Consider the following 57,671-nt stretch of genomic DNA (forward strand, 5'->3'; position numbering starts at 1 on the left):
AAATAGTCGGAGCCTCGGACGCATCGGAGCAGATGCCACCCGGCTCCCAGTCCGCGTCCACTTTACTTAAACTCACATTTGCGCGTGTGCCATAAACTAAACTTATGACATAGGATTATTTTCAAATTATACAGGCTGATTTTTAAATGCTAGAATGAAAGTAACAATTTAATGTTATTAAAATAACAAATGATTAGAAAAGGAGGAAGCATGAATGGCAAAATATGTTCCAGGCACATATGAAGGGATTGGCCGTGGTTACCGGGGGAAGCTTATCGTTAATGTGGCTGTCACGGAAGAGGAGATTACGGACATCAATATCATCAAGCATAAGGAGGTGCGGGGACTTGCATGGGATCTTCCCACATCTCCCATCGAGGTCATACCACCGCAGATTATCAAATACCAGTCACTGAATATCCCGCTTGTCAACGGGGCTGATCTGACAAGCAGCGCCATCCTGGATGCGGTTGCAGCAGCGCTGAAAGCTGCCGGGGCTACGGACGAGGATGTGGAAAAGTTAAAAGAGGCGCCCGGACCCGAAGCTCCCGAACCAAAAGATGAGATTCGTACGGTCGAAATCGCCGTATTCGGCGCCGGAGCAGGCGGCCTTGCGGCTGCAATCGAAGCAAAGGAAGGCGGAGCTGACGTAGTCCTTATAGAAAAGCAGGGCATCACAGGCGGTTCTACGGCCCGTTCAGGGGGAAAGCTCCTGGGAGCAGGGACGAAATGGCAGAAACAGCAGGGCATCTATGATACGAAAGAGATGTGTTACGAATATCTGATGGAAGTCGGCAACCGCAGAGGCGATTTCATGGATGCGGCAAAGAACCGTTATCTCATAGAAAATCTGAATGAAACGTTAGACTGGCTCACAACCATGGGTTATGAGGTACAGGACGTGGAAGCAATCCATGTATCCATGCAGCCGTGGCGTGTACATAACAGTATGGGAGGCGGCGGACAGACCAACGGTCAGGGCGGGGAGATAACCACTCCCATGACGCACCACTATGTAGATGCCCTGGGTGGAGAAATCGTCTATAACACTGCGCTGAAGGAGCTTCTGACAGATGAAGACGGCAAGGTAAACGGAGCCGTATGTGAGCGGACTGACGGATCCAAGCTGACGGTATATGCAACGAAAGGGGTCATCCTTTCCACTGGCGGATATGCCCGCAATAAGGAGATGTGTGCCCGGTATCCGGTGGCTCATTATTTCTCTACGGCACCAAAGAGCAATGTAGGTGAAGGCCTGATGGCAGCCGAGAAGATCGGTGCGCGCAACTTTGTGCATCCTGGCATTCAGGTAGTGTATACGAGCCTGACCTGCGGAATCGGAATCAATGACGAATCGGGACTGATTGTCAACCAACGGGGCGAGCGGGTCGTCAATGAATGGAGCTACCAGTACCATGTATCCGATGCACTGGCAGCCTCGGGAAGCAATTGCGGATGGTACATCACGAGCGGGGAGGAGCCTTATGGAGGTGTCCAGTATGGGTTCAAGCAGGCGGTGGAAGGAACAAGCCGTGACAAAGCCGCAGACAGCATCGAGGAGCTTGCCGCTATGATCAAGTGCGATCCTGCTGTGCTGCAGGCAACATATGACCGTTATACACAACTGGTTGCCAAAGGCGAAGACGAAGACTTTGGAAAGCCTGCCAGATTCCTGCATCCGATTGACGGGCCCAAATATGCGGCACTCAGGCTTCATCCATGTGTCACCGTTACATTCGGAGGACTGGAGACCGACATATCAGCACGTGTGCTTGATAATGAAGGCAAGCCGATACCCGGGCTGTATGCAGCAGGTGAAGTGGCGGACACCGGAATGTTCGGAACGGAGTATCCGACCTGTGGGACATCTATCGGAGGCGCTTTATTCTATGGAAGGATTGCAGGCCGTATGGCATCCGGGCAGTCCATGCTGTAGAAGACAGCAATATCGTTCATGAACACAGAACTATAGAAAGGAGAATGGAGAGATGGAAGGAACAGGCCTTAACAACTTTCCTCAGTTTGGCGTACTTGCAGGGGTAAAGGTAGTTGTATGCGGGGGCGCGATAGCGGGACCGTTCGGTGCGACACTGCTCGGAGAGACCGGGGCGGAAGTCGTACACTTTGAATCGCCGAAGAACCCGGACAGCACGCGCGGACATTATGGCTATTCGCAGAACCACCGCAACCAGATATCCATGGTTGCAGACATGAAGACGGAGGAAGGGCTTGGTATATTTAAAAAGCTCATCCAATGGACGGATATTTTTATCGAATCATCCAAAGGAGGCACTTATGAGAAGATGGGACTTACAGACGATGTGCTCTGGGAGCTCAACCCGAGGCTTGTCATCGTCCATGTCTCCGGATTTGGGCAGACCGGCGTGCCGGACTATATATCCCGTGCATCCTATGACGCTGTAGGGCAGGCATTTTCGGGTTATATGAGCTTTAACGGCACACCGGAAGAAGCCCTGAAAGTGTCGCCTTACCTGAGCGACTACGTTACGGCCCTCAACACGTGCTGGACCGCACTTGCCGCCTATATACATGCACTGCGCACCGGCAAAGGCGAATCCGTAGACGTGGCGCAGTATGAGTCGCTGGCACGCATACTGGATACGCGCCCGATAGAATACTTTACAGATGGAAAAGAATTTCCACGGACAGGCAACAAAGACTCCCAGGCCGCCTTGTTCAGCTTCTATACGTGCAAAGACGGAGGGACCATCTTTATCGGCATGAACGGATATGGACCGGTCCACCGTGGATATCCGCTTATCGGCCTGCCAAAGCCAGGTGACGGTGATCCGGAGATAGACCAGATCATCTCGGGATGGATGGCGGATACAGACCTTGGACGGAGGCTGGAGGCAGCAATGGAACAATTCGTGTCAGAGCATACCGTCGATGAAGTCGAAAAGATCATGCTGGAAAACCAGATTCCATGCCAGAAAGTATACTCTCTTAAAGACTGTTCAGAAGATCCGCAGTGGAAGGCAAGAGAAGTATTTGCCGAATGGGATGATCCTATGATGGGCAAGGTCAAAGGACTTGGCATCGTGAACAAGTGGAAGAACAATCCCGGTGAGATTAAATGGGGGGCTCCTCTGTTTGGAGAAAATAACGCGGAGGTACTGCGCGATCTCGGGTACACAGACGAAGAGGTCGAAGACTTTGCAAAACGCGGCATAACGGCATCCTTTGACTGGAAGCAGACTTACGACATCTATAAGCTGGAGCAATTGTTCCCGCATTACCGGGAAGGATTTACAGAGCACTGGAAGAAGCAAGACGAATAATGCTCAAGGAAAAAAGGAGGATAATCATATGAGATTTGAAGGAAAAGCGATTATTGTGACAGGAGCCAGTTCCGGTATCGGACGTGCCGCGGCACGGCAGTTTGCCATGGAAGGAGGGAGCGTCGTCGCTGCGGCACGGAGGATGGAACGCCTGGAAGAGCTGAAGGCAGAAGTGGAAGCAGACAAAGGGGCAGGACGTATCCTTCCTCTGCAGACGGATGTCCGGGTTCCGGAACAGATTGACCGTATGTTCGACACTTGTCTGCAAGCGTTCAAGCATGTGGATATAGTAGTCAACAATGCAGGGGTTCTGGACGGACAGCTCCCTATCCATGAGACGTCTCAGGAGATATACGATTATGAATATGAGACGAACCAGCGCGCAGTCTACCTAGGCTGCCAGCAGGCAGTCAAGATATTCCTTCAGCAGGGCACGCCTGCTAATATCGTAAATGTCGCTTCTGCCGCATCGATAAGAGGACTGAAAGGCGGCACGACCTATGTCATGACCAAGCATGCCGTGCTAGGCATCACGCGCAATATCTCTGCCAGCTTCTTTGAACGGGGAATCCGCTGTAATTGCATACTGCCCTGCAACATCAAGACGGAAATCAACCGGGCGGCCCGTGAAAAGCATATCGGAATTCTGGACTGGCAGATGCGTGCGGGCAACGCGGCTCCGATGCACACGATTACGCCGCACGTTGAAAACGCGAAGCCGATTCTGGGCCAGCCGGACGACTGTGCCAACCTCATTACATTTTTGGCTGACGATACTGCCGCCCGCTATATATCCGGTGCAGAGGTCAAAGTTGACGCAGGCTTCCTGAATATGTAACCACGAAGATTTTTTACGTGACAGCACATTTACGTCTTAAGATTATGATGTTGGAATTGACAGTGAAACTGCTGCTTTTGTCCGCGCGGATGTTATGTATTGGAGCGAATCGTAAACCATTCAGGTTGTAATATACAGTGCGTTTATCCAATGTCATAATGTGCTTAATGTTAAAGTTATATCAATCAAAGCTTTAGCACACAAAAGGCTAATCAGAAGAAAGGAAGGAACATTCATGAATCTTGTACAAGACAAAATCACAGTTATTACAGGTGGAACCAGAGGCATTGGATTCTCGGCAGCAAAGATATTCATCGATAACGGGGCAAAGGTATCCATATTCGGCGAGACACAGGAGGAGGTCGACACGGCGCTGGCGGAGTTGAAAGAACTCTATCCGGAAGAAGAAGTGCTTGGTTTCGCTCCGGACCTTACGTCACGGGATGAGGTTATGGCGGCGGTCGGTGCAGTGGCTGAAAAGTACGGCAGGCTTGATGTTATGATCAACAATGCCGGAATTACGATGAATACTGTATTTTCAAGAGTGACAGAGGAAGCATTCAAACATATGATGGATATCAACGTTGTCGGCGTGTTCAATGGAGCATGGGCCGCCTACCAGTGTATGAAAGATGCAAAGCAGGGAGTTATCATCAACACAGCTTCTGTTACCGGTATCTATGGATCCTTGTCAGGGGTTGGCTATCCGACGAGCAAGGCAGGGGTTATCGGCCTGACGCATGGTCTCGGACGGGAGATTATACGCAAGAATATCCGTGTCGTCGGTGTTGCACCCGGTGTCGTGGACACGGACATGACGAAAGGGCTTCCACCGGAAATACTGGATGACTACCTGAAATCATTCCCGATGAAGCGCATGCTGAAGCCGGAAGAGATTGCCAATGTGTATCTTTTCCTTGCATCCGACCTGGCCAACGGAATCACTGCCACTACAATCAGCGTGGACGGCGCCTACAGGCCATAATTGATAATATAAGCTACATACGGTTCGTTCATAGTTATAAGAAGAGCAGGTCTGGAAGATTCGACGTCATATCACGCGTACTCCAGCCTGCTCTATTTATATGCCTGAACAATCATGCCTGAATCATCTAATTGGTCTCCCCATCCGGCTCTTTCAGCGTCATCAGAAATTCTTCGCGTATAGGATTGGAACTGCTCTCCATATAGATGACCGAACAGCTTGTCTTCAGCTTACGTCCGGCTATCGGTACATAGGACAGCCCTGCCATAGGTACCTCTTTCATGCATTCAGGTACGATGCCAAAGCCGATGTCTGACCTGGCAAGCAGTGCCATGCTGTAATAATCATTGGCATAGATGACTTCATTGCCGCCAAGTCCGAGAAAGTTCATTACGTTCCATATCTGCCATTCATAAGAAGTAAAATCATTTTCCACAGTACGAAGCAGCGGTTTGCCGGCCAGCATGGAAGATTCCAGACAGTCACACTGTGCAAATTCGCTGGCGGAACTGAGGAGGAACAGGCATATGTCATGGCGGAGCGGATATGATTTCAGCCATTGGCTGTAGTTACGGTCATAATCGGATACGACCGCCAGATCCAGGTATCCGTCCTCCAGCTGCTGCAGGACTTTCTTCTTCCGCTTGCCATAGATCAGCTCTACCTGGGAGGAAGGATGCCCCTGGTAGAAACGGGTCACCAGCGGCGTGACAGCAAGCTGTTCATACGCGCCGGAATAACCGATCCGTACCTGTGGCTTATCTTCTTCCGACAGCTGGCGGGCATGAGAGACCGCCTGGTTGTAATCTGCCGTGATATACTGGCAGCGTTTATACAGGTAACCTCCGGCCTTCGTGAGGGTAACTCCTGTATTGCTTCTGTTAAAGAGTTTAAAGCCCAGTTCCTCTTCATACTTTTTAATCTGCAGGCTCATGGCAGTCTGGGATATGAACTGTTCATTGGCCGCTTCTGTAAAGTTCAGATATTTAGCGGCGGAAAGAAAGAATGGAAGCCGTTTGATACTCATAGCACAGTACCTCCTGTCATGGTTCTATTGTATCATAAATCAAGCCTGTGGCAATGGAGAATTGTCTTGATAAACGATAACCCGCATGGTACAATATGCTAAGATAACTATAGATACAGCTAATTTAGAACGAATCGGACCGGACAGGAGGAATTGGCACTATTTCCCCCTGTCCGACTTCTTGTCCGGGTACTTGGGGAGATATCCATGAATGTGAAAAAGAAAATCTTAGTAGTGGAAGATAATGAAATCAATCGAATGCTGCTGTGTGAAATCCTGAAGTCGGAATATGAAGTGCTCGAGGCGGAAAACGGTCAGGAAGCCCTCGCAGTACTGGAAAAATGCAACGATGAGATATCCTTGATTCTCCTCGACATAGTCATGCCGGTCATGGACGGGCATACCTTTCTTTCTGTCATACAGAAAACGCCATCTTTCGCATCGGTTCCTGTCATTGTAACGACCCAGAGCGACAGCGAAGAAGATGAGATTGCGGCATTGTCAAGCGGGGCCACCGAATTTATCACAAAGCCATACAGGCCGCAGGCGATACTGCGCAGGGTTGCAAGCATCATCCGCCTGCGGGAGACGGCTGCCATCATCAACCAGTTCCAGTTCGACAGCCTGACAGGTCTGTACAGCAAGGAATTCTTTTACCGCAGGGTGAAGGAGACGCTTGAACATAATCCGGAGAAGGAATATGATATCCTCTGTTCGGACATTGAGAATTTTAAGCTTGTGAATGATATCTTCGGAGTACCTGCCGGTGACCGCCTGCTCTGCAGCATAGCATCAATCTATGCAAAGCTCGTGGGCGATAAGGGCATCTGCGGACGTCTGCATGCGGATCAGTTTGCCTGCCTGCTGGAGCGCAGATATGATTATGCAGATGAGTTTTTTGTGCAGGCTGACACAGAACTCGGGAAGATAAGCAACATGCGTAATACTGTGATGAAATGGGGCGTCTATGCCGTCGAGGACCGTACGCTCGCCGTAGGACAGATGTGTGACCGTGCACTTCTGGCGGCGCGGAAGATTAAGGGCCAGTATGGAAAGCACTATTCAAGATATGATGATGACCTGCGTAATCAAATGCTGCACGAGCAGGCAATAACAGATATCATGGAAGAGGCCCTGGCAGAAGGACAGTTTGTCATCTATCTGCAGCCCAAATACAGTATCAGCACCGACAGGCTGGCCGGTGCTGAAGCGCTTGTGCGTTGGGAACATCCGCAATGGGGTATCCAGTCTCCGGCAGCCTTTATACCATTATTCGAGAAGAATGGTTTTATAACCAAGCTGGACCAGTACGTCTGGGACAGAACTTGTGCTGTCATGCAGGAATGGGATGAGAAGGGTTATCCGCCCATACCCATATCTGTCAACGTATCCCGGGCCGATGTCTATCAGGTGGACTTGACAGAGGTCCTGATGAAGACCGTCCAGACATATGGCATACCCCCTTCACGTCTTCATCTTGAGATTACAGAGAGTGCCTATACAGAGGACCCTGAACAGATCATCACTACCGTCCGCCGCCTTCGGAAACTGGGATTTATCATTGAGATGGATGATTTTGGAAGCGGATATTCTTCCCTGAATATGCTAAACCAGCTGCCTCTCGATATATTGAAGCTGGATATGAAATTTATCCAGAGCGAGACTGCGAAGCCGATTGACAAAGGGATACTGGGCTTCATCATGGGACTTGCGCGGTGGATGAAGTTAAGTGTGGTGGCGGAAGGTGTGGAGACACGGGAACAGCTGGAGCGGCTGAGGGAGATAGGCTGTGATTTCGTGCAGGGCTACTTTTTTGCACGTCCCATGCCATGTGACGATTTCGAGGCGCTCCTGAAACGGCTGGATACGGAAGTAGCTGAAAAGGACACGCCGCCGGGTAAGAGCCTGCAAGGGGAAGTATCGCTTGGATATATACTCATAGCGGAAGAAGATGAAACATACCGCCGTGAACTGCGAAGCCTGTTTGGCGGGAGGTATCAGATTGCGGAGACAGCTACAGGACAGGAGACTCTGGGTTTTATCATACGCTTTGAACGTGAGATCTCAGCGGTCGTCCTGAGCCTGACACTGCCTGATATGGACGGCTTTTCTATACTGGAAGTTCTCCAGAGGGAGAAGAACGTCTGGAATATCCCGGTCATTGTCACCGGGCAGCCGGATATACGTATGGAAGAACAGGCCATCGAAGCAGGCGCCGATGATTTTGCATATAAGCCTTATTCTTCCAGCATGATGGAAAGGCGGCTGGCTCATGCGATGAGGCGTACGATGACTTATGAGCGGGAACAGGCATTACAGGCAGAAGCGGGGAGGGATTATCTGACTGGACTTCTGAACCGCCGGGGACTCAGCGAGGCATCCAGAGCGCTTCGCAAAGAAGATGCCCCTCTGGCAGTATATCTTTTTGATCTGGACGATTTGAAACAGATTAATGATACGTATGGACATGAGGGCGGAGACCGGCTTATTAAGAAGTTTGGATCGCTGCTCAGTGAACACACGAGAAGCAGCGATATTCTGGCCCGGTTCGGAGGCGATGAATTTATTGCCGTCATAAGGCAGATGGGAGCGGTCGATACAGCGCTGAAAAAGGGAGAGGAGATCTGCAGGGCTTTCCAGGAAGGCGAGCTGACGGAGCACTTTGCTACGAGCTGTACAGGTGGTGTCGTCATATGGGATTATGATGTGCCCATAGCCAATATAATCGTTGAGGCGGATAAGGCATTATACCGTGCCAAGCGGGGAATGAAGGGCCACTGCTGCATACAAAAAGGATGTGACATATGATAAGACAATTAACAGCGTTAGAAACAGTAAAACAATTCTGCCAAAGCTGGTTTGAACTGCGTGATCTGGAAGCGACAATATCCTTCCTGTCGGATAACATAAGCTTCGTGGGAAGCGGGTGTAATGAAGCCGCCCGGGGCAAAGAGGCGATGACAGACTATCTCAAACAGGACATCTCAGAGATTATGGAGCCTTTTGCATGTGATATGTCGGTTATCTATGAGCAGTCGCCAACGGAAGGCGTACGGAGCCTTTCTGTGGAAATCACACTTAAGAATTCGATGTACACCTGGTATCTGCGGGGATTCTATGTCCTTGTCCTGGAACAGGGCATATGGAAGATATTCAGCATTCATGTGGCAGAGCCAAGCAGAAATCAGACCGGCGGCGAGCACTATCCGCAGACATTGGTTATGGAACACATCGCCAGACAGCGTCAGAAGCTGCTGAACGATTCTGTCCCGGGCGGTATGATGGGAGGATACATAGAAGAAGGGTTCCCGTTCTACTTTATCAACCGTAATATGCTGGATTATCTTGGTTATGAAGATGAAGATGATTTTTATACGGATATCGGCGGCATGATTTCCAATTGTATGCACCCGGACGACAAGGAGATGGTAGATGCAGAAGTCGCTGTCCAATTGGAGCAGGGTGATGAATATGCAGTGGATTACCGGATGAAGAAGAAAGATGGAACTTATATATGGGTTCATGATGTCGGCCGGAGGACGGTCGCTGAAGATGGAAGGGACGCAATCTCGTCTGTCTGTGTCGATATTACAGGCCAGAAAAAGGCGCAGGAAGAAGTGCTGCATCTCTACAATAATATCCCCGGTGGCGTGTTCCAGTGCAGATTTGATGAGGATTTTACAGTAATCGGGGCCAACGACGGGCTCTTTGAATTCCTCGGCTACAGCAGAGAAGAATTTGCCGCTATGGGGAACCGGATGTCGGCCGTCATCTATCCGGAGGACCTCTCTGTCATGCCGGATAAGCTGAACGGCCAGCTTAAGCACGGCAATACGATTCAAAACCAGAACCGTCTTGTCTGTAAAGACGGAAGCCTCAAATGGGCTTCTGTCAAAGCGCAGCTCTTCACAGAGCAGAACGGGGAGCGGCATTTTTACTGTGTACTCGTAGATATTACTGAGGAAAAGCGTCTGCAGGAACGGGTCAATGAACTGTATGAGCAGGAGATGACTTATTTTGCAGAGCTTTCATCGAAGGACGGTACATTTCAGGGACGTATCAATATCACACAGAATAAGATGGAGAATTACATATCGACAGCGAATGTTGCCGTATCCCGTGTCGGGGACACTTACGACCAGACGGTTGAGAACCTGGCTGATTCAGCCGTGGAAGAGAAGTACGGGCATCTTCTGCGGGAAACGCTCGAACGTTCGAAGGTACTGGCGGATTACGCGGCCGGAAAGGTGGATTATAATTTCAGCTTTCTTCGCAGGCGTAAGGATGGAACAGCCTTCTGGAGCGGTTCCAGCTTCCGTTCCTGCCTCAATCCGGAAACCGGCGATGTGATGATGTTCTTCTATACGCAGGACATTACGGAGCAGAGGCTGCAGGAACAGCTGCTGAAGAAGATTACGAAGCTCGATTATGATATCATCACTGAGATTGACATTACAACTTCCGGATACCGGCTTGTCGGGTTTTCTGATGAGTGGGACCAGTCGATTCCTCTACAGGGAGACTTTCAGCAGCAGATCCGCGAAGTGGCCGGCCGGTGTATGGAAGAAGATGCAGAAAAGGAATTTCTGGAAAAGCTGGACTATACCTATATGAAAGAGCGTCTGGCAAATCAGAATTCGTACACTTTTATACTGGAATTAAAAGAGGCACGCGGCATACGGGTCAAGAGATTCCAGGTGTTCTTTATCAACGAGGACCTGGGGCGCGTCTGTATGACAAGGGCAGACGTTACAGATGTAGTGAGACAGGAGCAGAAGCAGAAGGAAGAACTTGCGGGCGCGCTGGTGGCAGCCGAGCAGGCCAACGCTGCGAAGTCAGATTTTCTTTCCCGCATGAGCCATGAAATCCGCACCCCTATGAATGCCATCATCGGTATGAGCACCATAGCGGCCCAGTCCATTGGTGACGACGAGCAGATTGAGGACTGCATATCCAAGATAGGCATCTCTTCACGGTTCCTCCTGTCTTTGATTAACGACATTTTGGATATGAGCCGGATTGAGAGCGGAAAGATGCTGTTGAAAAGTGAAAGGATTCCAACCGAAGAATTTCTGAACGGCATCAATTCTATCTGCTATTCACAGGCCGCTGCCAAGCAGGTGGATTATGAATGTATCATAGACCCGGTTCTTGATGATTACTATGTAGGGGACGCGATGAAGCTTCAGCAGGTGCTGATCAATATCCTGTCCAATGCCATCAAGTTCACCGGCGAAGGAGGTAAAGTGACGTTTTCTGCTGCAGAACGGAGAAAGACCAAGTCTGATGCAGTTCTGCGCTTCATCGTAAATGATACGGGTGTCGGCATGGATGAAGATTTTGTGCCCCATATTTTCGAGCCATTCTCACAGGAATCTACCGGAACGACCGCATTATACGGGGGTACGGGACTGGGGCTTGCCATCTCCAAGAATATCGTAGACCTGATGGACGGCAATATTGCGGTGCGGTCCATCAAAGGAATAGGTACCGAATTTACGGTAGACGTCAAATTAGGAATCAGCGAGGAAGAGAAGCTCCGCCACCATCAGAAAAAGCAGGTGTATAACTTCTCTCATCTGAAGACGCTTGTCGTAGACGACGATGTGGCTGTATGTGAAAGCGCTGTCGTGACCTTGCATGAGATGGGGATTACGGCAGAGTGGATAGACAGTGGGAGAAAAGCGGTGGATAAGGTAAGGAAATTATGGGGAGAGGGCCGCTATTATGACATGATTCTCATAGACTGGAAGATGCCGGAGATGGACGGGCTTGAAACCGCGCGCCGTATCCGGTCTATCGTAGGGCCAGAGGTCACCATTATCATCATGACAGCCTACGACTGGGTGGCGATTGAGCATGAAGCGAAGCTGGCAGGCGTAAATCTGCTGATGAGCAAGCCGATGTTCAAGTCAGCGTTGATATCCGCATTTACAAAGGCTCTGGGAGAGAAAGAAGAGCAGGAGAAGAAGCCGGAGCCTGAGGATTATGACTTTACAGGCAAACGGATCCTTCTGGCCGAGGATAATGCCATCAACACCGAGGTGGCCGTAATGCTGCTGGAGAGCAAAGGGTTCCAGGTGGATACATCAGAAAATGGCCTGCGGGCGCTGGAGATGTTCAGCAAATCCCCGGCGGGATACTATGATGCCATCCTCATGGATATCCGCATGCCGATTATGGACGGGCTGACAGCCGCCTCCAATATACGGCACCTCAGCAATTCTGACGCAGTGGATATTCCTATCATCGCCATGACTGCGAATGCCTTTGACGATGATATCGAGAAGAGCAAGGCGGCCGGAATGGACGCACATCTTGCCAAGCCGATTGATCCGGGCCGAATGTATCAGACGTTATATGATTTTATATATGAAACAGAACCATAAAATTATATATTAAGGAAGACAGCCCTCCTGGGAGACGGGCGGCATCTGCCGCTCCATTCCAAAAGGGCTGTCTTTGGCTATCTGTCCCGTATCCGGTATTCGGAAGGCGTACACTTGTAAATTTCCTTGAAGGATTTTGAAAAATAGCTCATCTCACTAAAGCCGCACTGCTGTCCTATGTACGATATCTTCCACTGCGTCGCGTCCAATAATTCAGCCGCATGCTGCAGCCGGTATTTTTTCAGGTATGCTATCGGTGAGATACCGAGTACATTCCGAAAACATCGTAAGCACTCGCTTTCGCTGATGGAAGCACTGTCTGAAATACTTTGAACAGTGACATTTTCTGAAAAGTTGTCCTTTATATACGTAAGCATTGTTTTTATCCGTTCGCTATGCTGGACTGTTCTTTTCTGATTAGCAGCTGATATTTCCGGATGATTTTGATTAATTAACACAAATAATCGTGTCAGTAGATAACGGACATTCACTTCAAAACCATAATCGCTGTGAAGACATTCCAGCCAGGCGGACTGTATGAGGCTCTTAGCCTCATTATGGTCTGCTTTATTGAGTGGCAGCATCGTAATCCCAGAGTCTGCCGTAATAGGCCGTACGTATTTACGCCAGAAGACGCTGTCCATGTTACCCCCGATCAGATTGGCATGGAATACCAGAGAATCTGTAGAACAGCCCTCTGCATTCTGGCTCTGCATCATATGCAGTATGCTGCTGTTTATGAAAAAGCATTCTCCTTTCGTGAGCTTACATTGCCCATCCGGCGTTGTGACGGTAATGATTCCATCACGTACGATTCCAACCTCTAATTCCTCATGCCAATGCCATGGTATTGACTTTTGTTTCAAATCATCAAAATAACATGCGACAGGAAATTCCGCCGTCCCATCCTCTAAGAATTCATGTCTTTGGCTGTCGATAGTGGTATCACCAAATGTCAGCATTTCATTCCTCCATATCTTGACTGTATTGTCATATTAACTGGCTGAATCCTATTACTATTTTGTCTTTTTAGCTGTTATAATTATATCATGAAAAAAATTGGCTGCAAGAACATCTTTTTACCCGGAGGTATATTATGCTTAAATTCAAAAAAAATCCATGGCTTATGCTCACCGTGGCAAGCCTCCTAAGTTATCTGCTCTTCGGGCTGTTCGACAGTCTGAAAGGCTCTACCTTATCTAATCTTCTGGAAGATATGAACTTTAATTATTCCATTGGCGGGACTATCGTTATGGGGCAATATGCAGGGTATTTTGCCGCAACTTTCCTGGCGGGCTTTCTGACGGATTATTGTGGACAGAAAGCAGCCTTGGTCTTCGCCGGAATCTGTATGTCACTGGGCGTCACCGGATACTCATTTTCCTCTGCAATGCCTCTGCTCATCATATTCATCTTTCTTATGGGCATGGGGCTTGGCGCATTAGAACTGGTTGGATGTAATATCATTACAGAATGCTATCCGGATAAGAAGGGCGGGTATCTCAGCATACTGACTGCCATTGCCGGACTTGGTGCCATCCTGTCACCGGCCATTGCAGGATATATGCTCAATGCAGGCCTATCATGGCGTATGGTCTATAGATATGGCCTGCTGATTCTCGTGCCCGCCACCATTTACTTTTGCTTCATAAATGAATCTGCAAAGCTTAAGGCGATGCGGAAGAAAGCAAAGTCGCAGAAGGAAAACGAAGCATTCGGCATACGCGGCAGCTTCTCCCAAAAAGGAATCCTGCTCATGTATCTGGTTAACTTTTCATATATGGCGGCAGAAATGGGAGTTGCGACATGGATGGTAGATTTCTATAGAAAAGAGAAGCTGTTCTCCATAGCAGACAGCTCCAGGTTCCTGTCCATGTTCTATATCGGCATAACACTTGGCCGGTTACTAGGAAGCGTTTTCGTAGACAGGATAGGGCGTAGAAGATGTGTACTGATTGCATCGGCAGCCGCTTTCATCTGCATGTTCTTAGGTATATTCGGCTCGTCGCTGTTCGTCATATGCGCAGCGCTCACCGGCCTTTTTTACTCTATTATCTTCCCGGCAGGGACCGCTATTATCTCCAGCCTGCCACATGGGGATTCTGCCAGGATACAAGGCATTTATTTTGCATGCGGAGGGCTTGGCGGCATGTTTGGCCCTTGGATTATGGGAATCGTCAGCGATTTTATGGGAATAAGCTGGGGAATGGCTCTTGGCTGCGTATTCTGTGCGGGAATCTTTCTTCCCATCCTGCTTCTGAAGCAGCAGGACGGGAAGCTCTAGCCTTCCCGCAGCTTTACCGCAGATGCCGCCTTCCTGCGTCTGTCTTCGTCGATGGCGGCATAATGCTTCTTCGTCGTATTGACGTCCTTGTGGCCGAGCACATCAGCCACAAGATAGATGTCGCCGGTCTCTTTATAAAGCGAAGTTCCATAGGTGCTTCTGAGCTTATGTGGTGTAATCTTTTTGTTCGGGGTCACCTGGCGGGCGTATTTCTTCACCATGTTCTCCATCGCCTGGATTCCCATACGACGGCGCTGGGTAGAGAGGAAGAGGGCATTTTCATGGCCGGAGAGGGGAGTGGCGGCCGCGCGGTCCCCGGTTATATAGCTTTTCAGCGCCTTCTCAACCTCTTCTCCAAAATAGACGACCATCTGGCTGCCGCCTTTACGCGTCACTGTAATTCCATTGTTCTTGAAATCCACATCCGTCAGGTCAAGTCCGACGCATTCCGATACGCGGATTCCGGTTCCAAGAAGCAGAGTCAGAATCGCCAGGTCCCTGTCCTTTGTCTTGTGGTAATACGTCAATGCCTGTCCGGATAGCTTGCCTGCGCACGTCTCTACATAATCAAGAAGCAGGGCGACCTCATCCGCGTCCAGACGTATGATCGCCTTGTCATGCAGCTTTGGCATGTCCACAAGCAAAGTGGGGTTTTTCGTGATTATCTGATGCTTGAAATAATATCCATAGAAGCTCCGGAGCGCGGACATCTTTCTGGACAGGCCTTTTTCACTGTTCGTGATCAATCCGTCTTCATGCCTGTATACCTTCAGGTATTCCATATATTCTTCTATATCAACCGGTTCCAGCTTTTCAAGATCGGCTGCCTCGAACTGGTCTATCGAATAATTCTTATAGCTTGGATTGGCCTCCATAAGAAAATGAAAGAAAACCCTTATATCATAAGCATAGTTGATCCTCGTCCTGGCCGATGACTTTGGTTCCATCGCCCGGAAATAATCCTTTGCAAATGGCGGCAGCGTCTTTAGGACTTCCCTGAGACGCAGCGTCTGGTCAATCTGTGTCTGTTCGTGATAGGTTCTCGGTTCTGGCATAATTATAAAATCCCCCTTATCCTGACATATTCAGAGCTGTCCGCAGCACCTGAATTAATGTGATTATATCATTATTAGATAATCCTGTCCATATCTTTTGGAAAAATCGGTATTTGTCGTATAGATATATGCACAGTATAACGGCGGCATGTCCTGTATATAAATGCTTCACTGCTCTTTCGGACATGCCGCCAATAGGTGAGTATAATATATATAAGGCTATAAAAGCTTATATATCTATCTGAACGCAGTATCATAATACGCTATGGTCAGATACTGGCTGTCCTGGATATCATCAGAATCCAGTCCGTTGATCATCTTAACTTCATTAATATATTCATTCACGGAACTATATTCATCGGTCATAAATTCTTCCGCGATTCCCCAGAGCGTATCGCCTGGCTGTATCTCAATGCTTTTGTAATATCTGTGTTCTACCGGGGCTTCCTCACGGCTGCCGCTGGCATCAGAAAAATTGCAGCCGAGCAGGACGCTCATGCACAGGACCAATACGAGTGCCGATATCGCTGCCGTGAATTTCTTCATGTATACTTGTCTTCTTCTTTTGCTTGCCGCATATAACCTGTGTGCATTCATAACTTCCCCTCCTTGTCACTCTCTGTCGAAACGAACAACTGTTCTATAAGAGGATTATACATTCCGAACGCACGTTTGTCAATAGTATTCCGATAATTAATCGAACATATTTTCTAAACATTTGTTTGCTTTTTTACTTTTGCTATGATAGAATAAGTATAAAAGCAGAAAGTACGGATGAAATTAAGGAGGTTTCTTATGGCACAAGGTAAAATCAGTCCAAAGCAGCAGGAAATATTAGAATACATAAAATCACAGATACTCGAACGGGGATTTCCACCTGCAGTGCGTGACATCTGCGAAGCCGTAAATCTTAAATCCACCTCTTCGGTCCACTCCCATCTGGAGACGCTGGAGAAGAACGGATATATCCGCAGAGATCCGACCAAACCTAGAGCAATCGAGATTCTGGATGATTCCTTTAATTTTACGAGACGGGAAATGGTTAACGTGCCGATTCTGGGCCGCGTGGCCGCAGGGGAACCCATTCTAGCCGAGCAGAATATCGAGAACTACTTCCCTATCCCGATGGAATATATGCCGAACAAACAGACATTCATGCTCAAGGTTAAAGGGGAAAGCATGATCAATGCCGGTATCCTTGACGGGGACTACGTATTGGTGGAGGAACGCAAGACCGCACGCAACGGAGAGATGGTAGTCGCGCTTGTGGAGGACGGAGCTACGGTCAAGACTTTTTATAAGGAAGAAGGCATTATCCGCCTGCAGCCGCAGAATGACACGATGGATCCCATCATCGTGCGTGACGTCCAGATATTGGGCAAAGTAATCGGCGTATTCCGTTTTTTTGATTAGAACCCTTACATAGAAGAAGCACCGGTCAAATTGTCTTATGATCGGTGCTTCTTTTCATACGTCCTATGTTACCTGATGGCCTCCGAATATTCTTCTCGAACCGGCCCAGGCGACGATGCCCATCATGGCCGTAAGAATGACATTCAGCCATGACATCGGAATATCAAGCGCACCGATACTCATATCCTTCATGCCGAGCACCAAGGCTATATTGAAGTCGCCCGATGGCATGATAGACAGAAGCTGGTTGAACAGGAGTATATCCAGCTTACCGATCAGCACGATTGGAAGAACATACAGGAACAGGGCAGACAGGACGGCCGTAAATGAATTCCTGGAAAGTGCGGACAGAAGCAGGGTCATACATGTCAGAAGTATGCAGCCGACAAGTGCAAATACAGCGACCAACACCAGTGCAGACAGGCAGCTGACCGTATAAGGTACAGACCAGAACAATCCATGCACCGCTACCTGTACCGACGCGTCCCACCCTGTGGTTCCGTATTGTATCAGCATTGTCGCTGCAGGCACACCAATGGTAAATAGACCGAGCAGGACGGAGAAGCTGACGGATGCCAGAATCTTGGCATAGATGCAGGTGCTTTTCCCTTTTTTCCCCGTCAGTATGAGGGCATCCATACCAGTTGCGTATTCTTCCGAGAACACCGGCGCCACGGTGATGACTATCAGAAATCCAGCTATGAGAAGCATGGATTCTATGCACACCATGGCCGTCTCCCATCCTCTCGTATAACCTATCTCGAATGGATTTTCTTTCGTCTGCGGATAGAACTCTTCTATGTCATCGCCGCTCACCGGCTCTGCCTCATCCCAAGAATCCAGGACGAACATGGCGGCTATCGATTTCGTCATCCAGTCTCCTTCATACGCTAGCGCTTCGGGATTACCGGATGCGATGGCTGAATGAAGGATATCATTCACTTTATCGGCATCCAGTGTTCCACTGTACCGGTCTGTGACAGCCTTATCATATGCCATGGCTTCCCTTCCGTGATATGTCTGTCCGTCTGCAGTCTTAACGACCAGACCTGCAGCACTCTGGTTGACGAGCAGTATGGCCATAACGGCCACATAGGCTCCAAGCGCTGCCAGGACGATCTTCTTATGGAACAGCTTGCCAAATTCAAAACGAAACAGCTGTATCATAGATCTCATCTCCTTCCCCGCTGAAATAATGGAGGTATATATCTTCCAGCGTCGCTTCTGTCTGTACCGCATCCTTTGATGGCCTGTCCTCTGACACGATTCGTAAGATGATCTTGTCTTCTTTCCTCTTTGCATTGACAATCGTATACCTTTCCCCCATCGCTGCCGCGGTGGTCGGAGATACCGCACATTCCCACACGATGCCCCCTGTCTCCGATGTAATCTCTTCCAGCGTTCCGGCTTTGAGCAGCCGCCCTTTCTTCATGATGAAGATTTTATCTGCGATGTATTCCACATCGGCCACGATATGGGTAGACAGGAGCACGATCTTATCTTTTGAGAAGGAACTGATGAGATTCCGGAAACGAACGCGCTCTTTGGGATCAAGGCCTGATGTCGGTTCATCCAGCACGAGAATATAAGGGTCATTCAGCATCGCCTGGGCGATGCCGAGCCTGCGCTGCATTCCCCCGGAGTATGTTTTGATCTTCTTGTTCTTTTCCTGAAGCAGTCCGGTGAGCCTTAGCAGTTCTGTGGAGCGCTCCATGGCAGCCGCCTTGTCGAGCCCCTTTAGCGCTGACATGTAAAGTAGGAATCTGAGCGCGGTAAATTCCGGATAATATCCAAACTTCTGAGGCAGATATCCCAATACGCTCCGATACTGCTCTCCCATCTGATGGATATCCTGATGGCAATAGCGAATCATACCGGAAGTCGGATCCAGTATATCGCATATCAGGCGCATCAGTGTCGTCTTGCCCGCCCCATTTGCTCCAAGAAGCCCATATACGCCTGGACCAAGGCTCATATCCAGCCGGTCGACAGCCAGCTTCGTTCCGTAATATTTTGTGACCTGCTCTAATTGTAATTCCATATCTCATCCCATCCTTTCTCTTTTTGACCGATGAACCTTACATAAGACCAGATCTGGACACCGAGGATGATTGCGGCTGCGATGGGCAGGAGGGCTGAGACGGCAGTGCCCATGCTCCCTGCAAGTACATCCTCTATCCGTTCTTTGTAGCCCTGTATATACAGAGATGCACAGCTTAACACAGCTCCTGCACATACGATTATATAGCCGGAGGCGGTTCTTCTTATCTTACGTATGAGATACAGGTAGACGGAACTGGATAAGGCGAACGGAACGACTACCCAGTAGAGATAACTGCTCAATGACGAGCCAGCCCGTACCATCGCTGCCAAAAAGACAGCTAATATGCACGTATCCGCCACCCCGAATATGAGCAGCCTCATGATGCATATCTCCTTCAGGCTGTATCTGGCAGACTGCTCCAGTTCCCACATGCCGTCCGAAAAGCTGCAAAGCAGTACCGGAAACACGGTGACGCCCAGCATCGGTGCGCCCACCGATAAGACGGTGAGCGCTCCGGACCTAGGAGCATGCATAATGACCCACAGCCCAAGTATCAGCAGGATGCCCTGTATAAGCCAGAGAGCCTTTGGAATGTAGACTATCTGTGTCATAAGGCGCATCCGGTAGTTGCTCCTGCTTAGCAGAAAAGCTCTGGCACGTTCCGTTTGAAGCGCATGTATCATGGCATTTCTTTGTTCCGGGGTTGCCTCCGGACACTTATATTCGTTCAGAAGCAGCTGTAGTTTTTTTTCTGTTTTAGAAAGGCTCAAATCAATTCCTCCTCATTCAGCAGATGCCGAAGCTTCCCGATGCTTTGGCGCAGACGGGACTTGACAGTCGGTATCTTGCTATCCGTTATAATCGCTATCTCCTTTATAGAAAGTTCATGGTAGAATCTCAGAATTACTACATCCCTCTGCATACGAGGCAGCTTCTCAAGCGCTGCCCTGATGACCTGTCCCCGCTCCAGATGTCTGAGATTCCTGTCCGTCTCCGCCTTATCTGGCATCCTGCCAAGCGTGACGTCTTCTGACGGAACCTCTTTCTGCCTGCGGAAGTAGTCATAACAGACATTCCGTGCTATACGGAACAGCCATGCCTTGAACTTCCGTTTTTCCACATAGGTGTCATAAAACCGGATCAACCGCAGGAATGTCTCCTGCGTACAGTCACAGGCGGCATCTTCGCTGCCTGTCATGTAATATGCAAAGCGAAAGATTTCATCATAATACTGCATTATCTCTTTATCGTCCAGTTTCCGGCACCTTCTTTCTGTCTGTAAAACGTCTTACATATATATAACGCGTAAGCTCCTGGAAAAGATTTAAATATTTTGGAGAAAAAATCGAAGAGCCGGAACCAGGTACGGGGATATTATCGCATTAGCGTCCCCATACCTGATTCCGGCTCTTTCCATATTATGAATATCCGGCATTAGTCCAACGCTTCGCGCTGTACTGCCTTTCCGTCATTCCAGATCCGTTCCAGGTTGTAGAACGAACGGTTCTCTTTTTCAAACACGTGCACGATGATATCACCATAGTCCATCAGCACCCATGAACCGCTGTTCTTGCCTTCCTGCTGTCTCAGGTGGTAGCCGGCCTTTTCCATCTTTTCATCTACGTGTTCGACGAGCGCTTTGATCTGGCTGTCGCTTGTTCCGTCTGTGATGATGAAGTAATCCGCAAGTACCGATATCTGGGATATATCGATAATCTGTATATTCTCACCTTTTTTATCAGATAAGGCATCGTATGCGATGCGGGCCATCTCTACTGCATGTTCCATATAATCTATTCCTCCTTTTTGCCAAGTTTTTCTTTATAATATTGATATGCTTTTTCTGTCATTGGGTCAACAGGCATGTTCTTCGATTCCAGATAGACAAGTGAATCTTTTAGTATCCGGTAAAGGCATTCATCTATATCGGAGAAAGCGAGCTTCCTCACCACAGCCATATTGGGGAGTTCCTCTCTTCCTGGTTCGATGTAATCAGAGATATATATGATCTTCTCAAGCAATGTCATATGCGGCCTTCCGGTCGTATGGCTTGCAATAGCGTCTATCACATCTTTATCGCGGACACGGAACTTCTTGGCGGCGAGGTACGCTCCAAGCTTTGCGTGAAGCAGGCTTGGATTCGCAAGCTCTATATCCGACACGCTCAGATGATACCTGTCACAGAGCTTTATCTTCGTATCTGGAGCGATGCATTTCGCACAGTCGTGGAGAAGCCCTGCTATAAGCGCCTGGTCTATATCCTCATCGTACCGCATTGCCAAAGCCGCGGCAGTGTACATGACTCCCAGAGTATGCTCATACCGTTCTCTGTCCAGATCTGCCTTTAGTCTTCTGCGTATTTTGCTTATCTTCTGCTTCATATTATACTTCCTTATATAAGTGATGATTCTTTATATATTCACGGACCTTCTCCGGCACCATTTGGCTGATATCCCCCCCCTGCTTGAGCCTTGTCCTCAATTCGCTGGACGAGACGTGCATCAGGGGTGTTGCGAGCAGTTCTATCTTTGCGTTATATTTTCCCCTGAGATATTCGATCTGCCGGGACATCTCTTCCTTCGTGTCAATATCATCCCTGTAGGCGGCAAGGATCGTACATGTGGGGAAAATCCGTTCCGGATGGATCCAGCCTTCTATGGCAAAGAGTGAATCTGCGCCGATAATAAAGTAGAACACATCATCTTCATATATCTCATTGAAATGCTCCAGCGTCTCGCAGGAATAGGATACTTCCTTTTTCCGAGCCTCATACGTTTGAAGACGGAAGCTTTTATGCCCTTGTATCGCAAGGCGCACCATCTCCACCCGGTCTGTCACATCCGACTCTATAGATGAGCGGTGCTTATGCGGCGGATTGCCGTTGGGCATGAACCATACCTCGTCAAGATGAAATAACTGGTATGCCGCCTCACCAAGCATGAGATGCCCATTGTGTATCGGATCGAATGTACCGCCCATAATGCCTATCTTCATATATCTGACCTCTGCTTCGGTTATTAGTCTTTGTGAATTATTTTGGCAGCTCGATACGTTTGTTCTTGTCTCTGCCTTCTTTGTAAAGGACGATTTTCTTCCCGATTACCTGTACAACCTGGGACTGCGTACGTTCAGCGAGCAGCTGCGCCATTTCTTTTGGATCGTCGGCGCAGTTTTTCAGTACCGCTACCTTGATCAGCTCTCTGGCGGCAAGCGCTTCCCTTACCGCTTCTGTCACCTCCGGTGTTATGCTGTTCTTTCCAACCTGGAAGACTGGATCCATAGTCATGGCCAGCCCTTTCAGATATGCTCTCTGTTTTGTCGTCATAATACTGCCGCTCCTCTTCTATTTGTAATAGTCAAACTGTAACCCATACATCCGTACTGTATCCCCTTCTTCGATGCCTGCTGCTTCCAGCTCGTCCAGAATACCGGTGCTTTTGAGAAACTTCTGGAAAAATGCAAATCCCTTTTCGGAATCCAGATTCGTATATCCAAGCATTTTCTCAATCTTAGGACCTTCTACTACATATATGTCATCCTCTTTTTCAATCGTATACGGAAGGTTCTCATAGATAAGCTCCTCCTCCGGAAAGTATTCCTGTTCAAATATGACCGGACTGCTGTCAAGCTTTCCAAGCTGTTCGGACACATAGTACAACAGCTCGCTTATGCCCTCGCCTGTGGCGCCGGAAATCGGAAATACTTTGATTCCCTTCGGTTCAAATTCTTCTTTCAGCTGTTCTACAGGATTTTCCCCGTCTCCGCCGTATATGAGATCCGTCTTGTTGGCGGCGATGACCTGGGGCCTTCTTGCAATCTCCGGGTTATACGCCTCTAGCTCCGCATTTATTTTATAGATGTCGTCTACCGGACTGCGGCCTTCGCTGCCTGCCGCATCCACCACATGGATCATCATCTTCGTCCGCTCGATATGGCGTAGGAATTCGTGTCCGAGACCTACGCCTTCTGACGCGCCTTCAATCAGGCCGGGGATATCTGCGATGACAAAGCCTTGTGCACCGTCCAGATCCACTACGCCAAGATTGGGGTTAAGCGTGGTAAAATGATAATTGGCAATTTTAGGCCTTGCATTGCTCACTCTTGACAAGAAGGTAGATTTTCCTACATTCGGAAACCCTATCAGGCCGACATCCGCAATTACTTTCAGCTCCAGGCTGACCCACAGCTCCTGGGACGGCTGACCCGGCTGGGCGTATTTTGGGATCTGCATGGTAGACGTCGCGAAGTGCTGGTTCCCGAGCCCGCCTCTGCCGCCCTTTAGTACGACCTGCCTTTTGTTATCTCCGGACATATCTGCGATTACCTTGCCGGACTCAGCTTCTTTGATAACCGTACCCTCCGGGACTTTCAGTATAATATCCTCCGCGTCCGCCCCGTGGCATCTCCTTTTTCCACCCTGTTCTCCGTCTTTGGCGGCATATTTTCTTCTGTGGCGGTAGTCCTGAAGCGTATTGAGACCTTCGTCCACCTCAAAGATGACATCTCCACCGCGACCGCCGTCTCCGCCGTCCGGACCGCCGTTTGGTACGTACAGCTCTCTGCGGAAACTCACATGCCCGTCTCCGCCTTTGCCGGAACGTATACATATCTTCGCTCTATCTGCAAACATAATATTTTCCTCTTTCTGCTTTCTGTCATAGTCTTATCTAATATGATGCTCAATATATATCATATCATGACTGCAACATGGATTCAATTGGGGACGGGGGAAATTTGATTTTCCCCCGTCCCCAATTGAACCTGGTTAAAATAACCCTGCCAAAGACTGGCAGGGTTATTCATAATCTCACTATTGTGCTGCTGGATAGATAGAAACCTGTTTCTTGTCTCTTCCTTTTCTTTCAAATCTTACAACGCCGTCAGCGAGAGCGAATAATGTATCATCTCCGCCGCGTCCAACATTTAAGCCTGGATGAATCTTAGTTCCACGCTGTCTGTAAAGGATATTTCCAGCTTTGACAAACTGTCCGTCAGCTCTTTTCGCACCAAGTCTCTTAGACTCTGAATCCCGGCCGTTCTTGGTAGAACCGACCCCTTTCTTATGAGCGAAAAATTGAAGGTTTAATTTCATCATGTTGTTACACCTCCTCGAATATGATATCGATGTATTGCGTGTAATCTTCATCGTCTTCCATTGCCGCCAGCCCCTGAACCATGGTCTTTAAAAGAAGTTCCGCCTCTTTAGAAGGATCCCCTGCGAGCCGGTATTCCATACAGCCGCCGTCCTCATCAGACACAAGGGAGAACTCGTCCCCGGCGAACTGTTCAATCGCATTGACGGTATTGATCATCAGTATCGATGCAGCCGCACATACGATATCCTGTCCACATTCATTCTGTCCTGCATGGCCTGAAGCTCTGAAGCCTACGCATTCATTCTTTTCATTGTTATAGATAGTTACCTTAATCATCGGTAATTCCCAGATTAAGCATTGATCTTGTCAATCTTTACAGCAGTATACTGTTGTCTGTGACCATTTTTCTTATGGTATCCAGTTTTTCTCTTATACTTGTAAACGATGACTTTTTTTGCTTTTCCATTTTCAATTACAGAAGCTTCTACAGTTGCACCGTCAACGGTCGGATTCCCAACTTTCAATCCGTTGTCGTTAACTGCAAGCACTTGGTCGAATGTATAAGTCTCGCCGGCTTCTGCACCAAGTTTTTCTACTTTAATGATATCGCCTTCAGCTACTTTGTACTGTTTACCACCTGTTGCTATAATCGCGTACATATGGCACCTCCTATTATCATTACTCGCCAATTGTGGTGGCTGCGTAAATTTGCAGCGCTTGAAAACCTCATTGTGCGGCATACTGTTGTATTATAGCACAGACTTTTGTCAAAATCAACCAAAATATTATGATAATATCTGATTTGTTCCTTTTGTTCCTTTTCAGGCAAAAGTGGCTTATGTGGTTCTGCCTGTTTTCTGTTCAGGCATTACATTTGCGTAGATGATGCCGGCCATTATGATTGCGGCACCCGTAAGCTGAAGTCCCGCCATCCGTTCATCCAGCAGGAGGAAGGAGGATGCCGCCGTAAAGACAGGCTGTGAGCACATGATAAGCGCCGCTTTCGTAGAGTCAAGCCTGCTAAGCGCAAAGTTCTGCAGGCAGTAGCTGATTCCCGTGCAGCCGATACCAAGATACAGAAGTGCACCCCATGCTGCCGCCGGCACATCGGTAAATGCAGGCATGGCCTCATTGTTTGCTATTCCCAGGACCAGGCATACGGCACCGGTCAAGCCGGCCTGGTAGGCTGCCAGCAGCAAAGGCTCCATGTGTCCCAGGTGGAGGGAGCTGAACTCAAAGACGCAGGCTACGAGAAATGAGCTCGCAACGGCCATAGCCTCACCTGGGCCAAATACAAACCCGCCATTTCCACAGCAGAGCAGATACGTCCCTGCAACGACGACGAGAATCGGTATGTATTTTTCCTTTGCTATCTTTACCTTTGATACGAAGCGCATGAGAAACGGGGTGAATATGACCGGCAGCGCGAACAGAAAGCCGGCGCTCGTAGCCGTCGTATATTTAAATGTCAGCGTACCGAGAATATACGCTCCAGCGGTAAGAGCCGATATCAGCGTACCCGGCTTCCAGAAGGATGCTTTCATACCGGCAAATATCCGTCTGTGGAATATTAGTACGAGGAACAGGCACCCCATGAGGAAACGTACGGACACATATAAAAAGAAAGGGAAAGAGGACATCCCGTATTTTGCAATCGGGTTGCCTATGCCGATCAAGATATTCTGTATCAGAATCAGGGAGCCATAGAACAGGCTGCTTCTTTGCTTCATAATATATCCTTTCTGTCCGCCGGCCTGTCATTACAGGTCGTCTGCCAGCGCGCTGCTCTTGGCATAGGCGGTACTTTTCGCCTCGAAAAAATCTGTCTTGATCAGATTCGCGTTCGAATACTGTTCTACCCACCGCATGCTTTCAGGAACCTTGTCATATCCGTCATATACTGGTTCAAACCCAAGACCTGCACATCGCAGATTTCCAAGATACCGGATATAGCCGGTTACCATATCCTTCGTCAGCCCCTGAATCTTGTCTCCGATGACATAGTGTCCCCATCGGATTTCCTGCTCGCAACCTTCCCGTATCATATGCCGGTATACGTTTATATCTTCCGCGGTGAACAGCCACGGCTCTTCCTTTTTCAATTCCTGGAGCATGCTGCGGAACAGCCACAGATGCGTGTTCTCGTCCCGGTTGATATACCGGATCTCCTGTACGGAGCCAGGCATCTTCCCGTTGCGTCCAAGATTGTAAAAGAACATAAAGCCACTATAAAAGTATACACCTTCCAATATATAGTTTGCAACAAGAGTCCTCACGAGCGACGGTGCACTTTTCGTCTCCTGGAACTCATTGTACAGGCTGCCGATGAACTCGTTACGCAGAAGCAGATGCTCATCCTCCTTCCATTGGTACAAGATCTCCTCGCGCTTCTGCGGCTCACAGATTGTATCCAGCATATAGCTGTAGCTCTGGCTGTGTACCGCCTCCTGGAATGCCTGAATCGACAGGCAGAGATTGACTTCATTCGCCGTGATATATTCGCCTATATGCGGGAGGTTCGCGGTCTGTATACTGTCCAGGAAGATAAGGAAGGACAGTATCTTGTCATATGCTCTGCGCTCCTCAGCGGGAAGGTGCAGATAATCCTTTATATCCACTCCCAGGCTGATCTCCTCTGGTATCCAGAAGTTGTTCATCGCCTGGCGGTACCAGTCGCTGACCCATGTATATTTCATATTATTAAAATCATTGAGATTTGTCGTGTTGCCGCCAATCATCCTTCTGCTGAGGACATCGGTGTCCCCGTCCGGATTGAAAAGCATCTTCTTCGTCAGTTCTGACATATCCTTCTCCTCTCTGTTTGAACGTCAGGAAGAGCACACATCGCACTCTTCCACCTCCAGGCTCCTGGAGCGTATATAATAGATAGTCTTTACTTTGCACTCCCATGCAAGCACATACAGGTCCAGCACTTTTCGGAACGTGTATTCGTTCGTAATATACAGATTCATGCTCTGTGCCTGGTCGATATGGCGCTGGCGTACGCCGCAGGCACGGATGGACCAGATCTGGTCAATCAGATGTGCGTTCTTGTAATACCAGTACGTGTCCATTGAAAGTTCGGGCGCAACTCTAGGTATGAGCCCGTTCTTCTTTTCTTCCAGATAGAACCTGTGCATGACCGGATCAAGGCCTGCCGTCGTACCGGCGATGATGCTCGTGCTGCTCGTCGGAGCAGCGGCCAGCATATACCCGTTTCTAACGCCGCAGGCGGCAATCCTTGCACGGAGCTGCTCCCATCCGTTTCCGGTAAGGCCGCGCTTGTCAAAATAAGCCCCGGTCTGCCAGTCGCTTCCCTCGAAGTATGCGTAGGCACCTTTCTCCTCTGCGATATCGCAGCTGGCTTCTATGGCGGCGCGGTGGATTGCACAAAATGCTTTCTCGGCAAATGCAAGATGCTCTTCGCTTTCCCAGGCGATTCCATTTTTAGCGAGCATATGATGGTACCCGCTGACACCGAGTCCTACCGGGCGGTATTTTTCATTATTCAGTTTTGCATACGGAACCGGGAAGAAATTAAGGTCGATGACATTGTCAAGTGCACGCATCGCAGAAGACACCGTGCGGCGAAGCTCTGCCTCATCCGTCACATCGATATGTCCGAGCGAGATGCTGGCCAGATTGCACACGACAAATTCCCCCGGCTTGGTCACGGTTACGACAACCTCCTCTCCGTCTACCTCCTCGATGGTCTGAGACACTTCCTCTACCCCACCCATGTTCTGGGCAATCTCTGTGCAGAGGTTGCTGCAGTAGATGATGCCTCTGTGGCAGTTCGGATTCATACGGTTCACCGTATCCCGGTTGAAGGCAAACGGAGTCCCTGTCTCTACGGCACTACGGATAATCAGACGGATAATCTCCTTGATTGGTATGACCCGTTTGGATATTCTCGTATCCTGCACGCAGTCCAGATATTTTTGCTCCCACTCTTCACCGTAACAGTCTTCCAGCGCGTATCCCTTTACGGTCAGAATTTCATGGGGACACATGAGATACCAGTCACCTTCGATATGGTCTCTCGCCTGTTGCCAGAAATAGTCAGGATAGCATACGGCCGGAAATACATCGTGCGCCTTCATCCGGTCGTCGCCGTTGTTCGTCCTAAGCTTCAGGAATTCCGGAAGGTCTCTGTGCCACACGTCAAGATAGACGGCCACCGCGCCCTGGCGGACTCCGAGCTGGTCCACGGCCACCGCGGTGTCATTGGCAAGCTTGATCCAGCGGATGACACCTCCTGCCGCTCCTTCGAATCCACGTATCGTACTGCCGCTTGCCCGCACCTTTCCAAAATACAACCCCATCCCGCCGCCGTATTTGCTCACTTTCGCGAAGCTGTCTATGCTCCGGTAGATGCCGTCCAGGCTGTCGGGAACCGTGTCTATGAAACAGGAAGAAAGCTGGTGGTATGGCTTTCTCGCATTGGAAAGCGTAGGTGTTGCCATCGTCACCTTGAGCAGGCTCAGCATATCGTAGAAACGCTGTACCCATTCTGAGCGTCTGTCCTTTTCCTTCATAGCAAGGTGCATGGCTATCCCCATGAACATCTCCTGCGGAGTCTCAAGCACAGTACCATTTCGGGTACGGATAACATAGCGGTTAAGGAGCAGATCCAGGCCGGAGTATGTAAAAAGCCTGCTTCGCTCCTCCTGTATCATCCTGCCGAACGCCTCGATTTCCTGCCTGCTGTAATGATCTAATATATAGCTGCCATATAGTTTTTCTTCGGTAAGAAATACGATCTTGTCATAGAAGCCTGTGATTCCATAACTTTTCATGGCATCATCCAGACTGTCACGAAAACCTGCGTATAAGAGCCGTGCCGCTATCAGTTCCCATCCCGGCGCCTCCTGGGTGGTGAGCTCGACGGCCGCTTTCGTGAGCAGAGACAGCTTTTCCCTGTCATGCAGTCCTGGTTTCAGGAGTGATTCGTATTTGCTGTACAGGAGTGTCAGGTCATATTCAGGGTCTTTGAAATCTCCTTGTATATGTGCAAGAACTTGTTCCAGCCCTTTGATTCTTATGTCTTCCATTGTTCTTCCTCCATATAATCACAAATTGTTGTGGATACATCAGATGATATCACAACATATGGTATTTAGCAAGATGCAGTTATATCCAGAAAATCTCTCTTATCTTCTTCCGGTGCAAAATCCGTATCAAGAATTCCTTGACTTACGCCTGTCTGTAAGTATACATTAAAAGATAGAATAATACGCAAAGGAGTCTTACATATGGAACATTTAATCACCCCGGACCACTATGCATCCCCGCTTACGATCCGGGAGACAGAAGTCGCAATCAAGGAAGTGAAGGACCACTTCGAACGTGCACTGGCCAAATCTCTGCACCTGACCCGTGTCTCAGCACCTTTGTTTGTAAAGCCGGAATCAGGTCTTAACGATAATCTCAACGGAGTAGAAAGGCCGGTTTCCTTCGGCATCAGAGAACAGGAGGACGCGCCGGCGGAAATCGTCCACTCTCTGGCCAAATGGAAACGTTACGCGCTGAAGCGTTATGATTTCCATTCCGGAGAAGGCCTGTACACAGATATGAGCGCTATCCGCAGAGATGAGGATACGGATAATATCCATTCTATCTACGTAGACCAGTGGGATTGGGAAAAGGTCATATCCAAAGAAGAACGGAACACGGAGACGCTCCACTACACAGTACGTAAGGTATATTCTGCACTGAAAGAGACAGAAGAATTCATGTCCAGGAGATATAACTACATAGAGCCGTTCCTGCCGGATGAGATAACATTCATCACGTCACAGGAACTGGAGGACCTTTATCCTGGGGCCGATGCCAAGGAGCGGGAATACCGCATTGCCAGGGCAAAAGGCGCGGTATTCATCTCCCAGATTGGGAAGGTGCTTGCTTCCGGTGAGAAACATGACGGGCGTGCTCCCGATTATGATGACTGGGAACTGAACGGTGATATCATCGTATACTATCCGGTTCTGGATATCGCCCTTGAGCTGTCCTCCATGGGAATCCGTGTGGATGAGGAAGCACTCCGCCGCCAGCTGAAGGCCGCAGGCTGCGAAGACAGGGCGCAGCTGGAGTTCCAGAGGGCACTGCTCGACGGCCAGCTGCCTTACACTATCGGAGGCGGAATCGGCCAGTCGCGCATCTGTATGCTGTATCTGAGAAAGGCACATATCGGAGAAGTGCAGTCTTCTATATGGCCGAAGGAGATGCTGGAGGAAGCATCTGCCCACAATATCAATCTTCTGTAAGGATGGGGAAAGCGGACGCCGATGGCATCTGCTTTGATGCGTCGGCACAGCTGTCTATATTACCGGCATAGGCGCGACCCTTATCGCAGAATTCATAATGCAGGAAGAGCCGGAACCAGGCAGGGAATGTCATGCGAGTTAGCATCCCCTGCCCGGTTCCGGCTCTTCTCTTGTGGCCAATCTACGAGATTTCCAATTCACTCCTTGGCTTCAGCTGCAGTATGATCAGCGCGGCCACGACGCAAACAATGCCTACGATGTTAAATAGATCCAGCGGCTCATGGTACAGGAAGACGCCAAACAGGCTTGCCGCAACGACTTCAAAGGAAGCTATGATGGACGCCTTGCTGCTTTCTATGTATTTCAATGCGGCAGAATAGCAGATATACGGCAATGCGAGCGTGATGACGCTTCCGATTACCGTTACCGGCATTTTTTCCGCATTGGCAGCAATGATTTTGACCATGGATACAGGTTCCGCGATAACGAGCGACGCGAGGCTCGCCAGGATAAAAGTATAGACCGTGACGGTCAGCGATTCATATCTTCCCATCAGGACTTTACCGAATATGCTGTAAAGGGAATATCCGAAACCGGCGCTCAGTCCAATCAGCAGCGTGATTAACACATTGTCGCCCACATTTGCGCCAGACAGCCCTACCACGAGTATGCAGCCCGCAAATGAAAGGAAAAGGGCAGCTATCTTCTGGAGCGTCAGCTTCTCTTTGAAGAAGAGGACCGACATAATCATTACAAAGAACGGTGCCGTATACAGCAGCACGACTGCTACGGAGAGGGATGCCCTCTGCACGGTTGCCGCATAGGCCAGATTATTGATAAACAGGCTTCCGAGTCCGGTACCCAGAAACCATTTGAAATCTTCTTTACGTATCTTCAGCTTGCTGCGGTCAGTGATAAGCAGGAACAGTATGAGCACGACCGCGGCAGAAGTGATTCTGACTGCGGCGGTCTGCCTCGTGTTGAATCCGATTGCCGCCACATATCTTGTTATAATTCCCATGGAGCCCCATAGTACCGAAGCCATCAAAACAAATAAAGGTGCCAGTCTTTTCATAGTCCACATCCCTGCCCTTTCCTGTATTCACAGTAGCTACAGAAGATCTAGCAGCCGCATTGCATTCTCTCCGGATATGCTGCGCTTCTCTTCCTCTGTAAGGTCCATTGATTCCAGATAGCTGATGAATTCTTTCTGTCCGGCCCACGGCGAGTCTGTCGCGAACAGAATCTTATCGCTGCCGTGAGTCCTGGCAATCCTTATAAACTGTTCATCAGCGATTCTTCCAAGCACAACTCCTGTGTCAAAATAGACGTGTTTCCCTACGAGATATTCTTCCACATCGTCCCATAGGCCGTTACCTCCAAGATGGGCCAGTACAAGCTTCTCCGGCTGCACCTCATCGATAAGCCGGGCCGCCATCCGGGGAGTGCAGTGCACATCTTCTGGGCACTTAGGATCCTGTCCTGCGTGGACACTTATAATCAGGCCAAGCTCTGACGCGTAGTCCACGATTCGTTTATAGCGTATATCATCAAAATACACTTCCTGATAATCAGGGTGCAGCTTGATTCCTTTCATTCCCATTGCTTTGATCTGCTTCAGCTGATTCTTATAATCTCCGCTTTCTGGATGGATGCTCCCAAACGAGAGGATGCGTCCTTCCTGATGCGCTGCGGCGAAACGGTTGATTGAATCAAACTGGGAAGGCTTTGTCACGATGGGCAGCGCGATGCTCATATCCACGCCGGACGCAGTACCAGAGGCCTTCAGCCCTTCGTATGTGCCGTCCGTATATGGTTCTATATGACAGACCGAAGCCAGAAAGTCCAGGGTCCCCTTCGCTATCTTATCGGGAAACATATGTGTATGAAAATCTATTGTCATTATGCTCATCCTTCTTCTGTTATGTCTTTTGTCCATGCCCGGTCAGATATGTACTGCTCAACGTTTATCACAGTCACTCATCTTATCGTAGCAGTACCCGATAATATCACGACGGGTGATTATGCCGATAAAATGCTCCTCATCGTCGACGACGGGAACGAAATTCTGTTCCATGGCCTTTCCTATCAGATCTTCCATATTAGATTCTGCGTTGACGCATTGGTAATCAAGCCTTCTCTCTATCTTCTTGATACTGATGTCCTCCGCATCGTGAAGATTCATCAAATCAAGCCTTTTCAGCCCCCAAAGCAAATCGCCTTCCGTGATGGAGCCGACATATTTGCCGTCCCGGTTCAATATCGGCACGGAAGAATATTTGTGGTATTCCATAATTTCAAGTGCCTGACGAAGTGTATGGTAATCATAGATGTAAGCGAGTTCGCTTTTAGGCTTGAGAAAAAATAAAATATTCATTGCAGACCTCCCCTTGTCCTGTTATATCTGCGTTGTCACAAAGATATCGTATAATGCTCTGACCGCGGCTTCAAAATCATGATTGCGTACGCCGATGATGATATTCAGCTCACTGGAGCCCTGGTCGATCATCTTGACATTTACGTTGGCATGTGCAAGTGCCGAAAATATACGGCCTGACGTTCCCCTTGTCGCGCGCATGCCCCGTCCGACGACGGCAATGAGCGCAAGGTCTGACTCCAGTTCGAGAAAGTCTGGTTCTACCGCCCGATGGATGCCTGCAATCACTTTCTGTTCTTTCTCTTCGAATTCATCCTGATGTACAAAGATTGTCATCGTGTCTATACCGGATGGCATGTGTTCGATAGAGATATCATTTTCCTCGAATACCTCCAGCACTTTTTTACAGAATCCGACTTCGGAGTTCATCATTGCTTTTTCAACCGTGATAGAAGCGAAATCTTTCTTTCCCGCGATACCGGTTATGGTGAATCTCGGCTTGCGGCAGGTACCTTCTACAATAAGCGTTCCTTTGTCTTCCGGAATGTTCGTATTTCTGATGTTGATTGGAATGCCTTCCTTCCTGACAGGGAAGATGGCATCTTCGTGCAGGACGGTAGCGCCCATATAGGACAGCTCTCTGAGTTCGCGGTATGTAATGACATCGATTGCTTTTGGATTCCTGACGATTCTCGGGTCGGCTACGAGAAATCCGGATACGTCTGTCCAGTTCTCATACATGCACGCGTGTACGGCTTTGGCTACGATGGAGCCTGTGATGTCAGAACCACCTCTTGAAAATGTCTTGATCTTTCCGTTCGGCATAGCACCGTAGAATCCCGGAATCACTGCGCGTTCGGTCTTCGCAAGCCGTTCCGACAAGATCATGTTGGTGGCCGGTGCATCGAAGTCGCCTGACTCGTCAAATACGATGATTTCCGCTGCATCTATAAACTCATATCCGAGGTAAGCGGCCATAATTATGCCGTTCAGGTATTCTCCTCTGGATGCCGCATAGTCTCTGCCGATTTTTTTGCTGAAGTTCTCTTCGATTGTCTTGAATTCTGCATCCAGTGACAGGTTAAGCTTAAGGCCTTTGATTATCTCTTTGAACCTGGATTTGATTTCCTTTAGCTGTTCTTCAAACTCTTCTTCCATAATAGCCTGGCCGTAACAGCTGTACAGCATATCTGTTACCTTTGTATCATTCGGCGTTCGTTTACCGGGTGCGGACGGAACTACATAGCGTCTCGTGTCATCTCTTCTGATTATTGCTCCTACTTTCTCAAACTGTGCGGCACTTGCCAGCGAACTTCCGCCAAACTTTACAACTTTCTTCATCTTTTCTGTAATCCTCCATAACTGCCTTTGTCTTCTTGCGTAATTCTCTATTTATATTACATCATTTTTCGAGCATCCGCAATGGAATATCTGTCGTAAATAGCACTCCGTTTATTCCAGCCTTTCGTGCTGCTTCTACATTTTCCCTGCAGTCATCGAAGAAGACGGCGCTTTCAGGTGCGATACCGTACCGGTTGATAAGCAGGCTGTATATGGCGGAATCCGGTTTCATCAGGCGTTCTTCCCATGAGAATATGCCTCCGTCGAGCATGTGCAGGAATGACAGCTGCTCCTTTGACTGCCGATACATTTCCTCTGAATAATTGGAAAGGTAGTAGAGCCGTACCCCCTGCCCTCTGAGGTGCCTGATCCACTCTTCTGTGAAGGGATATGGGACGATAGAACGGCCGAAATCCGCGAATACCTCTCGAATCTGAGGTTCTGCCTCCGGGGCATTCTCAATAAAGAGTTCCAGCCACTGTCCGGTCGTAACGAGACCCGAGTCACCCAAACGCCAGTCCTCGTTCCGGAACATGGCGTCAGCTACCGTTTCATACATCTCGCTGCTGTATTGATAGGATGTGAGGTACGCCTCCCATGCAAAATCAATCAGTACATTGCCTATGTCAAGTATTACAGTTTCAATATGTTTACCAAGGTATTCCATCTGCTGTTCCTCCTGTCTGCGGTACTATCTGCTTCTGTTATCGGTGGGTCACGTCTGCGAATGAGGCACCTGCTGCTTTTCTCAGGTCCTCGGGCGCAAGCTTCAGCTGCATGCCAAGCTTTCCTCCGCTTACATACATATGAGGCAGCTGCTGTGCTGATTCCTGAATTACCGTCGGATACTGCTTTTTCATCCCAATCGCGGTGCATCCGCCACGGATATAGCCAGTCACCCTTGTCAGATCTTTCAGGTGGAGCATCTCCAGAGACTTCTCACCAACGACACGGGCCGCCTTCTTAAAATCAATCTCCGCTTCGATAGGTATGACAAACACATAACAGCCGCCGCTCTTACCGACAGCCACCAGCGTCTTGTACACAAGGCTGCGGTCCGTACCGAGCATATCCGCCACCTGGATGCCGTCCACAAAATCATCACACTCATACGTATCATACTCGTACGGTATCTTCATACGGTCAAGAATACGCATCGCATTCGTCTTAACTTCCTTTTTACCCATTGCTCCTCCTTTTCGAAAGGGGTCAGACCCCTATGCACATAGGGGTCTGACCCCTTTCGAAATTCTCTCCATTTTCTGACTTTTAATCAAATTGTATATCATTAAATAAACTTAACTGCTCACATCGATAAGGTGCTTTGTAGTGGTGAATGATGTCTTTCATATTATACAAGATTCCATTGTCTTCACATTCCTCTTTAAAACACTTCCATAGCTTCCCGGCTTTGGGACTTCTGCATTCGTAATATGTGCCATATTGCCTGTTATACTTTACCATAAGCTGTTGATCTGGAAATAACTGTTCAAGCTTTTGAAGATACCACTGTCGCTGGTTATCTCTAAGCGTCACTCCAAAAGCGGGATAGATAAAATGTGCTCCGCATTGTGCGGCTTTTCGTACAATCAATCGTACGTTGTCTATTGTATCCTCCAGAAATGGCAGAACCGGCATGAGAAGAATACCTGCTGGTATCCCCCGGCACGTCAAATCATGTATCAGTTCAAAGCGGCAGGAAGAAACTGGTGCGCCGGGTTCTATTTTCGACGAAAGATTGTCATCTGCTGTGGTAATGGTAATCTTGCATAACACAGGAGAATGTTCCTTTATACTCTCTAAGATATCAATATCTCTCTCAAGCATCGTGCTTTTCGTTGCAATTGTAACACCAAATTCAAATGCATCACATAATTCAAGTGCGTGGCGAGTCAACTGCAGGTCCTTTTCGTACGGATTGTATGGGTCGCTCATAGCTCCGGTGGCTATTACTCCTTTTCTAGTCTTCCTCCGCAAATCATCCCTGATAATTTGCAACGCATTTTCTTTAGCACGGACTACGTCAAACCTGTCGATGCCATAACAGTCGGAACGACTGTCACAATAAATACAGCCATGGCAGCATCCTTTATAAATATTCATATTATAATCTGCACTAAACCATTCACCAGGTTTCTTCATGCGAGTCACAATCGTTTTTGCCGGTATATATTCCATAATTTTCATAGGGGTCAGACCCCTTTATATCACAGGGGTCTGACCCCTATGAAAATTCTCTCCTTTTTCTGATTTCTTCTGGTCTTTTCATTATAACTGTGATATCATGTTTGCACAACAAGAAAGGAGGTAATTATGCCGAGAAAACCAAGAATGCCCAGTTCAACGGACATGTATCACATCACGAACCGAGGCATAAATAAAGTCAACATCTTCAATTCAGAAAATGACAAGAAAAAGTTTATGCGTATCTTACAAAAGTCTAGTCAGAAGTATCACGTCGAAATCTATTCCTATTGTGTTATGTCTAATCATTTCCATCTGCTTCTTAGAATTCCCTTCACTGAACTATCAGCCTTTATCCAGCTGTTTTCTACAACATATGCGGTTTATTACAATTCCAAATATAATAAAGTGGGACATGTGTTCCAGGGACGCTATCACAGCGAAACTATCGAAAGTGAAAGGTATTTCTGGTGCTGTATGCGCTATATTCATAACAATCCCTCCAAGGCCTCACTCGTGCCTGCCCCCTCAATGTATAATTTCAGCAGCATGAAAGAATATGTTAAAAAATCAAGATTTCTCATTCATTCCAGAGCTTTCCTTATGTGTATTCAACACTTTCCAAAAACCATTGGTTTTCAGCAATTCCATAACAAACATGACCGTTTTATCTTCATTGACACACCTGAAGAAGTGTTTGAACGGAAAAAGCTTCTCATTGAAAAATGTGCCAAATCTTTCCTGTCAGGAAAAAATCTGCCCTCTGAAGATGCAATTTTCTGGTCGCCTGAACTGAAAAAAGAATTCATAAAATTTGTGTCAGATAATTTGGATGTTTCAAAGGCAGAAATCGGACGATATGTCAAATTTTGAAAGGGGTCAGACCCCTGTGTGCACAGGGGTCTGACCCCTTTCAAATTTCCAATGCCTCAAGCGGTACCAGCTCTCCTTCTTTTCGAGCGTATACCTCCAGCCTGTGGTAATGTACGGGTATCTTTTCTATATCCAATCCCATATATCTGACATAAGTTTCCATCACCAGGTCAGGCTTTAGGTTCTGCTCGCTTCCGGTGGCGAGCAATAGATATATGCTGTTCTCTTTTACCGTGAAATCGTAAATCATCGGTTTTATATCGACTTCTCTCTCGCTGCGTTTCGTCTTCTTCCACACGACTATCTCTTCCTGCTCCATAAAGGAGTCTGCCTGCGCTCTCCATGATTCAGGTATCTTTATAATATCGTCCGATGTCCGGAACGTTTCCGGAAATGTCACTTCATATCCGGCAGCCGCGACGATGGTCATGCCGCTGCTTTTCTTGTCATCTGCTATCCTGACGAAGCCAACGACTTCTATGCCTTCTACCATTACCGAATTAAGCTGCCTGATGGCATCGGCAGCAGCGACAGGCTCCGACAGTTCGATATCGAGATATTCTGCATCGCTTGTGATTCCGATGCCCAGAGGCTGCGCAAACGACATAATCATATGCGGGCTGTAGCCCGATGTAAAAGCTATCGGAATCTCGGCGCGCCGCATCGCTTTCTGGAAATACCGCATCACATCCAGATGGCCGATGAATTTCATCACTCCCGTTTTACGGAATTTAATTCTTGCCTTCAACGCAGACACCTCCTCCCCATCTTGCCGCACCGCAGCCTGAACAGCTCTGGCGGCAGTTCGGGGTCACTTCCCCATTCATGGCACGCCTCCATTCCCGCATAAGAAAGTCTTTTGTAACGCCGATATCAATAAAGTCCCATGGGAACACTTCTTCCATAGTGCGCTCCCTCTGATTGTAAAATGCAATGTCTACATGAGTATGTTCAAATGCCTGCATCCATTTTTCATTGTCAAAATGCTCGCTCCAGGAGTCATACAGGCAGCCAAGCCGGTATGCCTCCTCGATGACAGCAGCAGTCCTGCGGTCACCTCTGGCGAATACGCCTTCCAGTACGGTCACCTCCGCATCGTGCCAGTGATAGCGGAGGCTCTTGCGGTTCAACTGCTCTTGGAACGCATGCTTTACCGTCGCTGCCCTGGAAATGTATTCCTCATTCGTATACATCTTTGCCCACTGGAACGGTGTGAACGGTTTCGGAATAAAGAAAGAAGAACTGGCTGTAATCTGGCATTTCCCACTTCGTTCCTCCTTTGGTATCTCATAATATCTTCTCGCCACCTTATCCGCCAGCACTGCTATCTCTTTCATGTCTTCTTCCGTCTCCGTGGGAAGTCCGAGCATAAAATATAGCTTCACCTTGCTCCATCCACCTTCGAAAGCCTGTCCGGCCCCATTGATGATATCTTCCTCCGTCAGTCCCTTGTTAATTACATTGCGCATCCTCTGGGACCCCGCCTCCGGGGCGAACGTAAGGCTGCTTTTCCGTATATCCTGCACTTTGCTCATGACATCCAGGGAGAAGGCATCGATACGAAGCGACGGCAGGGAGATGTTGATTCCCTTCCCTTTGAACTCATTAATGAGAAATGTCACCAGCTCCTGAAGACAGCTGTAATCACTGGAGCTTAGAGAGCTCAGGGAAATCTCTTCATGTCCGGTACTTTTCAGCATCTTATTGGCATATTCCTTAAGCACCTCCACGTCCCGTTCCCTCGTGGGACGGTAAAGCATGCCTGCCTGGCAGAACCGGCATCCCCGGATGCACCCGCGCTGTATCTCCAGAACGACCCGGTCCTGCGTGGCCTTGATAAATGGTACGACCGGTGCCTCAGGATATGGGATAGCCGTAACATCCATAGCGGCCTGCTTCTTAATCTTCTCCCTGGCATGCACGTTGTTTGGCACAAAAGACGCAATCGTTCCGTCCCCTTTATAGCTGACATCATAAAAGGAAGGGACATATATCCCCTCTATCTCCGCAGCAGCTTCCAGAAATTCCTTCTTTGCCCCGCCTCTTTTCTTGATTTGCTTATATACATCCAAAAGTTCGTCATATACCGTCTCGCCCTCTCCCATATAGAACAGGTCGAAAAATGGGGCCAGAGGCTCCGGATTGTACGTACAGGGGCCGCCGCCGATGACAATAGGGGTGTCTTCTCCCCTGTCCTCCGCCCGGAGCGCCATCTTGCTCAGCTCAAGAATCTGCAGGATATTCGTATAGCACATCTCATACTGAATCGTTATGCCAAGAAAGTCAAAATCCTTGATATTGTCCTGGGACTCCAATGCAAACAGAGGAATCCCTTCTCTTCTCATAATGCCGTCCAAGTCCATCCACGGGGAATATACACGTTCGCACCAGACATCTTCCCTCCGGTTGAACATATCATATAATATCTGAATACCTAGATGAGACATTCCTATTTCGTATACGTCGGGAAAGCACATTGCAAAACGTATATCCACCTTATCCGCGTCTTTAATTACCGAGTTCACCTCGTTGCCGATATAGCGCGCCGGCTTCTCTATTTTTAGCAATATATCATCGCTCAAAGCAAGTTTTCTCATAATATTCCTCTCGTAATTCTGCAGTAATGCATCGTTTTGGAACCGAACATTCCCAGACACAGCCTGCGCTTGAGAGGCGGTTCACAGACCGCCCCTTGACTTCTTTTCTATACATCTGCCTAATGTTTCCAGCATCTGTTCCACTTGGATGGGCTTTGACAGATGTCCGTCCATCCCGCTGGCTATGGACTTTTTCGTATCCTCGTCGAATGCATTGGCCGTAAGCGCTATAATGGCGACTGTACGGGCATCCGTCCTTCCGGAGGTCCGGATACGTCTGGCGGCTTCCAGGCCGTCCATAACCGGCATACGGATATCCATCAGAATCGCGTCAAATTCTCCGGTACCGCTCTCGCAATATCTGTCGTAAGCTTCACGCCCGTCCGCCGCGCAAGTCACTTCAAAGCCGCTCATTTCCAGAATCGACTGTGCAATCTCTCTGTTGAGCTCGTTGTCTTCCGCCAGTAGTATGCAGCGCCCCTGGAAGTCCACGGGCATAACGTTCTCCTTCGGGAGCACCTCCTCCTTCTCACGTGCATAGTCAAAATGTAGCGTGAAGAAAAATTCAGATCCTTCTCCTGCGCAGCTGCATGCCTCCAGCGTACCTCCCATCATCTGTACAAGACGGCTGGAAATCGCCAGTCCTAGACCGGTTCCACCGCTGCGGGCCACCGTGCCGGCATCCGCCTGTTCAAAGGCATTGAATATGCGTGACATGGCTTCCTGCTCGATTCCGATACCGGTATCTTTAACAGAAAAGCGCAGTACGGACTTCGGCGCCCTCTCTATCTCTTCCACCCGCACGGTAATACTCCCCTGTTTGGTAAATTTGACTGCATTTCCGATAATATTGACAAGTACCTGATTCAGCCGGAGGCTGTCAGCATAGATAAGGCGGCCTGCATTGTATCCATTTTCAAAAATCAGCTCCAGATGCTTCTCTTCTGCCTGTGCACGAAACAAAGACTCTAAATCCTGCATCTGCCGCGCAAGATCCATGGGGCTGTAGTTCAGTTCCATCTTGCCGCTTTCGATACGGGACATCTCCAGGATGTCATTGATAAGGCTTAAGAGATAGACGTTGGCAGATTCGATATTGTCCAGACAGTCCATCAGCTTTCCCCTGTCATCCAGAACACTTTTAGCTATCGTAGTCATACCGCTTATGGCATTCATCGGCGTACGGATCTCATGGCTCATCCGTGACAGGAAGTCCGTCTTGGCCCGGCTTACGGCATCTGCCTTCGATTTCATGATGAAGGAAGGGACGATTTTGACCAGCTCCTTCAATAGCTTGCGCTGTTCGGGCGTCCATACATAATCCATCACATCTATTTCAAAGCTCATAGAGCCGACATACTCGCCATAGTTCCAGATGCCTCCGTGGAGGCAGGAGGCGATATGGGAGATGCCTTCTCTTACATTATGATCTGCCAGGCCATCTTCATCATACATATTTGCGCAGATTTCAAATTCTTCATCCGAAGCGTAGAAATCCTGCCCGAGCTGGAGGTCTTTCTTGTCTCTGGCCCACTGGTAGGCAAACCGGTAGCTTAGATACGCACGGTCCGCCTCGATGATGGATACCCGGTCAAAGTGATAGGTCCTCCCGATGCGTGACAGCAGAAGGAATACGGCATCATCCAGATTCTTTGATTTTCCGAGCAGATCCAGTGCAAAAGACACAAGGTCATCGTCCGGCCGTGACGTATCCATCTTTATGTCGTTGACCGGATGTCTGTCGGTATAGATCTGGGTGAGAAATACACCAAGCTCATTGGACGTATCCAGATAGCAGGCAGCCTCTCCCTTGCCGTTCTCTTTGACATACTTCAGCGTACTCTCCGCGCAGCGGTAGAGGGCATTATATTCATCCACAACCTCGGTACTGCACATGCCGACGCTCACAGACAATGTGATGTTCTTCTTGGCATTAATGAGCATGTTCCTCACCTGGGCAGCTATGCGGGGGCCGATTATGGTAGCCTCAGCTTTGCAGCTGTTCTTGAAGAATACCATAAATTCATCGCCTCCGAGACGTATCTGGATATTATCCGGCCCACTTTCGGCTCTCAAAAGCTCCGCCACTTCCTGAAGGACCGCATCTGCGAAAATGCCGCCTTCCGCCTTGTTAATCTGCTTGAAGTCATCCATGTCAAAGAGCATCATGACTCCATGTTCCTCCGGCTTCTTGCTGTCCAGATATTCCTGGACGAGCCGGATGCCGCTCTCTTTATTGTATAGCCCTGTCAGACGGTCGCGGGAACGTGCTTCTTCGAGTGCGTCTTCCATGGATTTCTGCTTTGTTATATCCTCCACGATGCCGATAACGAGTTTGGGTCGACCGTTCTCATCCGATTGTATGACCGACATCGTCTCCCGGCACCAGTAGCCTCCGTTCATGCCCTTGAATTCACAGGAAGCCGTGCTCTCGCCGCTTTGGATACGGCTGTACATCTCGTAGAATGCCGGCCTCGTCCTTTCCTCCACATGTTCCACGGCAAAGCTGTGCGGCATGTCAGCATACCGGGCACGGCAGTGGTAGATTTCACAGGTACGTTCCGGCACGATACATTCTTTCGTCTCAGGATAATAATAGAATTCACATGTGGTCGTATGCTCCAGCGCCAGGTGCAGTATCTCATTGCTTGCCTCCAGCTGCGCGGTCAGACGCTCATTCCGCTTCTCGGCATTCTTCCTTTCGTCGATATCCATATATACGCTCTGGATAACCTCTTCTCCGTCTATGTCGACGATCAGTTCCGCACTTCCGATTACCCAGCAAGGTATACCGCCCTTTTTGAGCAGGCGGTACTCATAGCTGATCTTATCCCCCGGCTGCCTCAGCTTCGTAAGCAGTCCAAGAATATACGCTTTGTCTTCATCTGCTATAAGCCTGTCCGCTCCCCATATCCTGATGGACCAGAATTCTTCCCGCGTATAGCCGAAGATACGTATCGCCTCTCTGTTGGCGCTTTTAAATACAGCCCCCTGGTCCGTCAACCGGTACTGTACAATACCACACATGACAGACTGGAACAGCCGGTTATAATAATCTGTCTGTCTCTTCGGCTCTATCCTGCCGTCTGCTTCACCTGGCTTCATCCATCCGCCTCTCTTTCCCGCAAAGCCAGCAGCTATGAAGAAAGCTCCCGGTTCATTGTCCGTAATCTATACTTATTGAACTACTAATGTTCAATAAGGTATATCTAAAATGATAGCACATCTGCCTGGGAAACTCAATGCACATGTCGCCCCTGCGCTCCCCGGCTTATGCCATTCTCCATATATTCTCAGCCGCCGGTCATGCATGTTCGGCAGATGCGTTTTTCCGGTTGAATACCTCTCTGTCCAGCGCCTTGTTCTGGTGTGCGACTATCGTGGTACATACCGCATCGCCAGTGATATTGACGGCAGTCCTCGTCATGTCCAGAATCCGGTCGATACCCATGATAAGGCCGATAGCCTCCACAGGCAGCCCGACAGAGTTGAACACCATCGTGAGGGTGACGAGGCCGACGCTTGGAACTCCCGCTGTCCCTATGGATGCCAGCGTGGCTGTCCCGATGACGGTGATATAATCCATCAGCTCAAGATGGATGCCGAATGCCTGTGCCGCGAATACGACCGCGACGCCCTGCATGATTGCCGTACCATCCATATTGATTGTGGCGCCGAGCGGTATGGTAAAGGAAGATATTCTTTTGGACACCCCCATCTTCTTTGCAAGCGTGTCAATGGACAGCGGTATCGTCGCATTCGACGTAGCTGTTGAGAATGCAAAAGCCATGACAGGGAAAAAGTGTTTGATGAACTTAAGCGGATTCAATCCTGTAAACAGCTTTAACAGTCCCAGATAGACGACGAAGCACTGTACTGCCAGTGCAATCAGCACCCCTATCATATATTTTCCAAGAGGTACGAAAGCCGAGAATCCGATACCGGCAAACGTCTTGGAAATGAGGCAGAATACACCGATTGGCGCAAAGCTCATAACCATCATCGTCATCTCCATCATGATATCATTGAACTGGCTGAAGAAATTGCTCACCGTCTCGGTCCGTTCTCCCAGTTTTGCAAGTATGATGCCGATGATGAGGGCAAATACGATTATCTGCAGCATGCTGCCGCTTGCCAGCGCGTTCACCGGATTATCCGGTATGATGTTGAGCAGCGTATCTGTCAGAGATGACGCTTCCGCGCTGCCCACATCCGCCGCGCCTGCCTGTATCTTGGACATATCAAGGCCTCGTCCCGGATTGATGATATTTCCTACAGACAATGCTACCGTTATGGCAAGGGCTGTCGTACAGAGATAGAACACAAGTGTGCGCACCCCTACAGTGCCCAATTTTTTCGTATCGCCGATGGACATGCTCCCGCACACCAGGGAACAGAATACGAGCGGTACGACGAGCATCTTCATAAGCCGGATGAATCCCTGGCCGATGACATGCAGGACGCCGTCCACTATGATATCGTCTTTTACTGAGCTGGCAGGAACCACGTAGCATAAGACGATGCCAAATATAGCTCCTGCAATCAACGCGATGAAAATCTTTGTCGTAAGTCCCAGCTTTTTCTTCTCCCCTTTTCTCTCCATACCCATCTATCCGATTCCTCCTTTGTTCTTCCACTCTTCCATATATTCCTCCAGAGATGCTCTCCAGCCTGGCATCTCATATACGTCTATGATTCTAAGTATAAAGTTGTCCAGTACAGCGTAGGCCGGACGCACGGAAGACAGTTCTGATTCCCGCGTCGGCACCGGCTTAAGTTCCGCTTCCAGGCCTGCCAGCTTCAGGATTTCCTTTGCAAACTCATAACGGCTGCAGGTTCCTTTGCATGTGGCATGGTATGTGCCGTATTCATTCGTCTGAATCAGATGAAGGATAATCCTGCCCAGATCCCGTGCGCTCGTCGGCGAACCGAACTGATCGGAAGCCACAGAAATCTCTCTCTGGCTTTTGGCCTTCTTAAGCACGCTGTTTACAAAGTTTTCGCCTCTGCCGTATACCCAGTTGCTGCGCACGATAAAATGCTTGTGCGTGAACTCTTTCACATAGTTCTCCCCGGCTCTTTTAGACCGTCCGTACACGGTGAGTGGATTCGTGTCATCAAACTCCGAATACGGCGTCGTGCTCAGACCGTCGAACACATCATCTGTGGACAGCTGCACGATCTTTGCCCCTGTCTTTCTTGCAACGATGCTTAAGTTCCTGGCCCCGAGCGCATTTACCCTGTAGGCAAGTTCCGGCTGTTCTTCGCACAGCCCGGTATCTGTAACCGCCGCACCGTTTATAATCACATCCGGCCGGTTAATCTCGCCGAACCCGATTACCTCGTCGGTATGCGTAATATCAAGTTCTTCCTTATCTGTGTTGAACACTTCCGCTTCCAGCGGATCCAGCACTTCGTTAAGCGCGGTTCCAAGCTGACCTCCCGCACCTACAATCCATATTTTAACCATATTCTATCCTCCTGCATCTTACTCCTGTACCATAAGAAAAGCGTTGATCAAGTACAATCAACGCTTTACATTCTGCTTTTCTATTATATCAATAGTTGACGCCAGTGTCAACAAACGTGCCGCCACTGGGCTTTCCATCATTTACCTTAGAGATTCTTCCATACTTCCGCCACATCCATATCCGTCGTTATCTCCTGGATGACCCTGTCGCTGTTCACATGTTTTACCTCGATTCCGTTATTCTCCATAGCGACGAAAGCCGCGAACAGCATAAAGCACAGGAATACCCTTATTCCGAACGTGCTGACGGCACCGGTGTCCTCTTCCCCGTACAATTTGTGGTAGGCAGCGCCATATCTCGGATGCACGGCCGGAGGTCCCTTTCGGTCGCTGTACAGATAACGCGTCTCATTCAGCAGCTGGCGCCGCCTTTTTTCAGAATTGTTCATATAGCATCCCGTCCTTTCCAGGCAGCTGGCTTTGTACTTAATTTCTGCCTGGAATATTATATGCGGCATATATGCTGTTTCATTCCCGTTTTAGCGGTCTGCAAGTTCCTTGACGATATCTTCCCAGCTGATTCCCCTCTCTACCATAAGCACCATGGCATGATACAGGAAATCCGCCATCTCATATTTGACTTCTTCAGGATTCGGATTCTTGGCGGCAATGACAATCTCTGTCGCCTCTTCGCCTACTTTCTTTAATATCTTGTCAATCCCTTTGTCGAACAGATAATTCGTATAAGAGCCCTCCTTTGGATTTTCGCGTCTGTCCTGGATGGTACCATACACCGATTCGAATACCTGCAGCGGATTCGTCTCATCATAGTCACTTCCTACAAGAGGCTGGAAGAAGCAGGTCGGATTGCCCGTATGGCAGGCTGCACCCACCTGGTCTACCTTGGCAAGCAGCGTGTCATAGTCACAGTCTATCGTCAGTGATTTCACATACTGGAAATGGCCGCTTGTCTCGCCCTTCGTCCAGAGCTGTTCCCTGCTTCTGCTATAGTAGGTCATCTTGCCGGTCTTGATGGTACGGTAGAATGCCTCATCGTTCATATAGGCGAGCATCAGCACCTCCTGGGTCTTATAGTGCTGGACGACGACGGGTACGAGCCCTTGTTCATTCGTCTTGAACTGTGAGAATTCCATCATGCTTTCAAAGGAAGTCATCTTGATCTCTTCCTGGCCGCACTTCTCCTTGAAGTCTACAAAATCCATATCCGTCTGGCTGACGAATCTGCCCGACAGCCCTTTTACGCCCGGGCACTTAAGAATCTTGAACAGCTCAGGCTCCTCCATCGTGTCTGTGACGACCACGCACGGGACGTCTGTGACATTCATGACCGAATTCAGATCGAGCCTGTGCATGAATACGATCTCGCTGCTGTAGTCCTGAATAAGATGCTGGTGCTTGAACAAAGCGTCAAAGTCATTCAGTGATACTGCAATCTTCTCCTTTCCAAAACGTCTGGCGGCATCATCAATCAGCTTTACGCTGTCCGTCTTGGAAAAGTTCAGCATCGCCCGCTTGGCTCCCGCGTATAAGATCTTCTTAATATCCTCCTGCCGCCGGATATTGCCTCCTGCCACCATCGGTATACGGATGACCCGGTTCATCCGTTTCATCAGGTCGATTGCCTCATCATGTTCTTCATCGGCGTCAGACAGGTCGAACACAAGCAGTTCATCCGCCCCGTGGTCACTGTAATATTTAGCAAGTCCGATGACGTCGTCTGCCAGCACCGTTTCATCTGTAAACCATTTTACCGCTTTCCCTCCCCTGATAAAGATACAGGGTATCAATCGTTTATAGCTCATTGTATCTAGTCTCCTTTATAGGCTTCCTTTTGTCGTCCATGCTTCCTTGATCCGCGGCTCTTCCATGGTTGCCATATCGAGCGCTTTCCCAAAGCTTTTGAACATGGCTTCCGCCATGTGGTGGCTGTTGCCGCCATCGAGTATCTTCAGATGGATATTCATCATGGCACTGTAAGACACGGCATAGAAGAACTCACGTACCATCTCTGTGTCCAGGCCGCCTATCCGCTCTGTAGCAAACAACGCATCATATCCAAGGTAAGGGCGTCCGGACAAGTCTACTGCGCAGAGGGCCAGCGTCTCGTCCATGGGAAGTATGAAATGGCCGTATCTTCTGATGCCTGCCTTGTCTCCTGCCGCCTGTGCTATCGCCTGCCCCAATACGATTCCCGTGTCCTCTACGGTGTGATGGCAGTCCACGTGTATATCGCCTTCGGCCTTTACGGTCAGGTCAAATAATCCATGCCGCGCGAATCCATCCAGCATATGGTCGAAGAATCCTATGCCGGTGCTGATATCGTTCTGTCCACTTCCATCCAAAGTAAGCCTCACGGCAATATCTGTCTCTTTTGTCTTTCTCGTACATAGGGCTGTCCGTTCCATCCTCTTATCCTCCTTATCCCTCTTCAAAACGCACTTTAATAGAATTGGCGTGGGCGGTCAGCTGCTCCGCTTCCGCAAATGCCTCGATATCTGTATGAATCTCCTCCAGCGCCTCTCTGGAGTAGCCGATGATGCTGGATTTTTTGATGAAATCATCCACAGACAGCGGCGAGAAGAACTTTGCCGTCCCATTGGTGGGCAGCACATGATTCGGGCCTGCAAAGTAGTCGCCCAGCGGTTCGCTTGCATATTCCCCTATAAAGATAGCACCGGCATTCCTTATTTTCGTCATGATATGATATGGGTCTTTCGTCATAATCTCAAGATGTTCAGACGCGATATCATTAGCAATGTCTATAACATCCTCCATCGTTTCGGCCACGAGGATATAGCCGTAGTTCTCTAATGACTTCTTTATAATCTCGGACCGGGACAGCTCTTCGGCAAATGCATCTGCCTGGGCAGATACATCTCTGGCCAGCTTTTCGCTTGTCGTCACAAGTATCGAAGATGCCAGTTCATCGTGTTCCGCCTGGGACAGGAGGTCGGCTGCCACATATCTTGGGTTTGCCGTCTCATCCGCCACTACGAGAATCTCGCTCGGCCCTGCTATTGCGTCTATGCTCACGTGGCCGTATACCGCTTTTTTGGCAAGGGCCACATATATATTCCCAGGCCCTACGATCTTGTCTACCTTCGGTATGCTCTCCGTCCCGTATGCCAGCGCGCCGACCGCCTGTGCGCCGCCCGCTTTATAGACCGAGTCTGCACCTGCTTCTAACGCGGCGACAAGCGTATTGGGGTTCACCTTCCCGTCCTTTCCAGGTGGCGTCACCATGATAATCTCCCCGACTCCGGCTACTTTAGCCGGCACGATGTTCATAAGCACGGAAGAAGGGTACACAGCCTTCCCCCCGGGTACGTACACGCCGACCCGGTTAAGGGGCGTGACTTTCTGTCCGAGGATCGTGCCGTCAGGCCTGCTGTCAAACCAGCTGTACTGGCGCTGCTTTTCATGATAGGTGCGGATATTCACAAGAGCCTTCCTGATTATGGAGAGTAGCGACAGATCCACCTGCTCATAGGCTTCCTTAAACTCTTCTTCCGTCACTTTCACATTCCCGGCACTGATATCCGCCCCATCAAATTTCTTCGTATAATGGAATAGCGCTTCGTCTCTTTCCGCTTTTATCTTATCCAGAATCTCCGCCACGCCCTGTTCGTATCCGGCGTAATTGTTCGGACTCCGTTTCAGGAGGTCTTCCAGGACATTCTGCTTTGTCTCCTTGTCTAACCGTAGTATCCTCATTATAACCTGTCCTCTCTTATCTCTCAATCCATTACTGTCATAGCCGCGCGCAGCTTTGTCAGAAGCGTCTTTATCCTCGTGCTTTCCATACGCATGCTTACCGGGTTCACTATCATCCTGGCAGAAAGCGGGCAGACCTCTTCCAGCACTTCCAGACCGTTTTCCTTCAATGTCGAGCCAGTCTCCACAATGTCCACTATCACTTCTGAAAGCCCCACGATAGGCGCCAGCTCAATGGAGCCGTTCAGTTTGATTATCTCCACGGTCTGATGCTTCGTATTATAAAAGTAGTCTTTTGCTATATTCGGATATTTGGTGGCAACCCTTATGAGCTCGTGATGCTGGAGAAGGGGGGCAGCCTCCTTATACCCGCAGACGCACATGCTGCACCTGCCATAGCCAAGGTCCAGCACCTCGTGTACCTTGCGCCGTTCTTCCAGTATCGTATCCTTCCCTGCCACACCGATATCCGCCGCTCCATACTCTACATACGTGGGGACATCCGGCCCTTTTGCAAGAAAGAACTTAAGTTTTAGTTCTTCGTTCGTAAATATCAGCTTTCTGGAATCCTTATCTTTCATCTCTTCACAAGTGATTCCTATCTTTTCAAAAAGCTCCAGCGTCTGCTTTGCCAGGCGCCCCTTCCCAAGGGCAAATGTCAGATATCTCATAGTTCAGCTCCTGTCTCTTGAGGCAATCACTTTGTGCTCTCCCGTCACCAGGTTTATCATCGTGATTTCCCCATTTTTATTGATGTAAATCAGATTTCCTGCATAATACTCTTTGCCGTATTCGATATAGTCTTCTATGAGCTTGCCTTTGGACTTCTTGACAAGTTCTGTGTTTTTGGCCTTTTTTCTGAAATCTCTGGCCAGTACGAGCGCTTCTTTCAGCCGCTCCTCATCATATACGATCAGTGTGTTTTTTCTTGTATATACGATGCGCACCTTCTGCCTTGCAAGTGCGTTCATCAGTTCATCGATGACGATGACGAAACCGATCGAAGCAGACTCTTTTCCGAATTTTTCAAGAAGACGGTCGTACCTCCCCCCTTTGACAAAGGCATCTCCGGTACCAAATGTATAGCCCCGGAAGATGATGCCGGTGTAGTACCCATAAGTACCACTCATGCTCAGATCAAACGTCACATATTCTTCTGCTCCATATATCTTAAGAACGTCATAAATCTTCTCCAGACGTTTGATTGCCATGATGCCTTTGGAATTCGGAGCGATATTCCTCGCCCTGGCAAGTATCTCCACACCGCCGACAAGTTCATCCAGAGCCGCAAACGCTTCCTTGGAACTTCTTTTTACATGGATACTGTCCAGGAATTCTTCCACCCCGAAGTAGTTCCGGTTGTTGATAAGCTCCCGGACCCGTTCTTCCGCTTCTTCGTCCAGATCGGCATCTTCTATCAGGCTCTGGAAGTAATCTACATTACCTACATTAAGCTGGAACTCTTTCAGCCCGATGGAGGTGAGGCATTCGATGACAAGTGCCAGCATCTCCGCATCTGCCTCTGCCGAGTCATCGCCCATCAGTTCCGCGCCCATCTGCGTATTTTCACGGAGCCGTCCCTGATAGCTGGAATGGTTGATGAACGTATTGCCGGTATAGCAGAGACGGATTGGAAGCTGTTCATCGCCGTAGAGCGTTGCTGCCGCTCTGGCGACAGACGGAGTGATATCCGGCCGCAGAACAAGCGTATTGCCGTCCTTGTCAAAAAATTTGTACAGATCTTTCGAGGGAATCGTGCCAATCTCCTTCCGAAACACGTCAAAGTATTCAAAGGTAGGTGTCTGTATGTCATGATACCCATAGAGATGGAATACTTTTGCCAGCCTGCTCTCCAGTGCCAGCTTCCTCCCGCATTCCACATTATATATATCCCGGACCCCTTCCGGCGTGTGTAGTAATTTCTTCATATCTCCTCCTGCTGTGTCCTGTTGTGTCATAATACGGAGCACCACTTTAGCGTGCTACCATGTTAAATTCCTTACTGCATTATACGCATTTTCTTATTCTTTGTCAAGCTGCTCCCTCAGCTCCAGATCCAGATTCACCGCATCCAGATAAGGAACGTAGCAGCCATTCTTCAGTTCCATCAGAAAACGCGGATCCAGTTCATCAAACCGAAAGCTTTTCCTGCCTCCGTCCTCCGCCCGCTTCCAGAAGGCAAGCATCTCATCATATCGCATATAATACAGAATATTTCTGGCTGAAAAATAGATGATCAGAAAGGACAGCCCCCCCTGCTTTTCATAACCGCCCATAAATGTCACCTGATGCCGGTGGATGTTCTGAAGGGGGAAGGTATCCGCGACACACTCTTTTGCATCGAAGCAGACTGGTATCCCCTGTACCGCACCGATATAGTCTACCGTACTGCGCTGGTCAAAGTAGGCAAGCGTAATCTGTCGGTGTTCCTTATCCATCTTCACCGGCGTAATCGGTGTCGGAATCTTCTGTATGAGCGCCAGTCCCATCTCCTGATACCGCTCATTTGTCCGGTTGATCAAGTCTTCTAACGTAGAACCTCTAAGGCCTCTTGAGTTCCATGTTCCCATGCTGTCTCCTTTATCACTTTCTGAAATATATCCGGCACCGGAGCCCGGAATCTTCTGTCTGACAATGCCGACAATTCCCCTTCCATGTGTGGAAGGACGAGCTCATATGAGTGGAGCAGCTGTGACGTGACGCCATACAACTGTCTGAACCGGTCATTCACCGCTCTGTCTCCGTACTTGTAATCTCCACACAGCGGGTGGGATACGTAGGCCAGATGCGCCCGTATCTGATGGGTGCGGCCTGTGATCAGATGCACTTTCAGGAGGGTAAGCGCCCCGCTGTAAGCCAGGGGGGTGTACTCTGTCTCTATGGGAACCGCCTTGCCGCCGTACCGTTCCTGTACGATCTCCACTTCGTTCGTCTTGTCATTCTTGATAAGGAACCCTTTGATATGCGAAGGCCTGTCCACCTTCCCCTTCACGATACAGAGATAGTATTTGCGCAGGTTCCTGTCCCGGAACATGCTGCTGAACGCCTGAAGCCCTGCCAGCGTTTTCCCGGCCACTACGAGCCCGCTCGTGTTGCGGTCCAGCCGGTTGCATATGGACGGGTGGAAGGTCTGCAGCTCCTCCTTCGTAAGCTGGCCGCTGTCAAGCAGATAAGATATCACCTGCTCGACGAGCGAGACATCTGTCTTCTCCGCCTTCTGCGACAGCATGCCGGCCGGCTTGTTGACGAGGAGGATATGCCTGTCCTCGTAGATGATATCAAGACGGATCTTCTGGCCTGCTTCTATAACAGGGACAGGAATCCCGGCAAACTTTTCAACCGTCTCATCCGAAAGGAAGAGCCTCACCTCATCTCCGGCGTGAAGCTTTTCACTGCCGGCGGCCCTGGCGCCGTTCAGCGTTATATTTTTCTTGCGGAGCATCTTATAGATGAAGCTCCCCGGCGCGCCGCTCAGGTATTTCTTCAGAAATTTATCGAGCCGCTGCTCTGATTCGTTTGGCTTTATTATGATATTCTTCATAGTGGTTCTGTTTAGGAATAATCCTTTCCGCGTTAAAATCTACATAGAAGTGCTTAGTATGGCGCTGCGTATCCTTTGTTCCAAATCCTTGCTGTCAGGCCTGTCGATGGCGGCGATGCTGTTCATCCCTTCCGCCCTGGTAATAAATGCCACATAGTCGCTGAATATCTTGACCGCCACCTTTTCTATGTGGTTCTGGCGCAGCGTCTCTTTTATATGCATTGCCGCCTTGGCCGCATCCGTCTTCGGGTTGGAAGCATATCCGCAGACCGTATTGCCTGAGATGACAATCGCATCCACCGGCATTATCTTCTCCTTGCTTGTGATGACCATATCATAAGCGGTCGTCAGCAGCGCTGCTTTTTCTTCTGTCTCTTTATATTTTTCGGAATCTATGGCTTTATACGGCGCGATCGCTATAAATTCAACCAGCATCTTCGAAGCCGGCAGACACCCAAGCACGGCAACCGCAGTCAGCAGATTCAGCTTCGTTCCCGTCTGGAAGTATCCAAGCAGCAGCAGAGCCGCCACGATTGCAAACTCCACAATCGTAAACATGAGCAGCTTCTGCTTCTGTGCTTTGATATATCCCGGCTGGCCTTTTTGTATCTTCATCGTATTCTTTCGTCTCCCTTATTCTGCTTTTTGCTGTCTGCCCTCATCAGCCGGATAACAAGCCTGTCAGGAAGCAGCCTGGCTGCAATCCTGGCTGCCTTCATAGCCGCTCCGTACACGGACGTCTCCCGTCTGTTCGCCGCGTCGGCAAGTGCTTTGTGTGCCACTTCCACGGGTCCGGACATAAATTTCCATTTCAAGCTGTCGCCGGTATTCCCCGCCCGCTCGAAAAAGGCCGTATCTACCGGACCAGGACATACCACAGTCGTTATGATTCCTCTGCTTTTCAATTCGCCGCCCAACCCTCTTGCAAAGCTGTATACATAAGATTTGGTAGCCGCATAGACGGCAAAGCCGGGCTGCGGAGCAAACGCTGCCGCAGAGGCCATCTGGATTATCCGGCTGCCTTTTGACATATATGGGATGCACAGGAGCGTCATCTTTGTCAAAGCCCTGCAGTTCAGATCAATCATGCCGGCCTGTGCAGGCACGTCGATATCGATTGCGTCGCCTATGGCACCGTATCCGGCGGCATTGACCAGCATACGTATGTCGGCTGACTGCCGTTCCAGTTCTTTTTTGATTCTATCGTATATATAATCCCGCGTCAAATCTCCGTCAAAAATACGCACAGGAAGAGGAAGCTCTTTAGCGAGCTCTTTCAGCTTATCCGTGCTTCTCGCGGCCAGCCATATCTCATCCAGCTTCCGGTACAGCTTCGGTATCTGTCTTGCAAATTCCCGGCCTAGACCGGAGGATGCACCTGTAATTAATGCAATTTTCATTGTTCTGCCTCCTATCCTGTTTTCTTTTTCTTATGGACATTACGAATGGTCTTTTTCTTTCTCGGCGTCCTGTTGTCCTGGCTTTTTCGTCCGCCCTCCGATGGAAAGGATTTCCCTCCATTAGGATGGCGCGGCCTTATCAGGCAGCGTCTGTCGTAACCTACCAGATCCATGCGTCCTGCTGTCTTAAGTGCCTCAAGGACGAGATCGTAGTTCTTCGGGTTCCGGTATTGGATCAAGGCCCGCTGCATCGCCTTCTCATGAGGATTCTTTGGCACATATACCGGTTTCATATCTCTCGGATCCACCCCGGTATAATACATACACGTGGCTATGGTAGACGGCGTCGGATAGAAATCCTGCACCTGTTCCGGCATATATCCTTGATCTCTCAGATATTCCGCCAGCTCCACGGCCTCTTTCATCGTAGAACCGGGGTGAGAGGACATGAGATACGGGACGAGGTACTGCTCTTTGCCTATTTCTTCATTTATCTTATTATATTTCCTGACGAACGCCTGGTACACGCTGTTCTCCGGCTTTCCCATCCTTGTCAGCACCGCGTCCGCTACATGTTCCGGAGCTACCTTCAGCTGCCCGCTGACATGGTGTCGGCACAGTTCCCGGAAGAAGGTGTCGTCCCTATCAGCCATTACATAATCGAAACGGATACCGGAGCGGATGAACACCTTCTTAACCCCCGGCAGTTCTCTCAGCTTTCTGAGCAGTACGGTATAGTCCTTATGGTCCACGTTCAGGTTGCCGCACGGCTTCGGAAACAGGCACTGCCTCTCCTTGCATACGCCGGATTCGAGCTGTCTGCTGCAGGAAGGGTGCCGAAAGTTCGCCGTAGGCCCGCCCACATCATGTATATATCCTTTAAAATCCTCTTCCCATATGAACCGGCCTGCCTCTGCCAGAAGCGACTCATGGCTTCGGACTTGCATTATCCTGCCCTGATGAAACGTCAGCGCGCAGAAATTGCAGCCCCCGAAGCACCCCCGGTTGCTCACCAGGCTGAATCTGACTTCCGATATAGCGGGTACTCCTCCGTCTTTTTCATAGACCGGATGGTAGGTCCTCATATAGGGATAGCTGTATACGCGGTCCATCTCCGGCGTGGACAATGGCCTGGACGGAGGATTCTGCACGACATACAGGTGCTCTCCATAAGGCTCCACAAGCCGTCTGCCTGAATAGGGATCAGTATTGCAATACTGCGTATAGAAGCTCCTGGCATAATTAAGCCTGTCTTGCTTCAGCTCTTCAAAGGATGGAAGGATTTCCGCATCGTACACGCTATCCAGATCTCTGACCTTGCACACCGTACCTGGAATATAGGTGATATCTTTGACATCTATGCCGGCATCGAGCGCTTCTGCTATCTCTATGACAGAGAGCTCGCCCATGCCATATGAGATGAGGTCTGCTCCGGAATCCAGCAGCACGGAACGCTTCAGCTTATCCGACCAGTAATCGTAATGGGCAAGCCTTCTAAGGCTCGCCTCGATTCCCCCTATGATAACCGGCGTCTTCTTATACACCTGCCGGATAAGATTACAATACACGGCGGTAGCATAGTCCGGACGTCTGCCCATCACCCCGCCCGGTGTAAATGCATCCGTCTTCCTCCTCTTCTTTGACACCGAGTAGTGGTTCACCATGGAATCCATATTGCCGGAGGACACGAGAAAGCCCAGTCTCGGTTCTCCAAATACAGTGATACTATTCTTATCTTTCCAGTCCGGCTGTGGTATGACCGCCACCTTATACCCATAAGCCTCGAGCGTTCTTGTTATGATTGCGTGGCCAAAAGACGGATGATCCACGTAAGCGTCCCCGGACACATAGACAAAGTCCGGCCGCTCCCATCCTCTCTCCTCCATATCCTGTCTGCAGATTGGTAAGAATCCTTTTCTCATGTCAATACCTCATAAGTTCCTTTACTGATGTCGTAATAGCTCTGTATGTAATAATCGGCCAGCTCTTTTTTTCTGGCTTCCTGGGGCCTGGAAAAATCATCATCCACCCCGCACACTTTCATTCCCGCCCGTTTGCCTGCCAGTATGCCCATCGGGACATCTTCAAAGACGAGGCAGCGCTGCGGCGGGACATGCATCTCTTCTGCCACGAGCAGGTACACATCCGGGGAAGGCTTCCCCTTTTCCACCTCGCACGCACTATGCACAGAATCGAACAGCGGGCGGATAGAATGGGCATTAAGCGCTGCATCCGCCAGCACGTTGGAGTTGCTGGTGGCAATACCGATTTTCATCCCCTGGGCGCGCATGTCCAGAATGAATTCATGAGCCCCTTCCTTCATATCTACAGAATGGATGTACTTGTCATATGTCATCTCCATCCATTCATCCATGACTTCATCCAGCGTCTGATCAAGACATGGGAAGATATCCAGAAAAAGCTGCGCCACTTCGATATAGCTTTTCCCTTCCATCATCTCATGAAAGTCTTCCGGCTTATCCAGATGATACTTGCGGAGGTAATCATCATCCACGGATGGCCATATCCACATGGAATCCAGAAGCGTACCGTCCATATCGAATATGATTGCCTCCATATCTTTAAGCATGCCTGTCTGTTTCATGTATCTCTCTTAGCTCCTCTTCTGTAAGTCTTCGGTACTCTCCCGGCTGCAGTGATTCGTCGAGGGCAAGGGGGCCCATCCGCTCCCGCTTCAGATAGGTGACTTCCTTACCTCTTGCCAGGAACATACGCTTTACCTGATGATATTTCCCCTCCTGTATGGTAAGCCTTACAGCCGACTTACGTCCACTGGATATGATATCCAGAACAGCCGGCTTGGTCCATTCTTCCAAAGCAGAATTCCCGATATCCATGCCTTCTGCCATGGCACGCACATCTTCTTGCGTAACTTCTCCTTTGACCCGGACATAATACACCTTATCGACATGTCTCTTCGGTGACAGCAGACGGTGGGCAAGCGCCCCGTCATTCGTGATAAGCAGCAGCCCTTCCGTGTCTTTATCAAGCCGGCCGACCGGAAAAAGGTCCTTCCTTCTCTTTTCTTTTATCAGGTCAATGACCGTCGTTTCACTTTGGTCCTCGGTTGCAGACACGACACCGGCCGGCTTGTTCAGCATATAGTATTCATACGCTTCATAATCGATCCGGCTGCCACCGCAGCATACTGCGCTATCCTCGTCCACTTTGTATTCCGGAGATCTGACGACGGCTCCATCTACCGTAATCTTCCCCTTCCGGATATATTTCTTCACTTCCTGCCGTGTTCCGATGCCCATATCCGCCAGATATTTATCAAGCCTTATCATCAGCACAGCCTCCATCCGGGAAGATACTTATTCTTTAGGATTCCTCCTGAGAGCTTGCCCCACCCGAGCGGATAGCCATCCACGCAGATAAGATGCCAGCCTTTGCTTTTGCCTGTCCCCATACCCTCAGTATCGACCGTCTC

At 49.3% G+C, this 57,671-nt stretch carries 55 protein-coding genes (1 of these 55 running past the window's edge); 10 read left to right on the forward strand and 45 right to left on the reverse strand.

Features of this window, described 5'->3' with window-relative positions; translation table 11 throughout:
- Positions 1 to 214: 214 nt before the first annotated feature.
- From HJV72_RS02525 to HJV72_RS02540, 4 genes are all read left to right on the forward strand, one after another.
- Positions 215 to 1,936 carry an FAD-dependent oxidoreductase gene (locus HJV72_RS02525; protein ID WP_208068396.1) on the forward strand — a complete coding sequence of 574 codons (1,722 nt, stop codon included), beginning with the start codon at positions 215 to 217 and terminating at the stop codon, positions 1,934 to 1,936.
- Positions 1,937 to 1,988: 52 nt separating this feature from the next.
- Complete coding sequence (gene baiF / locus HJV72_RS02530) at positions 1,989 to 3,302, forward strand: bile acid CoA-transferase BaiF (protein ID WP_208068397.1); 1,314 nt, start codon at positions 1,989 to 1,991, stop codon at positions 3,300 to 3,302.
- A 28-nt stretch (positions 3,303 to 3,330) separates the two neighbouring features.
- Positions 3,331 to 4,140, forward strand: a complete 810-nt coding sequence (locus HJV72_RS02535) for an SDR family NAD(P)-dependent oxidoreductase (RefSeq protein WP_208068398.1) — start codon at positions 3,331 to 3,333, stop codon at positions 4,138 to 4,140.
- A 235-nt stretch (positions 4,141 to 4,375) separates the two neighbouring features.
- A complete protein-coding gene (locus HJV72_RS02540) occupies positions 4,376 to 5,125 on the forward strand; it encodes an SDR family NAD(P)-dependent oxidoreductase (RefSeq protein WP_066576263.1) in 750 nt (249 codons plus the stop codon).
- A gap of 127 nt (positions 5,126 to 5,252) precedes the next feature.
- Here HJV72_RS02540 and HJV72_RS02545 read toward each other — a convergent pair whose 3' ends face one another.
- A complete protein-coding gene (locus HJV72_RS02545; RefSeq protein ID WP_208068399.1) occupies positions 5,253 to 6,152 on the reverse strand; it encodes a LysR family transcriptional regulator in 900 nt (299 codons plus the stop codon).
- 207 nt (positions 6,153 to 6,359) lie between these two features.
- On the opposite strand from HJV72_RS02545, the gene HJV72_RS02550 reads away from it, so the two are divergent.
- Together HJV72_RS02550 and HJV72_RS02555 are read left to right on the forward strand one after the other, a co-directional pair.
- Positions 6,360 to 8,960, forward strand: a complete 2,601-nt coding sequence (locus HJV72_RS02550; protein WP_208068400.1) for an EAL domain-containing protein — start codon at positions 6,360 to 6,362, stop codon at positions 8,958 to 8,960.
- A complete protein-coding gene (locus tag HJV72_RS02555; protein WP_208068401.1) occupies positions 8,957 to 12,541 on the forward strand; it encodes a response regulator in 3,585 nt (1,194 codons plus the stop codon). Before HJV72_RS02550 ends, HJV72_RS02555 begins: the two co-directional genes overlap by 4 nt.
- A 77-nt stretch (positions 12,542 to 12,618) precedes the next feature.
- On the opposite strand, the gene HJV72_RS02560 is transcribed toward HJV72_RS02555, so the two are convergent.
- Positions 12,619 to 13,503: an AraC family transcriptional regulator gene (locus HJV72_RS02560; protein ID WP_208068402.1), complete on the reverse strand. Its 885-nt coding sequence runs from the start codon at positions 13,501 to 13,503 to the stop codon at positions 12,619 to 12,621.
- 134 nt (positions 13,504 to 13,637) lie between these two features.
- Here HJV72_RS02560 and HJV72_RS02565 point away from each other — a divergent pair, with 134 nt between their 5' ends.
- The gene (locus tag HJV72_RS02565) at positions 13,638 to 14,825 is read left to right on the forward strand and encodes an MFS transporter (protein WP_208068404.1); all 1,188 of its coding nucleotides are present in this window, start codon (positions 13,638 to 13,640) and stop codon (positions 14,823 to 14,825) included.
- On the opposite strand, the gene HJV72_RS02570 is transcribed toward HJV72_RS02565, so the two are convergent.
- On the reverse strand, positions 14,822 to 15,880 hold the full coding sequence (locus HJV72_RS02570) for a tyrosine-type recombinase/integrase (protein WP_208068406.1): 1,059 nt from the start codon (positions 15,878 to 15,880) through the stop codon (positions 14,822 to 14,824). The genes HJV72_RS02565 and HJV72_RS02570 overlap by 4 nt on opposite strands.
- Before the next feature lie 237 nt (positions 15,881 to 16,117).
- A complete protein-coding gene (locus HJV72_RS02575) occupies positions 16,118 to 16,477 on the reverse strand; it encodes a LysM peptidoglycan-binding domain-containing protein (RefSeq protein ID WP_208068408.1) in 360 nt (119 codons plus the stop codon).
- A 198-nt stretch (positions 16,478 to 16,675) separates the two neighbouring features.
- Here HJV72_RS02575 and lexA point away from each other — a divergent pair, with 198 nt between their 5' ends.
- Positions 16,676 to 17,293: a transcriptional repressor LexA gene (lexA, locus tag HJV72_RS02580; protein WP_208068410.1), complete on the forward strand. Its 618-nt coding sequence runs from the start codon at positions 16,676 to 16,678 to the stop codon at positions 17,291 to 17,293.
- 63 nt (positions 17,294 to 17,356) lie between these two features.
- Here lexA and HJV72_RS02585 read toward each other — a convergent pair whose 3' ends face one another.
- The 15 genes from HJV72_RS02585 to HJV72_RS02655 form a co-directional block, all read right to left on the reverse strand.
- On the reverse strand, positions 17,357 to 18,460 hold the full coding sequence (locus tag HJV72_RS02585; protein ID WP_208068412.1) for a hypothetical protein: 1,104 nt from the start codon (positions 18,458 to 18,460) through the stop codon (positions 17,357 to 17,359).
- Positions 18,438 to 19,334 (reverse strand): ABC transporter ATP-binding protein, encoded by an 897-nt coding sequence (locus tag HJV72_RS02590; protein ID WP_208068413.1) that lies wholly within the window; start codon positions 19,332 to 19,334, stop codon positions 18,438 to 18,440. The genes HJV72_RS02585 and HJV72_RS02590 overlap by 23 nt, the downstream gene beginning before the upstream one ends.
- The gene (locus HJV72_RS02595) at positions 19,319 to 20,107 is read right to left on the reverse strand and encodes a hypothetical protein (protein WP_208068414.1); all 789 of its coding nucleotides are present in this window, start codon (positions 20,105 to 20,107) and stop codon (positions 19,319 to 19,321) included. Before HJV72_RS02595 ends, HJV72_RS02590 begins: the two co-directional genes overlap by 16 nt.
- Positions 20,104 to 20,574, reverse strand: a complete 471-nt coding sequence (locus HJV72_RS02600) for an RNA polymerase sigma factor (protein WP_208068415.1) — start codon at positions 20,572 to 20,574, stop codon at positions 20,104 to 20,106. Before HJV72_RS02600 ends, HJV72_RS02595 begins: the two co-directional genes overlap by 4 nt.
- A gap of 197 nt (positions 20,575 to 20,771) precedes the next feature.
- Positions 20,772 to 21,125, reverse strand: a complete 354-nt coding sequence (gene rsfS / locus HJV72_RS02605; RefSeq protein WP_208068418.1) for a ribosome silencing factor — start codon at positions 21,123 to 21,125, stop codon at positions 20,772 to 20,774.
- Positions 21,126 to 21,130: 5 nt separating this feature from the next.
- Complete coding sequence (gene yqeK, locus HJV72_RS02610; RefSeq protein ID WP_208068419.1) at positions 21,131 to 21,718, reverse strand: bis(5'-nucleosyl)-tetraphosphatase (symmetrical) YqeK; 588 nt, start codon at positions 21,716 to 21,718, stop codon at positions 21,131 to 21,133.
- Position 21,719: 1 nt separating this feature from the next.
- On the reverse strand, positions 21,720 to 22,331 hold the full coding sequence (gene nadD / locus HJV72_RS02615) for a nicotinate-nucleotide adenylyltransferase (protein WP_208068420.1): 612 nt from the start codon (positions 22,329 to 22,331) through the stop codon (positions 21,720 to 21,722).
- A 37-nt stretch (positions 22,332 to 22,368) separates the two neighbouring features.
- Positions 22,369 to 22,662, reverse strand: a complete 294-nt coding sequence (gene yhbY, locus HJV72_RS02620) for a ribosome assembly RNA-binding protein YhbY (protein ID WP_208068422.1) — start codon at positions 22,660 to 22,662, stop codon at positions 22,369 to 22,371.
- Positions 22,663 to 22,680: 18 nt separating this feature from the next.
- Positions 22,681 to 23,967, reverse strand: a complete 1,287-nt coding sequence (obgE, locus tag HJV72_RS02625) for a GTPase ObgE (RefSeq protein WP_208068424.1) — start codon at positions 23,965 to 23,967, stop codon at positions 22,681 to 22,683.
- A gap of 180 nt (positions 23,968 to 24,147) precedes the next feature.
- Positions 24,148 to 24,432 (reverse strand): 50S ribosomal protein L27, encoded by a 285-nt coding sequence (gene rpmA / locus HJV72_RS02630; RefSeq protein WP_049727961.1) that lies wholly within the window; start codon positions 24,430 to 24,432, stop codon positions 24,148 to 24,150.
- A gap of 4 nt (positions 24,433 to 24,436) precedes the next feature.
- Positions 24,437 to 24,769: a ribosomal-processing cysteine protease Prp gene (locus HJV72_RS02635; protein ID WP_208068427.1), complete on the reverse strand. Its 333-nt coding sequence runs from the start codon at positions 24,767 to 24,769 to the stop codon at positions 24,437 to 24,439.
- A 14-nt stretch (positions 24,770 to 24,783) separates the two neighbouring features.
- Complete coding sequence (rplU, locus tag HJV72_RS02640) at positions 24,784 to 25,092, reverse strand: 50S ribosomal protein L21 (RefSeq protein ID WP_066576323.1); 309 nt, start codon at positions 25,090 to 25,092, stop codon at positions 24,784 to 24,786.
- Positions 25,093 to 25,269: 177 nt separating this feature from the next.
- Positions 25,270 to 26,163 (reverse strand): DMT family transporter, encoded by an 894-nt coding sequence (locus tag HJV72_RS02645; RefSeq protein ID WP_208068428.1) that lies wholly within the window; start codon positions 26,161 to 26,163, stop codon positions 25,270 to 25,272.
- Between the two features lie 30 nt (positions 26,164 to 26,193).
- Entirely contained in the window at positions 26,194 to 27,237 is a 1,044-nt protein-coding gene (locus HJV72_RS02650) for a ribonucleotide-diphosphate reductase subunit beta (protein ID WP_208068430.1), read from the reverse strand.
- 24 nt (positions 27,238 to 27,261) lie between these two features.
- Positions 27,262 to 29,487 carry a ribonucleoside-diphosphate reductase subunit alpha gene (locus tag HJV72_RS02655; RefSeq protein WP_208068432.1) on the reverse strand — a complete coding sequence of 742 codons (2,226 nt, stop codon included), beginning with the start codon at positions 29,485 to 29,487 and terminating at the stop codon, positions 27,262 to 27,264.
- Between the two features lie 201 nt (positions 29,488 to 29,688).
- On the opposite strand from HJV72_RS02655, the gene asnA reads away from it, so the two are divergent.
- Positions 29,689 to 30,699, forward strand: a complete 1,011-nt coding sequence (gene asnA, locus HJV72_RS02660; protein WP_208068433.1) for an aspartate--ammonia ligase — start codon at positions 29,689 to 29,691, stop codon at positions 30,697 to 30,699.
- A 181-nt stretch (positions 30,700 to 30,880) separates the two neighbouring features.
- Here asnA and HJV72_RS02665 read toward each other — a convergent pair whose 3' ends face one another.
- The 7 genes from HJV72_RS02665 to HJV72_RS02695 all read right to left on the reverse strand — a co-directional run bounded on the left by HJV72_RS02665 (position 30,881) and on the right by HJV72_RS02695 (position 36,595).
- Positions 30,881 to 31,774, reverse strand: coding sequence for a DMT family transporter (locus HJV72_RS02665; protein WP_208068435.1), 894 nt, complete (start codon positions 31,772 to 31,774; stop codon positions 30,881 to 30,883).
- Between the two features lie 36 nt (positions 31,775 to 31,810).
- Positions 31,811 to 32,602, reverse strand: a complete 792-nt coding sequence (locus tag HJV72_RS02670; RefSeq protein ID WP_208068437.1) for an amidohydrolase family protein — start codon at positions 32,600 to 32,602, stop codon at positions 31,811 to 31,813.
- 57 nt (positions 32,603 to 32,659) lie between these two features.
- Complete coding sequence (locus tag HJV72_RS02675; RefSeq protein WP_049727952.1) at positions 32,660 to 33,076, reverse strand: CBS domain-containing protein; 417 nt, start codon at positions 33,074 to 33,076, stop codon at positions 32,660 to 32,662.
- A gap of 21 nt (positions 33,077 to 33,097) precedes the next feature.
- Positions 33,098 to 34,417: an aspartate kinase gene (locus tag HJV72_RS02680; RefSeq protein ID WP_208068439.1), complete on the reverse strand. Its 1,320-nt coding sequence runs from the start codon at positions 34,415 to 34,417 to the stop codon at positions 33,098 to 33,100.
- Positions 34,418 to 34,478: 61 nt separating this feature from the next.
- On the reverse strand, positions 34,479 to 35,084 hold the full coding sequence (locus tag HJV72_RS02685) for an HAD family hydrolase (protein ID WP_208068441.1): 606 nt from the start codon (positions 35,082 to 35,084) through the stop codon (positions 34,479 to 34,481).
- Positions 35,085 to 35,121: 37 nt separating this feature from the next.
- Positions 35,122 to 35,604: a Cys-tRNA(Pro) deacylase gene (gene ybaK / locus HJV72_RS02690; RefSeq protein ID WP_208068444.1), complete on the reverse strand. Its 483-nt coding sequence runs from the start codon at positions 35,602 to 35,604 to the stop codon at positions 35,122 to 35,124.
- Between the two features lie 82 nt (positions 35,605 to 35,686).
- A complete protein-coding gene (locus HJV72_RS02695; RefSeq protein WP_208068693.1) occupies positions 35,687 to 36,595 on the reverse strand; it encodes an SPL family radical SAM protein in 909 nt (302 codons plus the stop codon).
- A gap of 135 nt (positions 36,596 to 36,730) precedes the next feature.
- On the opposite strand from HJV72_RS02695, the gene HJV72_RS02700 reads away from it, so the two are divergent.
- The gene (locus tag HJV72_RS02700; RefSeq protein ID WP_208068446.1) at positions 36,731 to 37,474 is read left to right on the forward strand and encodes a transposase; all 744 of its coding nucleotides are present in this window, start codon (positions 36,731 to 36,733) and stop codon (positions 37,472 to 37,474) included.
- Positions 37,475 to 37,514: 40 nt separating this feature from the next.
- Here the strand turns inward: HJV72_RS02700 and HJV72_RS02705 are convergent, their stop codons facing one another.
- The 19 genes from HJV72_RS02705 to HJV72_RS02795 form a co-directional block, all read right to left on the reverse strand.
- Entirely contained in the window at positions 37,515 to 38,222 is a 708-nt protein-coding gene (locus tag HJV72_RS02705; RefSeq protein ID WP_208068448.1) for a TIGR03936 family radical SAM-associated protein, read from the reverse strand.
- The gene (locus HJV72_RS02710) at positions 38,206 to 40,071 is read right to left on the reverse strand and encodes a TIGR03960 family B12-binding radical SAM protein (RefSeq protein WP_208068450.1); all 1,866 of its coding nucleotides are present in this window, start codon (positions 40,069 to 40,071) and stop codon (positions 38,206 to 38,208) included. Before HJV72_RS02710 ends, HJV72_RS02705 begins: the two co-directional genes overlap by 17 nt.
- A gap of 81 nt (positions 40,072 to 40,152) precedes the next feature.
- Positions 40,153 to 43,176: an ATP-binding protein gene (locus HJV72_RS02715; protein ID WP_208068458.1), complete on the reverse strand. Its 3,024-nt coding sequence runs from the start codon at positions 43,174 to 43,176 to the stop codon at positions 40,153 to 40,155.
- A gap of 199 nt (positions 43,177 to 43,375) precedes the next feature.
- Entirely contained in the window at positions 43,376 to 44,680 is a 1,305-nt protein-coding gene (locus HJV72_RS02720) for a dicarboxylate/amino acid:cation symporter (RefSeq protein WP_243765495.1), read from the reverse strand.
- Complete coding sequence (rfbD, locus tag HJV72_RS02725; RefSeq protein ID WP_208068460.1) at positions 44,681 to 45,541, reverse strand: dTDP-4-dehydrorhamnose reductase; 861 nt, start codon at positions 45,539 to 45,541, stop codon at positions 44,681 to 44,683.
- Positions 45,542 to 45,687: 146 nt separating this feature from the next.
- Positions 45,688 to 45,990: a hypothetical protein gene (locus tag HJV72_RS02730; protein WP_208068462.1), complete on the reverse strand. Its 303-nt coding sequence runs from the start codon at positions 45,988 to 45,990 to the stop codon at positions 45,688 to 45,690.
- 90 nt (positions 45,991 to 46,080) lie between these two features.
- The gene (gene hisIE, locus HJV72_RS02735) at positions 46,081 to 47,364 is read right to left on the reverse strand and encodes a bifunctional phosphoribosyl-AMP cyclohydrolase/phosphoribosyl-ATP diphosphatase HisIE (RefSeq protein WP_208068464.1); all 1,284 of its coding nucleotides are present in this window, start codon (positions 47,362 to 47,364) and stop codon (positions 46,081 to 46,083) included.
- 15 nt (positions 47,365 to 47,379) lie between these two features.
- Positions 47,380 to 47,967 carry an imidazoleglycerol-phosphate dehydratase HisB gene (gene hisB / locus HJV72_RS02740; protein WP_208068465.1) on the reverse strand — a complete coding sequence of 196 codons (588 nt, stop codon included), beginning with the start codon at positions 47,965 to 47,967 and terminating at the stop codon, positions 47,380 to 47,382.
- A 13-nt stretch (positions 47,968 to 47,980) separates the two neighbouring features.
- On the reverse strand, positions 47,981 to 49,276 hold the full coding sequence (gene hisD, locus HJV72_RS02745; RefSeq protein ID WP_208068467.1) for a histidinol dehydrogenase: 1,296 nt from the start codon (positions 49,274 to 49,276) through the stop codon (positions 47,981 to 47,983).
- A gap of 23 nt (positions 49,277 to 49,299) precedes the next feature.
- Positions 49,300 to 49,947 (reverse strand): ATP phosphoribosyltransferase, encoded by a 648-nt coding sequence (gene hisG / locus HJV72_RS02750; RefSeq protein WP_208068475.1) that lies wholly within the window; start codon positions 49,945 to 49,947, stop codon positions 49,300 to 49,302.
- Positions 49,948 to 49,950: 3 nt separating this feature from the next.
- Positions 49,951 to 51,204 carry an ATP phosphoribosyltransferase regulatory subunit gene (gene hisZ / locus HJV72_RS02755; RefSeq protein ID WP_208068477.1) on the reverse strand — a complete coding sequence of 418 codons (1,254 nt, stop codon included), beginning with the start codon at positions 51,202 to 51,204 and terminating at the stop codon, positions 49,951 to 49,953.
- Positions 51,205 to 51,297: 93 nt separating this feature from the next.
- Positions 51,298 to 51,846 carry a Holliday junction resolvase RecU gene (locus HJV72_RS02760; protein WP_208068479.1) on the reverse strand — a complete coding sequence of 183 codons (549 nt, stop codon included), beginning with the start codon at positions 51,844 to 51,846 and terminating at the stop codon, positions 51,298 to 51,300.
- Entirely contained in the window at positions 51,804 to 52,817 is a 1,014-nt protein-coding gene (locus HJV72_RS02765) for an RluA family pseudouridine synthase (protein WP_208068481.1), read from the reverse strand. The genes HJV72_RS02760 and HJV72_RS02765 overlap by 43 nt, the downstream gene beginning before the upstream one ends.
- A 39-nt stretch (positions 52,818 to 52,856) precedes the next feature.
- A complete protein-coding gene (locus tag HJV72_RS02770; protein ID WP_208068483.1) occupies positions 52,857 to 53,432 on the reverse strand; it encodes a hypothetical protein in 576 nt (191 codons plus the stop codon).
- A complete protein-coding gene (locus tag HJV72_RS02775; protein ID WP_208068485.1) occupies positions 53,429 to 54,217 on the reverse strand; it encodes an SDR family NAD(P)-dependent oxidoreductase in 789 nt (262 codons plus the stop codon). Before HJV72_RS02775 ends, HJV72_RS02770 begins: the two co-directional genes overlap by 4 nt.
- A gap of 11 nt (positions 54,218 to 54,228) precedes the next feature.
- On the reverse strand, positions 54,229 to 56,139 hold the full coding sequence (locus HJV72_RS02780; RefSeq protein ID WP_208068487.1) for a YgiQ family radical SAM protein: 1,911 nt from the start codon (positions 56,137 to 56,139) through the stop codon (positions 54,229 to 54,231).
- Complete coding sequence (locus HJV72_RS02785) at positions 56,136 to 56,807, reverse strand: HAD family hydrolase (RefSeq protein WP_208068697.1); 672 nt, start codon at positions 56,805 to 56,807, stop codon at positions 56,136 to 56,138. Before HJV72_RS02785 ends, HJV72_RS02780 begins: the two co-directional genes overlap by 4 nt.
- A complete protein-coding gene (locus tag HJV72_RS02790) occupies positions 56,800 to 57,528 on the reverse strand; it encodes a pseudouridine synthase (RefSeq protein WP_208068489.1) in 729 nt (242 codons plus the stop codon). Before HJV72_RS02790 ends, HJV72_RS02785 begins: the two co-directional genes overlap by 8 nt.
- Positions 57,528 to 57,671 carry the 3' end of an RsmF rRNA methyltransferase first C-terminal domain-containing protein gene (locus tag HJV72_RS02795; protein ID WP_208068491.1) on the reverse strand. Its footprint extends 1,239 nt past the window's final position, so 144 of the gene's 1,383 nt are visible here — the last part of the coding sequence; its start codon lies beyond the right edge, outside the window — the gene reads right to left on this strand; the stop codon is at positions 57,528 to 57,530. The genes HJV72_RS02790 and HJV72_RS02795 overlap by 1 nt, the downstream gene beginning before the upstream one ends.

The sequence above is a fragment of the Extibacter sp. GGCC_0201 genome, from assembly GCF_017566055.1.
In the GTDB taxonomy this organism is placed as follows: Bacteria; Bacillota; Clostridia; order Lachnospirales; family Lachnospiraceae; genus Extibacter.

Excerpts from the sequence above, each read along its gene's own strand:
- HJV72_RS02575 (WP_208068408.1), bottom strand. The coding sequence starts at position 16,477 with ATGAATGCACACAGGTTATATGCGGCAAGCAAAAGAAGAAGACAAGTA.
- baiF (WP_208068397.1), top strand. The coding sequence starts at position 1,989 with ATGGAAGGAACAGGCCTTAACAACTTTCCTCAGTTTGGCGTACTTGCA.
- HJV72_RS02560 (WP_208068402.1), bottom strand. The coding sequence starts at position 13,503 with ATGCTGACATTTGGTGATACCACTATCGACAGCCAAAGACATGAATTC.
- HJV72_RS02665 (WP_208068435.1), bottom strand. The coding sequence starts at position 31,774 with ATGAAAAGACTGGCACCTTTATTTGTTTTGATGGCTTCGGTACTATGG.
- HJV72_RS02730 (WP_208068462.1), bottom strand. The coding sequence starts at position 45,990 with ATGAACAATTCTGAAAAAAGGCGGCGCCAGCTGCTGAATGAGACGCGT.
- HJV72_RS02710 (WP_208068450.1), bottom strand. The coding sequence starts at position 40,071 with ATGAGAAAACTTGCTTTGAGCGATGATATATTGCTAAAAATAGAGAAG.
- HJV72_RS02555 (WP_208068401.1), top strand. The coding sequence starts at position 8,957 with ATGATAAGACAATTAACAGCGTTAGAAACAGTAAAACAATTCTGCCAA.
- HJV72_RS02655 (WP_208068432.1), bottom strand. The coding sequence starts at position 29,487 with ATGGAAGACATAAGAATCAAAGGGCTGGAACAAGTTCTTGCACATATA.
- HJV72_RS02590 (WP_208068413.1), bottom strand. The coding sequence starts at position 19,334 with ATGGAATTACAATTAGAGCAGGTCACAAAATATTACGGAACGAAGCTG.
- HJV72_RS02700 (WP_208068446.1), top strand. The coding sequence starts at position 36,731 with ATGCCGAGAAAACCAAGAATGCCCAGTTCAACGGACATGTATCACATC.
- yhbY (WP_208068422.1), bottom strand. The coding sequence starts at position 22,662 with ATGACGACAAAACAGAGAGCATATCTGAAAGGGCTGGCCATGACTATG.
- HJV72_RS02570 (WP_208068406.1), bottom strand. The coding sequence starts at position 15,880 with ATGCCAGAACCGAGAACCTATCACGAACAGACACAGATTGACCAGACG.
- hisB (WP_208068465.1), bottom strand. The coding sequence starts at position 47,967 with ATGGAACGGACAGCCCTATGTACGAGAAAGACAAAAGAGACAGATATT.
- rpmA (WP_049727961.1), bottom strand. The coding sequence starts at position 24,432 with ATGATGAAATTAAACCTTCAATTTTTCGCTCATAAGAAAGGGGTCGGT.
- HJV72_RS02675 (WP_049727952.1), bottom strand. The coding sequence starts at position 33,076 with ATGAATATTTTATTTTTTCTCAAGCCTAAAAGCGAACTCGCTTACATC.
- HJV72_RS02765 (WP_208068481.1), bottom strand. The coding sequence starts at position 52,817 with ATGAAGAATATCATAATAAAGCCAAACGAATCAGAGCAGCGGCTCGAT.
- nadD (WP_208068420.1), bottom strand. The coding sequence starts at position 22,331 with ATGAAGATAGGCATTATGGGCGGTACATTCGATCCGATACACAATGGG.
- lexA (WP_208068410.1), top strand. The coding sequence starts at position 16,676 with ATGGCACAAGGTAAAATCAGTCCAAAGCAGCAGGAAATATTAGAATAC.
- hisZ (WP_208068477.1), bottom strand. The coding sequence starts at position 51,204 with ATGAAGAAATTACTACACACGCCGGAAGGGGTCCGGGATATATATAAT.
- hisD (WP_208068467.1), bottom strand. The coding sequence starts at position 49,276 with ATGAGGATACTACGGTTAGACAAGGAGACAAAGCAGAATGTCCTGGAA.
- HJV72_RS02775 (WP_208068485.1), bottom strand. The coding sequence starts at position 54,217 with ATGAAAATTGCATTAATTACAGGTGCATCCTCCGGTCTAGGCCGGGAA.
- HJV72_RS02715 (WP_208068458.1), bottom strand. The coding sequence starts at position 43,176 with ATGAAGCCAGGTGAAGCAGACGGCAGGATAGAGCCGAAGAGACAGACA.
- HJV72_RS02670 (WP_208068437.1), bottom strand. The coding sequence starts at position 32,602 with ATGACAATAGATTTTCATACACATATGTTTCCCGATAAGATAGCGAAG.
- HJV72_RS02540 (WP_066576263.1), top strand. The coding sequence starts at position 4,376 with ATGAATCTTGTACAAGACAAAATCACAGTTATTACAGGTGGAACCAGA.
- HJV72_RS02650 (WP_208068430.1), bottom strand. The coding sequence starts at position 27,237 with ATGTCAGAACTGACGAAGAAGATGCTTTTCAATCCGGACGGGGACACC.
- HJV72_RS02785 (WP_208068697.1), bottom strand. The coding sequence starts at position 56,807 with ATGCTTAAAGATATGGAGGCAATCATATTCGATATGGACGGTACGCTT.
- HJV72_RS02600 (WP_208068415.1), bottom strand. The coding sequence starts at position 20,574 with ATGCAGTATTATGATGAAATCTTTCGCTTTGCATATTACATGACAGGC.
- HJV72_RS02680 (WP_208068439.1), bottom strand. The coding sequence starts at position 34,417 with ATGAAGAAAGTTGTAAAGTTTGGCGGAAGTTCGCTGGCAAGTGCCGCA.
- HJV72_RS02720 (WP_243765495.1), bottom strand. The coding sequence starts at position 44,680 with ATGGGTATGGAGAGAAAAGGGGAGAAGAAAAAGCTGGGACTTACGACA.
- HJV72_RS02565 (WP_208068404.1), top strand. The coding sequence starts at position 13,638 with ATGCTTAAATTCAAAAAAAATCCATGGCTTATGCTCACCGTGGCAAGC.
- HJV72_RS02770 (WP_208068483.1), bottom strand. The coding sequence starts at position 53,432 with ATGAAGATACAAAAAGGCCAGCCGGGATATATCAAAGCACAGAAGCAG.
- yqeK (WP_208068419.1), bottom strand. The coding sequence starts at position 21,718 with ATGAAGCAGAAGATAAGCAAAATACGCAGAAGACTAAAGGCAGATCTG.
- rfbD (WP_208068460.1), bottom strand. The coding sequence starts at position 45,541 with ATGGTTAAAATATGGATTGTAGGTGCGGGAGGTCAGCTTGGAACCGCG.
- HJV72_RS02685 (WP_208068441.1), bottom strand. The coding sequence starts at position 35,084 with ATGGAATACCTTGGTAAACATATTGAAACTGTAATACTTGACATAGGC.
- HJV72_RS02645 (WP_208068428.1), bottom strand. The coding sequence starts at position 26,163 with ATGAAGCAAAGAAGCAGCCTGTTCTATGGCTCCCTGATTCTGATACAG.
- HJV72_RS02585 (WP_208068412.1), bottom strand. The coding sequence starts at position 18,460 with ATGATACAGCTGTTTCGTTTTGAATTTGGCAAGCTGTTCCATAAGAAG.
- HJV72_RS02545 (WP_208068399.1), bottom strand. The coding sequence starts at position 6,152 with ATGAGTATCAAACGGCTTCCATTCTTTCTTTCCGCCGCTAAATATCTG.
- rsfS (WP_208068418.1), bottom strand. The coding sequence starts at position 21,125 with ATGGAACATGCAGTAGAGATGGCCCGCATCGCATACGATGCCTTATCT.
- HJV72_RS02535 (WP_208068398.1), top strand. The coding sequence starts at position 3,331 with ATGAGATTTGAAGGAAAAGCGATTATTGTGACAGGAGCCAGTTCCGGT.
- HJV72_RS02790 (WP_208068489.1), bottom strand. The coding sequence starts at position 57,528 with ATGATAAGGCTTGATAAATATCTGGCGGATATGGGCATCGGAACACGG.
- HJV72_RS02780 (WP_208068487.1), bottom strand. The coding sequence starts at position 56,139 with ATGAGAAAAGGATTCTTACCAATCTGCAGACAGGATATGGAGGAGAGA.
- hisIE (WP_208068464.1), bottom strand. The coding sequence starts at position 47,364 with ATGAGCTATAAACGATTGATACCCTGTATCTTTATCAGGGGAGGGAAA.
- ybaK (WP_208068444.1), bottom strand. The coding sequence starts at position 35,604 with ATGGGTAAAAAGGAAGTTAAGACGAATGCGATGCGTATTCTTGACCGT.
- HJV72_RS02760 (WP_208068479.1), bottom strand. The coding sequence starts at position 51,846 with ATGGGAACATGGAACTCAAGAGGCCTTAGAGGTTCTACGTTAGAAGAC.
- hisG (WP_208068475.1), bottom strand. The coding sequence starts at position 49,947 with ATGAGATATCTGACATTTGCCCTTGGGAAGGGGCGCCTGGCAAAGCAG.
- HJV72_RS02525 (WP_208068396.1), top strand. The coding sequence starts at position 215 with ATGGCAAAATATGTTCCAGGCACATATGAAGGGATTGGCCGTGGTTAC.
- HJV72_RS02635 (WP_208068427.1), bottom strand. The coding sequence starts at position 24,769 with ATGATTAAGGTAACTATCTATAACAATGAAAAGAATGAATGCGTAGGC.
- rplU (WP_066576323.1), bottom strand. The coding sequence starts at position 25,092 with ATGTACGCGATTATAGCAACAGGTGGTAAACAGTACAAAGTAGCTGAA.
- HJV72_RS02695 (WP_208068693.1), bottom strand. The coding sequence starts at position 36,595 with ATGGAATATATACCGGCAAAAACGATTGTGACTCGCATGAAGAAACCT.
- asnA (WP_208068433.1), top strand. The coding sequence starts at position 29,689 with ATGGAACATTTAATCACCCCGGACCACTATGCATCCCCGCTTACGATC.
- HJV72_RS02550 (WP_208068400.1), top strand. The coding sequence starts at position 6,360 with ATGAATGTGAAAAAGAAAATCTTAGTAGTGGAAGATAATGAAATCAAT.
- obgE (WP_208068424.1), bottom strand. The coding sequence starts at position 23,967 with ATGTTTGCAGATAGAGCGAAGATATGTATACGTTCCGGCAAAGGCGGA.